General features: G+C 66.0%; 37 protein-coding genes and 2 tRNA genes. 22 read left to right on the forward strand and 17 right to left on the reverse strand.

Going from position 1 to position 41,190, the window contains the following annotated elements; genetic code table 11:
* A partial coding sequence (locus tag DFR43_RS13745; RefSeq protein ID WP_484421918.1) for a flagellin N-terminal helical domain-containing protein occupies positions 1-327 on the reverse strand: 327 nt, incomplete at its 3' end.
* Positions 328-661: 334 nt separating this feature from the next.
* On the opposite strand from DFR43_RS13745, the gene ilvD reads away from it, so the two are divergent.
* From ilvD to DFR43_RS01245, 3 genes are read left to right on the forward strand one after another with little or no spacing between them, the layout of a single operon-like run.
* Positions 662-2,572 carry a dihydroxy-acid dehydratase gene (gene ilvD, locus DFR43_RS01235; RefSeq protein WP_133595532.1) on the forward strand — a complete coding sequence of 637 codons (1,911 nt, stop codon included), beginning with the start codon at positions 662-664 and terminating at the stop codon, positions 2,570-2,572.
* A gap of 10 nt (positions 2,573-2,582) precedes the next feature.
* Positions 2,583-3,380, forward strand: coding sequence for a prolipoprotein diacylglyceryl transferase (gene lgt / locus DFR43_RS01240; RefSeq protein WP_133595533.1), 798 nt, complete (start codon positions 2,583-2,585; stop codon positions 3,378-3,380).
* A 58-nt stretch (positions 3,381-3,438) separates the two neighbouring features.
* Entirely contained in the window at positions 3,439-4,992 is a 1,554-nt protein-coding gene (locus DFR43_RS01245; RefSeq protein WP_133595534.1) for a malonate--CoA ligase, read from the forward strand.
* Positions 4,993-5,019: 27 nt separating this feature from the next.
* Here the strand turns inward: DFR43_RS01245 and DFR43_RS01250 are convergent, their stop codons facing one another.
* Positions 5,020-5,463, reverse strand: a complete 444-nt coding sequence (locus DFR43_RS01250) for a universal stress protein (protein WP_133595535.1) — start codon at positions 5,461-5,463, stop codon at positions 5,020-5,022.
* Between the two features lie 138 nt (positions 5,464-5,601).
* Between DFR43_RS01250 and DFR43_RS01255 the strand changes: the two genes are divergently transcribed.
* The 9 genes from DFR43_RS01255 to DFR43_RS01295 all read left to right on the forward strand — a co-directional run bounded on the left by DFR43_RS01255 (position 5,602) and on the right by DFR43_RS01295 (position 13,616).
* Positions 5,602-8,049 carry a heavy metal translocating P-type ATPase gene (locus DFR43_RS01255; RefSeq protein ID WP_133595536.1) on the forward strand — a complete coding sequence of 816 codons (2,448 nt, stop codon included), beginning with the start codon at positions 5,602-5,604 and terminating at the stop codon, positions 8,047-8,049.
* Between the two features lie 4 nt (positions 8,050-8,053).
* Positions 8,054-8,191, forward strand: a complete 138-nt coding sequence (gene ccoS / locus DFR43_RS01260; protein ID WP_133595537.1) for a cbb3-type cytochrome oxidase assembly protein CcoS — start codon at positions 8,054-8,056, stop codon at positions 8,189-8,191.
* A gap of 68 nt (positions 8,192-8,259) precedes the next feature.
* Positions 8,260-9,711: a cytochrome-c oxidase, cbb3-type subunit I gene (ccoN, locus tag DFR43_RS01265; RefSeq protein ID WP_133595538.1), complete on the forward strand. Its 1,452-nt coding sequence runs from the start codon at positions 8,260-8,262 to the stop codon at positions 9,709-9,711.
* 14 nt (positions 9,712-9,725) lie between these two features.
* Positions 9,726-10,355 (forward strand): cytochrome-c oxidase, cbb3-type subunit II, encoded by a 630-nt coding sequence (ccoO, locus tag DFR43_RS01270; protein ID WP_133595539.1) that lies wholly within the window; start codon positions 9,726-9,728, stop codon positions 10,353-10,355.
* 21 nt (positions 10,356-10,376) lie between these two features.
* A complete protein-coding gene (locus tag DFR43_RS01275) occupies positions 10,377-10,514 on the forward strand; it encodes a cbb3-type cytochrome oxidase subunit 3 (protein ID WP_133595540.1) in 138 nt (45 codons plus the stop codon).
* Positions 10,515-10,541: 27 nt separating this feature from the next.
* Positions 10,542-11,450: a cytochrome-c oxidase, cbb3-type subunit III gene (gene ccoP, locus DFR43_RS01280; RefSeq protein WP_133595541.1), complete on the forward strand. Its 909-nt coding sequence runs from the start codon at positions 10,542-10,544 to the stop codon at positions 11,448-11,450.
* Between the two features lie 24 nt (positions 11,451-11,474).
* Positions 11,475-12,905 (forward strand): cytochrome c oxidase accessory protein CcoG, encoded by a 1,431-nt coding sequence (gene ccoG / locus DFR43_RS01285; protein WP_245988779.1) that lies wholly within the window; start codon positions 11,475-11,477, stop codon positions 12,903-12,905.
* Between the two features lie 34 nt (positions 12,906-12,939).
* Positions 12,940-13,242 carry a nitrogen fixation protein FixH gene (locus DFR43_RS01290; RefSeq protein ID WP_133595543.1) on the forward strand — a complete coding sequence of 101 codons (303 nt, stop codon included), beginning with the start codon at positions 12,940-12,942 and terminating at the stop codon, positions 13,240-13,242.
* Between the two features lie 44 nt (positions 13,243-13,286).
* A complete protein-coding gene (locus tag DFR43_RS01295) occupies positions 13,287-13,616 on the forward strand; it encodes a hypothetical protein (protein WP_133595544.1) in 330 nt (109 codons plus the stop codon).
* Between the two features lie 40 nt (positions 13,617-13,656).
* On the opposite strand, the gene fnr is transcribed toward DFR43_RS01295, so the two are convergent.
* Positions 13,657-14,388, reverse strand: a complete 732-nt coding sequence (gene fnr, locus DFR43_RS01300; RefSeq protein ID WP_133595545.1) for a fumarate/nitrate reduction transcriptional regulator Fnr — start codon at positions 14,386-14,388, stop codon at positions 13,657-13,659.
* Between the two features lie 140 nt (positions 14,389-14,528).
* Between fnr and hemN the strand changes: the two genes are divergently transcribed.
* Both hemN and DFR43_RS01310 read left to right on the forward strand, forming a co-directional pair.
* The gene (hemN, locus tag DFR43_RS01305; protein WP_133595546.1) at positions 14,529-15,908 is read left to right on the forward strand and encodes an oxygen-independent coproporphyrinogen III oxidase; all 1,380 of its coding nucleotides are present in this window, start codon (positions 14,529-14,531) and stop codon (positions 15,906-15,908) included.
* Positions 15,909-15,943: 35 nt separating this feature from the next.
* Positions 15,944-16,615: a sulfite exporter TauE/SafE family protein gene (locus DFR43_RS01310; protein WP_133595547.1), complete on the forward strand. Its 672-nt coding sequence runs from the start codon at positions 15,944-15,946 to the stop codon at positions 16,613-16,615.
* Here the strand turns inward: DFR43_RS01310 and DFR43_RS01315 are convergent.
* On the reverse strand, positions 16,584-17,528 hold the full coding sequence (locus DFR43_RS01315) for a DMT family transporter (protein ID WP_133595548.1): 945 nt from the start codon (positions 17,526-17,528) through the stop codon (positions 16,584-16,586). The two genes, DFR43_RS01310 and DFR43_RS01315, sit on opposite strands and share 32 nt — an antisense overlap.
* 328 nt (positions 17,529-17,856) lie before the next feature.
* On the opposite strand from DFR43_RS01315, the gene aceA reads away from it, so the two are divergent.
* Entirely contained in the window at positions 17,857-19,188 is a 1,332-nt protein-coding gene (aceA, locus tag DFR43_RS01320) for an isocitrate lyase (RefSeq protein ID WP_133595549.1), read from the forward strand.
* A gap of 261 nt (positions 19,189-19,449) precedes the next feature.
* Positions 19,450-19,875, forward strand: coding sequence for a hypothetical protein (locus DFR43_RS01325; RefSeq protein ID WP_245988781.1), 426 nt, complete (start codon positions 19,450-19,452; stop codon positions 19,873-19,875).
* A gap of 91 nt (positions 19,876-19,966) precedes the next feature.
* Here the strand turns inward: DFR43_RS01325 and hpnE are convergent, their stop codons facing one another.
* The 5 genes from hpnE to hpnC are packed head-to-tail and all read right to left on the reverse strand — an operon-like array spanning position 19,967 to position 27,269.
* Positions 19,967-21,328 (reverse strand): hydroxysqualene dehydroxylase HpnE, encoded by a 1,362-nt coding sequence (hpnE, locus tag DFR43_RS01330; RefSeq protein WP_245988782.1) that lies wholly within the window; start codon positions 21,326-21,328, stop codon positions 19,967-19,969.
* Positions 21,325-22,191, reverse strand: coding sequence for a presqualene diphosphate synthase HpnD (gene hpnD / locus DFR43_RS01335; protein ID WP_133595550.1), 867 nt, complete (start codon positions 22,189-22,191; stop codon positions 21,325-21,327). The genes hpnE and hpnD overlap by 4 nt, the downstream gene beginning before the upstream one ends.
* Positions 22,188-25,322 carry an efflux RND transporter permease subunit gene (locus DFR43_RS01340; RefSeq protein ID WP_133595551.1) on the reverse strand — a complete coding sequence of 1,045 codons (3,135 nt, stop codon included), beginning with the start codon at positions 25,320-25,322 and terminating at the stop codon, positions 22,188-22,190. The genes hpnD and DFR43_RS01340 overlap by 4 nt, the downstream gene beginning before the upstream one ends.
* 13 nt (positions 25,323-25,335) lie before the next feature.
* A complete protein-coding gene (locus DFR43_RS01345; protein WP_133595552.1) occupies positions 25,336-26,385 on the reverse strand; it encodes an efflux RND transporter periplasmic adaptor subunit in 1,050 nt (349 codons plus the stop codon).
* A complete protein-coding gene (gene hpnC, locus DFR43_RS01350) occupies positions 26,382-27,269 on the reverse strand; it encodes a squalene synthase HpnC (protein WP_245988784.1) in 888 nt (295 codons plus the stop codon). The genes DFR43_RS01345 and hpnC overlap by 4 nt, the downstream gene beginning before the upstream one ends.
* Before the next feature lie 113 nt (positions 27,270-27,382).
* On the opposite strand from hpnC, the gene DFR43_RS01355 reads away from it, so the two are divergent.
* The 3 genes from DFR43_RS01355 to DFR43_RS01365 all read left to right on the forward strand — a co-directional run bounded on the left by DFR43_RS01355 (position 27,383) and on the right by DFR43_RS01365 (position 29,471).
* Positions 27,383-28,498 (forward strand): YeeE/YedE family protein, encoded by a 1,116-nt coding sequence (locus DFR43_RS01355; protein ID WP_133595554.1) that lies wholly within the window; start codon positions 27,383-27,385, stop codon positions 28,496-28,498.
* The gene (locus DFR43_RS01360) at positions 28,491-29,333 is read left to right on the forward strand and encodes a tRNA threonylcarbamoyladenosine dehydratase (protein ID WP_133595555.1); all 843 of its coding nucleotides are present in this window, start codon (positions 28,491-28,493) and stop codon (positions 29,331-29,333) included. The genes DFR43_RS01355 and DFR43_RS01360 overlap by 8 nt, the downstream gene beginning before the upstream one ends.
* A 62-nt stretch (positions 29,334-29,395) precedes the next feature.
* Positions 29,396-29,471 (forward strand) — tRNA-Lys (locus DFR43_RS01365).
* A 202-nt stretch (positions 29,472-29,673) separates the two neighbouring features.
* On the opposite strand, the gene DFR43_RS01370 is transcribed toward DFR43_RS01365, so the two are convergent.
* The 6 genes from DFR43_RS01370 to metG form a co-directional block, all read right to left on the reverse strand.
* A tRNA-Pro gene (locus DFR43_RS01370) sits at positions 29,674-29,750 on the reverse strand.
* Between the two features lie 10 nt (positions 29,751-29,760).
* On the reverse strand, positions 29,761-31,398 hold the full coding sequence (nadB, locus tag DFR43_RS01375) for an L-aspartate oxidase (protein ID WP_133595556.1): 1,638 nt from the start codon (positions 31,396-31,398) through the stop codon (positions 29,761-29,763).
* 10 nt (positions 31,399-31,408) lie between these two features.
* Positions 31,409-32,272: a segregation and condensation protein A gene (locus DFR43_RS01380; protein ID WP_133595557.1), complete on the reverse strand. Its 864-nt coding sequence runs from the start codon at positions 32,270-32,272 to the stop codon at positions 31,409-31,411.
* Between the two features lie 19 nt (positions 32,273-32,291).
* Complete coding sequence (locus tag DFR43_RS01385) at positions 32,292-32,504, reverse strand: DUF3460 family protein (RefSeq protein ID WP_133595596.1); 213 nt, start codon at positions 32,502-32,504, stop codon at positions 32,292-32,294.
* 34 nt (positions 32,505-32,538) lie between these two features.
* Positions 32,539-34,194, reverse strand: a complete 1,656-nt coding sequence (locus DFR43_RS01390; protein WP_133595558.1) for a SulP family inorganic anion transporter — start codon at positions 34,192-34,194, stop codon at positions 32,539-32,541.
* Between the two features lie 30 nt (positions 34,195-34,224).
* Positions 34,225-36,333 carry a methionine--tRNA ligase gene (gene metG, locus DFR43_RS01395; protein WP_133595559.1) on the reverse strand — a complete coding sequence of 703 codons (2,109 nt, stop codon included), beginning with the start codon at positions 36,331-36,333 and terminating at the stop codon, positions 34,225-34,227.
* Positions 36,334-36,435: 102 nt separating this feature from the next.
* Between metG and DFR43_RS01400 the strand changes: the two genes are divergently transcribed.
* The 3 genes from DFR43_RS01400 (at position 36,436) to DFR43_RS01410 (ending at position 38,762) form a co-directional block, all read left to right on the forward strand.
* Positions 36,436-37,014, forward strand: coding sequence for a Uma2 family endonuclease (locus DFR43_RS01400; RefSeq protein WP_133595560.1), 579 nt, complete (start codon positions 36,436-36,438; stop codon positions 37,012-37,014).
* A 174-nt stretch (positions 37,015-37,188) separates the two neighbouring features.
* Entirely contained in the window at positions 37,189-38,280 is a 1,092-nt protein-coding gene (gene apbC / locus DFR43_RS01405) for an iron-sulfur cluster carrier protein ApbC (RefSeq protein WP_133595561.1), read from the forward strand.
* A complete protein-coding gene (locus DFR43_RS01410; protein ID WP_245988787.1) occupies positions 38,280-38,762 on the forward strand; it encodes a PACE efflux transporter in 483 nt (160 codons plus the stop codon). Before apbC ends, DFR43_RS01410 begins: the two co-directional genes overlap by 1 nt.
* 20 nt (positions 38,763-38,782) lie before the next feature.
* Here DFR43_RS01410 and DFR43_RS01415 read toward each other — a convergent pair whose 3' ends face one another.
* Both DFR43_RS01415 and DFR43_RS01420 read right to left on the reverse strand, forming a co-directional pair.
* Positions 38,783-40,405, reverse strand: a complete 1,623-nt coding sequence (locus tag DFR43_RS01415) for a benzoate-CoA ligase family protein (RefSeq protein WP_133595562.1) — start codon at positions 40,403-40,405, stop codon at positions 38,783-38,785.
* Between the two features lie 238 nt (positions 40,406-40,643).
* Positions 40,644-41,190, reverse strand: a 547-nt coding sequence (locus DFR43_RS01420) for a transposase (RefSeq protein ID WP_164499680.1), incomplete at its 5' end; no start/stop codon positions are given.

The following is a 41,190-nucleotide window of genomic DNA, read 5'->3' on the forward strand; positions in this document are numbered from 1 at the left end:
GCGGTCGGAGGCGGAGTTGGTGGCGTTGGCCGATTGCACGGCCAGTTCGCGGATGCGCTGCAGGTTGTTGCCGATGTTGGACAAAGCGCCTTCGGCCGTTTGGGCCAGCGAGATGCCGTCGTTGGCGTTGCGGATGGCCACGTTGAGGCCGCGTACCTGCGTGCCGAAGCGCTCAGAAATCGCCAACCCCGCCGCATCGTCGCGGGCGCTGTTGATGCGCAAGCCGGAGGATAGGCGCTGGATCGTCGTGCCCAGCGCGGCGCTGTTGGTAGACAGGTTGCGTTGAGCGTTCAACGACAAAATGTTGGTGTTGATGGTAAGAGACATGTGATGCTCCTTTGGGCGAAAGAGGCGCCGGCATTGTCTGCCGCTGTCAAACCAACCCCATGCCGGCTTGACCACGAACCTTTTGGAAAGCTCGTTGAGTGCTTTATCGGGTATTGGGCCTGGAACTTTAGGGCGGTGTTGTTACCCGGCAGCCGACGATGGGGGCTGCAGGCGGCGATCCCCCCGGCGTGCTTGATCTCATGAAAAGCGGGGCTCCACGGGGGAGGCTGCCGCGGTTGGTCGGGTGGGGCTGAACGGTTTTTGCGGGCTCGGCGATAATGCTTTTTCTCTTTCTCTGTGTGTCCCTTCACCCTGCCCAGGCAGTCGATCGCTTATGCCTACCTACCGCTCCCGCACCACCACCCATGGCCGCAACATGGCCGGCGCGCGCGCGCTCTGGCGCGCCACCGGCATGAAAGACGGCGATTTCGACAAGCCCATCATCGCCGTGGCCAACAGCTTCACGCAGTTCGTGCCCGGCCATGTGCACCTGAAGGACTTGGGGCAACTCGTGGCGCGCGAGATCGAGGCCGCCGGCGGCGTGGCCAAGGAATTCAACACCATCGCCGTGGACGACGGCATCGCGATGGGCCACGACGGCATGCTGTACTCGCTGCCCAGCCGCGAGCTGATCGCCGACAGCGTGGAATACATGGTCAACGCGCACTGCGCCGACGCGCTGGTGTGCATCTCCAACTGCGACAAGATCACGCCCGGCATGCTGATGGCGGCCATGCGGCTGAACATTCCGGTGGTGTTCGTCTCCGGCGGGCCGATGGAAGCCGGCAAGGTGCGCCTGGCGGTACCCGGCGAGCAGACGGTGCAGATCAAGAAGCTCGACCTGGTCGATGCCATGGTGATGGCCGCCGACACCCAGGTGGACGACGCCACCGTGGCCGAGGTGGAGCGCTCGGCCTGCCCGACCTGCGGCTCCTGCTCGGGCATGTTCACCGCCAACTCGATGAACTGCCTGACCGAGGCGCTGGGTCTGAGCTTGCCGGGTAATGGCACGGTGGTGGCCACCCACGCCGACCGCGAGCAGTTGTTCCGCCGTGCCGGGCGGCTGGTGGTGGAACTGTGCAAGCGCTACTACGAGCAGGACGACGCTTCGGTGCTGCCGCGCGCCATCGCCACCTTCGAGGCGTTCGAAAACGCCGTGGCGCTGGACATTGCCATGGGCGGCTCCACCAACACCGTGCTGCACTTGCTGGCCACCGCCCGCGAGGCGGAGGTGAACTTCACCATGGCCGACATCGACCGCCTCTCGCGCCGCGTGCCCACGCTGTGCAAGGTGGCGCCCAACACCAACAAGTACCACATCGAGGACGTGCACCGCGCCGGCGGGGTGATGGGCATTCTGGGCGAGCTGGACCGCGCCGGCTTGCTGCATACCCAGGTGGCCACCGTGCACAGCCCCACCCTGAAAGACGCGCTCGACCAGTGGGACGTGGCGCGCCAGCCGTCTGAGGCCGTCAAGACCTTCTACATGGCCGGCCCGGCCGGCATTCCCACCCAGGTGGCCTTCAGCCAGAACACCCGTTGGCCTTCGCTCGACCTGGACCGGCAGGCTGGCTGCATCCGCAGCGTCGAACACGCCTACTCCCGCGACGGCGGCCTGGCCGTGCTCTACGGCAACCTGGCGGTGGACGGCTGCATCGTCAAGACCGCCGGCATCGACGAAAGCATGTACGAGGTGGAGGAGCTGCGCTACACCACCAGCGTGCCCACCTCGGTGCTGCGGGTGTTCGAAGGGCCGGCCCGGGTGTTCGAGAGCCAGGACGCGGCCGTGGAGGCCATTCTGGGCGACCAGATCCGCCCGGGCGACGTGGTGGTGATCCGCTACGAAGGCCCGCGCGGCGGCCCCGGCATGCAGGAGATGCTCTACCCCACGTCCTACCTCAAGTCCAAGGGCTTGGGCAAGGTGTGTGCCTTGCTGACCGACGGACGATTCTCCGGGGGCACGTCGGGGCTGTCGATCGGCCACGTCTCGCCCGAGGCGGCCGCCGGCGGCGTGATCGGCCTGGTGCGCGAGGGCGACCTGATTCGCATCGACGTGACGCGCCGCGCCATCCAGTTGGTGGTGGACGACGCCGAGCTGCAACGCCGCCGCGCCGAGCAGGACGCCCTGGGCTGGAAGCCGGCCAAGCCGCGCGCACGCAAGGTCTCGGCCGCCCTGAAGGCCTACGCCATGCTCGCCATGAGCGCCGACAAGGGCGCGGTGCGCGACCTGTCGCTGCTGGACTGACGTCGCGCCCATGCTGCAGCACCCGCAGATCGACCCGGTGGCCTTGCAGATCGGGCCGCTGGCCATCCACTGGTATGGCCTGATGTATCTGGCCGGTTTTGGCCTGTTTCTGTGGCTGGGGCGGCTGCGGCTGGCCCACTGGCCTTACCGCCAGAGCGCCTGGCAGCGGCGCGACGTGGAGGACATCCTGTTCCTGGGCGTGGTGGGCGTGGTACTGGGCGGGCGCCTGGGCTATGTGCTGTTCTACAAGCCGCTGGAGTACCTGGCCGAGCCCTGGCGCGTGCTGGCCGTGTGGGAAGGCGGTATGAGCTTTCACGGCGGCCTACTGGGGGTGTTGTTGGCCATGGCGTGGTTCGCGCACACGCGCCAGCGCCCGTGGCTGCAGGTGATGGACTTCGTGGCGCCGTGCGTGCCAACCGGGCTGGCGCTAGGGCGGCTGGGCAACTTCATCAACGGCGAGCTGTGGGGGCGGGTGGCCGACCCCGCCTTGCCGTGGGCGATGGTGTTTCCCGGGGCCGGGCCGCTGCCGCGCCACCCTTCGCAGCTGTACCAGGCGCTGCTGGAGGGCTTGCTGCTGTTCGTGCTGCTGTGGCTGTACGCCCGCCGCCCGCGCCACTTGGGCGAGGTGTCGGCGGCCTTTTTGGTGGGCTATGGCAGCTTCCGCTTCCTGGCCGAGTTCTTCCGCGAGCCCGATGCCCATCTGGGCCTGTTGGGACTGGGCCTGAGCATGGGCCAGTGGCTCAGCCTGCCCATGGTGCTGGCCGGGGCCGCGCTGTGGGTGTGGGCCGCGCGCCGGCCGGCGGCCTGAGCCCGCCAGCCAGCCTTCGACCCACCCGGTTTCCTTCACCGAACTGCACGCTCCCATGATGCCTGCTTCGAACGATCACAACGTCTGGACCCATTTGCGCGCCGCCTTCCCCGCCGATCTGGACCGCTGGGCCGTGGAGACGGACACGGGCCTCGTCTATTCCTGGCGCGACCTGGACCGCGCCAGCGCCATGATGGCCAATCTGCTGGCTTCGCTGGACCTGCCGCCCGGCGCCCGGGTGGCCGCGCAGGTGGACAAATCCGTGGAGGCGCTGGCGCTGTACATGGCCACGCTGCGTGCCGGCTACGTCTTCCTGCCCCTGAACACGGCCTACCAGCGGGCCGAGATCGAATACTTCATCGGCGACGCGCAGCCCGCCGTGGTCGTCTGCACCGGGGCGAATTTCGGCTGGGTCAGCCAAATCGCCTTCCGAGCGGGTACGGCCTATGTGTTCACGCTCAACGACGACCGCACCGGCAGCCTGCTGGAGCGTGCCGCCCACCACAGCGATGCGCACGCCCCCGTGCCGCGCCAGGCCGACGATCTGGCCGCCATCCTCTACACCAGCGGCACCACGGGCCGCAGCAAAGGCGCCATGCTCAGCCACGGCAACTTGCTGAGCAATGCGCTCATGCTGCGCGACTACTGGGGCTGGCAGCCCGATGACGTGCTCATCCACGCCTTGCCCATTTTCCACGTGCATGGCTTGTTCGTGGCCATCCATGGGGCGCTGATCAACGGCAGCCCCATGCGGTGGATGGGGCGCTTCGACCCGAAGCTGACCCTGCGCTGGCTGGGCTGCGCCACCGTGTTCATGGGCGTGCCCACGTTGTACGTGCGGCTGCTGGCCGAGCCCGGGCTCAGCCCCGAAGCCGTGCGGCCGATGCGGCTGTTCATCTCGGGCTCGGCGCCCTTGCTCATCGACACGTTCAACGCCTGGCGCGAGCGCACCGGCCACACCATTTTGGAACGCTACGGCATGAGCGAGACGCTGATGCTCACCTCCAACCCCTACCGCGCCGACCCGCGCCACGGCGGCCAAAGCGAGCGGCGCGGCGGCACGGTGGGCTTTCCGCTGCCCGGCGTGGCGCTGCGCATCGCTGGGGAGGGGGGCGAGCCGTTGCCGCCGGGGCAGATCGGCGGCATCGAGGTGCGCGGCCCCAATGTGTTCCAGGGCTATTGGGGCATGCCTGAGAAAACCCGCGAGGCATTCACCGCCGACGGCTGGTTCAAGACCGGCGACGTGGGCCTGCAGGACGAACGCGGCTACGTCACCATCGTCGGGCGCAGCAAAGACCTCATCATCAGCGGCGGCTACAACGTCTATCCGGCTGAGGTGGAAGGCGCGATCAACGAACTGCCCGGCGTGGCCGAAAGCGCGGTGGTGGGCGTGCCCCACCCCGACTTTGGCGAAGTGGGCGTGGCCGTGCTCATCGCCCAGCCGGGGGCGGCCTTGCAGCCCGAAGCGGTGCTGGCCGCCCTCAAGGGCCGGCTGGCCAACTACAAGGTGCCCAAGCGTTGCTTCGTGCTGGACGAACTGCCCCGCAACGCCATGGGCAAGGTGCAGAAAAACCAGCTGCGCGAGCGCTACCGCGACCTGTTCGCCGGATGAGCCGCAGGCCCGCTGGGGGGCGACGCTTCAGCGCAGCACCAGCACCGGGATGTGCGAGTGCGTGAGCACCTGCTGCGTTTCGCTGCCCAGCAGCAGGCGCTTGAGGCCGCGGCGACCGTGCGAGGCCATGACGATCAGATCGGCCTTGTGCTTCTTGGCCGCGGCGATGATGGCTTCGGCCACCAGATCGGACTTGACCGTGGCGGGCTTGACCTTGACCGCCATCTTCTGTCCTTCGGCCTTGACGGCGTTGACCACTTCCATCGCCTCGGCCTGCCATTCTTTTTCGATGCGCTTGATCTCTTCGGCCGCCAGGGCCACGCCGCCTTCGAAGTAGGTTTGCGGGTAGCGGGGCACCACCTTCAGGGCCACCACCTCGGCGCCGGTGACGTCGGCGAGCTTGAGGGCGTGCTGCACCGCCAGGTTGGAGAGCTTGGAGCCGTCGGTGGCCACGAGAATGCGCTTGTACATGAGGTTCTCCTGATCGTCAATGAGACGGCTCCCATTCTGCCTTGCCCTGGTGGCCTTGTGGCGTGCCGGCCTGCAGTCGCGCCGGCGCTGTTGACATAAGTCAAACCGTTCCCCGGCCAGGGCTGGTATGCTCGGCCAATGTCGGATTCCACCGTGGTTCAGCAATCGGGCGCCACCGCGCCTGCCGCGCGCCCGGCACATGCGGTGCCGCAGGAGCCGGCCACGCCGCTCGAATCGCCCGACGGCGCGCAGCCTGCCCACCGTGGCCCCCTGACGGTGGACGACGATTTCCTCGTGCTCGACGACCCGGTCGAGCAGGCCGATTTCACCCGCGCCTGCACCGTGGGTGAGCGCTCGCTCACCGAAGCCGTGTTGATGGTGCAGGGCATGTACTGCGCGGCTTGCGCCAACACCGTGGAAGATGCGCTGGCCGGCCTGCCGGGCGTGGAGTCGGCCCAGGTGCATGCCGCCACCCGTCGCCTCACGCTGCGCTGGGACCCACAGCGCGTGCGGCTTTCCACGCTGGCCCGCGCGGTGGGGCGCACCGGCTACCGCCTGCTGCCCATGCAACAGGCCCTGGGCGTGGAGCAGCGGCTGGCCGAGACGCGCCAAGCGCTGTGGCGCCTGTTCGTGGCCGGTTTCTGCATGATGCAGGTGATGATGTACGCGTGGCCGTCCTACGTCACCCAGCCCGGCGAGATTCCGGCCGACATCGATCAGCTGCTGCGCTGGGCGAGCTTCGTGCTCAGCGTGCCCGTGGTCGTTTTTTCCAGCGGTCCGTTTTTCCAGAGCGCCTGGCGCGATTTGCGGCATGGGCGCATCGGCATGGACACGCCGGTGTCCATCGGCATCCTGGCGTGCTTTTTCGTCAGCGTCGCGGCCACCTACGACCCCACCGGCCCCTGGGGCGAGGACGTCTGGTACGACTCGCTGACCATGTTCGTCTTTTTCCTGCTGGGGGGGCGCTACCTCGAATTCCGTCTGCGCGACCGCACCGCCGGCGCCCTGGACGCCCTCATGAACCGGCTGCCCGAGCAGTGCGAGCGCCAGACCGCCGATGGCGGCTTCGAGACGGTTTCCATCAAGCGGCTGGCCGTGGGTGACGTGGTGCGCGTGCAGGCGGGGCAAGCCTTTCCCGGAGACGCCACCGTGCTCAGCGATGGCGCCACCGTGGACGAAGCCCTGCTGACCGGCGAATCCCACCCGGTGACGCGCCGCCGGGGCGAAACCGTGGTGGCCGGCAGCTACAACCTTGCCGGCACCGCGCTGGTGCGCATCGACCGGCTGGGCCGCGACACCCGCTTTGCCCAGATCGTCTCCCTCATGGAGCAGGCCTCCACCGAAAAGCCCCGTCTGGTGCGGCTGGTGGATCGCATTGCCGCGCCCTTCCTGGTGCTGGTGATGCTGGCTTCGGCGCTGGCGGGCTTCTATTGGTGGCAAATCGACCCCAACAAGGCCCTGGCCGTGGCGGTGGCGGTGCTCATCGTGACCTGCCCGTGCGCCCTGTCGCTGGCCACGCCGGCGGCCATGCTGGCGTCGGCCGGCGCGCTGGCCGGGCGTGGCATCCTGGTGCGTCGCCTGCAGGCGTTCGAGACGCTGGCGCGGGTGGACACGTTCGTGTTCGACAAGACGGGCACGCTCACCCAGGACCGGGTGGTGCTGCGTGAGGTGCTGGCCCGCACCGGGCTGAGCCGGCAGGACGCGCTGGCGCTGGCCTGGCCGCTGAGTGCCGCCTCCTTGCACCCCGTCTCGCGGGCGATCGCACAGGCCGCGCGTGCCGAGGTGCCGGGTTTGCTGGCGGCGTCGGCGGCAGAGTCCGTCACCGACGTGCCGGGCGCCGGGCTGGTGCTGCGCACCGCCAGCGGGGTGGAGTACCGCCTGGGCTCGGCCCGGCATGTGGGGCTGGATGAGCAGGCCCTGCTCGCCGAAGGCCGCACCGTGGCCGATGCCCCCTGCGCCTACCTCACCGACGCCCAGGGCTGGGTGGCCACGTTCGTGATGGACGAGGGGGTACGTGCCGACGCCGCCGAGGCCATCGAGGCGCTGCGCCGGCACGGCCTGCGCGTGCACCTGCTGTCGGGCGACCGACTCGCCGCCGCGCAGCGCGTGGCGCGGCAGGTGGGCGTGGACGAGGTGGTGGCCGAAGCCAGCCCCGAGCGCAAGCTGCAGGAGGTGGTGGCGCTGCAGCAACAGGGGGCCACCATCGCCATGGTGGGCGACGGCCTCAACGACGGCCCTGTCCTGGCGCGTGCCGACGTCTCGTTTGCCCTTGGTCATGGGGCGCCGCTGACGCAGTCGCAGTCCGATTTCGTGGTCCAGAGCGGGCGATTGAGCGAGGTGGTGCAGACCGTGCTGCAGGCCCGCCGCACCCTGCAGATCGTCAAACAAAACCTGTGGTGGGCGGGTGGCTACAACGCCATTTCCGTCCCGATGGCCATCGTCGGCTGGATGCCCCCTTGGGCGGCCGGCCTGGGCATGGCGTTGAGCTCTTTCCTGGTGATTGGCAACGCCATGCGCCTGGGGCGGATTCCCATGCTGGCCACCGATCCCATCACCCTTCCTGAACCCCAACCGCTTGCCAGGTGACGCCATGGACATCCTCTACCTCCTCATTCCCCTGTCGGTGCTGCTGGTGCTGGGCATCATCGGCCTGTTCTGGTGGGCCCTGCAGTCGGGGCAATTCGACAACGTCGAGCGCGAAGGCGAACGGATTCTTCGGGGCGATTGATCTATATCAACCGCATCAGATCGGCCCGCGGTGATACTGCACAACGGTGAAATTCGAGAGGAGTTTTTATGTCCGTGACAACAACGGACGCCCAGTCGGGCGTCTATAACGACAAGGTCGTCAGGCAGTTTGCCATCATGGCCGTGGTCTGGGGCGTGGTGGGCATGCTGGTCGGCGTGATCATCGCGGCTCAGCTCACCTGGCCCGCGCTCAACCTAGGCATCGAGTGGTTCTCTTACGGCCGCTTGCGCCCGCTGCACACCAATGCGGTGATCTTCGCCTTCGGCGGCTGCGCGCTCTTTGCCACCAGTTATTACGTGGTGCAGCGCACCTGTCACACACGCCTCTTTGCCGGCCCGTTGGCCGCTTTCACCTTCTGGGGCTGGCAGCTCGTCATCGTGTTGGCTGCGATTTCCCTGCCGCTGGGCTACACCCAGGGCAAGGAATACGCCGAGCTGATCTGGCCGATCGACGTGCTCATCGCCGTGGTGTGGGTGGCCTATGCCATCGTGTTCTTCGGCACCATCGGCATCCGCAAGGTCAAGCACATCTACGTGGCCAACTGGTTCTTCGGTGCCTTCATCCTGGCCGTGGCGCTGCTGCACATCGTCAACAGCGCCGCCGTGCCCACCAGCCTGCTGCATTCGTATTCCGCCTATGCCGGCGTGCAGGACGCCATGGTGCAATGGTGGTACGGCCACAACGCGGTGGGCTTCTTCCTGACTGCCGGCTTCCTGGGCATGATGTACTACTTCATCCCGAAGCAGGCCGAGCGCCCGGTGTACTCCTACCGGCTGTCGATCGTCCACTTCTGGGCGCTGATCTTCACCTACATGTGGGCAGGCCCGCACCACCTGCACTACACCGCGCTGCCGGACTGGGCGCAGTCGCTGGGCATGGTGTTCTCCCTCATTCTGCTCGCGCCGAGCTGGGGCGGCATGATCAACGGCATCATGACGCTGTCGGGCGCTTGGCACAAGCTGCGTGACGACCCGATCCTGCGCTTCCTGATCGTGTCGCTGTCGTTCTACGGCATGTCCACCTTCGAAGGGCCGATGATGTCGATCAAGACCGTCAATGCCCTGAGCCACTACACCGACTGGACCGTGGGCCACGTGCACTCCGGCGCGCTCGGCTGGGTGGGCCTGGTGTCCATGGGCTCGCTGTACTTCCTGATTCCGCGCCTGTTCGGCCAGAAGAAGATGTACTCGGTCCCCGCCATCGAGCTGCACTTCTGGGTCGCCACCATCGGCATCGTGCTCTACATCGCCGCCATGTGGATTGCCGGCGTGATGCAGGGCCTGATGTGGCGCGCCGTCAACCCCGACGGCACCCTGACCTACACCTTCGTCGAGTCCGTCAAGGCCAGCTATCCCTTCTACGTGATCCGGCTGGTCGGTGGGCTGATGTATCTGGGTGGCATGTGCATCATGGCTTGGAACGTGTGGATGACCGCGCGTGAGGGCCTCAAGGCCGGCGCTGTGCCCGCCGTCAAGATCCCCGCACCTGCCCACGCCTGATGGAGTCGCGCAACATGGCCAATCAAAAAGAATCTCCCAAGGGTTTCACCCACGAGCGCATCGAGACCAACAACTTCCTGATGATCGTGCTGATCGTGCTGGTCATCGCGGTCGGGGGGCTGGTGGAAATCGTGCCGCTGTTCTTCCAGAAGTCCACCACGCAGCCGGTCGAGGGGGTCAAGCCCTACACCGCGCTGCAACTGGCCGGGCGCGACGTGTACATCAAGGAGGGCTGCTACGCCTGCCATTCCCAGATGATCCGTCCCTTCCACGCCGAGACCATGCGCTATGGCCACTACTCCCTGGCGGGCGAATTCGTCTATGACCGCCCGTTCCAGTGGGGTTCCAAGCGCACCGGCCCGGATCTGGCCCGAGTCGGTGGCCGCTACTCCGATGAGTGGCACCGCTTGCACCTGATCGATCCGCGCTCGCTGGTGCCGGAGTCCAACATGCCGGCTTACCCCTGGTTGGAGCGCAAGCAGGTCAACGCCGAAGCCATGCCGGCGCGGATGCGGGCGCTGCGCCTGCTCGGGGCGCCGTACACCGACGAGGAAATTGCCAACTCGGTGGAGGAGGTGCGTGGCAAGACGGAGATGGACGCACTGATTGCCTATCTCCAGAGCCTGGGCACGGCGGTTCGTTAATCGGAATAGGAGGGGATGGACATGGATGTCAACGACCTGCGCAGCATCGTTACCGTCATCAGCCTGGTGATTTTCCTGGGCATCGTCTGGTGGGCGTGGTCCAAGCGCAATCAGGCCCGCTTCGACGAGGCGGCCCAGCTCCCGTTGAAGGACGAGTGAGAAGTCCCCCAGCACAAGAGAAACATCATGAGTGATTTCACCAGCGAATTCTGGCACCTCTATGTGGCGGGGCTGACCCTGATCAGCATCATCGCCTGTCTGGTCCTGCTGTGGGTGAGCGGGACGACCAAGGTCAAGGCCCACAGCGACAACACCACCGGCCATGTGTGGGACGAAGATTTGCGTGAGATGAACAACCCCCTGCCCAAGTGGTGGGTGTATCTGTTCATCATCACCGTCGTCTTTGGGCTGCTGTATGGCGCGCTGTATCCGATGTTTGGCAGCATGCAGGGCAAGCTGGGCTGGTCGTCTGCCGGGCAGTATGAGGTCGAAAAGCAGCGCAAGCTCGACGCCATCGCGCCGCTGTATGCCGCTTTCAGCGAGATGGAGCCGGAAAAGCTCGCCGGTGATCCGGCTGCCATGGCCATCGGCGAGCGCCTGTTCATGAACTACTGCGCCCAGTGCCACGGTTCGGATGCGCGCGGCAGCCGCGGCTTCCCCAACCTGACCAACAACGACTGGCTCTGGGGGGGCGATCCCGAATCGATTCGCACCACCATCACCCACGGCCGCATGGGCGTGATGCCGCCGATGGCCGCCGCCGTGGGCACGGCCGAAGACGTGACCAACCTGGCCCACTACGTGCTGAGCCTCTCGGGCAGCCCGCACGACAGCGTGCGCGCCACCCTGGGCAAGCCGAAGTACGCGGCTTGTGCCGCCTGCCATGGTGCCGAAGGCTTGGGCAACACCGCGCTGGGCGCGCCCAACCTGACGGACAACATCTGGCTGCATGGCTGGGGGGTGGAGGCGGTGACACGCGCGATCAATGAAGGTATCACCAACGTCATGCCGGCGCAGAACCATCTGCTGACCGAGCAGCAGATCCACGTGCTGACCGCCTACGTGTGGGGCCTGTCCAACCGGCCCAAAAACTGACGGGACGCTGAAGCAGCCGTGAGCGTGCAAACCCCCAAGGCCGCCGGTCCGCAACCGGCCGGCGGCACTGACGACGAAATCGAAATCTCGCTCTACGCGGCGCGGCAGAAGATTTATCCGCGCTCGGTCAGCGGACTGTTCAGCAAGTGGCGTTGGGCGCTGGTGTGGCTGACGCAGATCGTGTTTTACGGTCTGCCCTGGCTCACCTGGAACGATCGTCAGGCCGTGCTGTTCGACCTGGAGGCCCGGCGCTTCTACATCTTCAATCTGGTCCTGTATCCGCAGGACTTCATCTACCTCACGGGCCTGCTCGTCATCTCGGCGCTGGCCCTCTTTCTCTTTACCGCCATTGCGGGGCGGCTGTGGTGTGGCTATGCCTGCCCGCAGACGGTCTATACCGAGATTTATCTGTGGATCGAGCGCCGCGTCGAGGGTGACCGATCGGCCCGCATGCGGCTGGATCAGTCGCCCCTGTCGCTGCGCAAATTCGGCACCAAGGGCCTCAAGCATGTGCTGTGGGCGGCCTTCGGCCTGTGGACGGGCTTTACCTTCGTGGGCTACTTCACCCCCATTCACGAACTGGGCGCGGCCGTGATCCAGTGGGAACTGGGGCCGTGGCAGACGTTCTGGATCTTCTTCTATGGCTTTGCCACCTATGGCAACGCCGGCTTCCTGCGCGAGCAGGTGTGCAAATACATGTGCCCGTATGCGCGCTTCCAGAGCGCCATGTTCGACAAGGACACGATGATCGTCACCTACGATCAGGCCCGGGGCGAGCCGCGCGGGCCGCGCTCGCGCAAGGCCGACCCCAAGGCCCTGGGGCTGGGAGCCTGTGTGGACTGCACGCTCTGCGTGCAGGTGTGTCCCACGGGCATCGACATCCGCAATGGCCTGCAGTACGAGTGCATCGGCTGCGGCGCTTGCATCGATGTGTGCGACGACGTGATGGACAAAGTCGGCTATCCGCGCGGCCTCATCAAATACTCGACGCAAAACGGCATGGCCCAGGGCTGGACGGCCCGGCAGATGCTGCGCCGCGTCTTGCGCCCACGGGTGCTGGTGTACAGCGGCATTCTGCTGGCCATCACGCTGGCGGTGTTCACCAGTTTGTGGCTGCGCACGCCGCTGAAGGTGGACGTGATTCGGGACCGAGGCGCGCTGGCGCGCATGGTGGAGTTTGGCCGCATCGAAAACGTGTACCGGCTGCAGTTGATGAATGCCACCGAGCAGGCGCAGACCTATCGCCTGACCGTCAGCGGCCTGCCCGGGATCGAGATCGTCTCGGAGGCGGAAGTGGCGGTTCGCCCCACTGAGGTCCGGTCCGTGGCCGTGACGGTGCAGATGCCGCCGGGGGCCGCGGAGCCCGGCTCGCACCCGGTGCATTTCGATATCGTTTCCCTCACCGATCCGGGCATTCGCGTGACCGAAAAGTCCGTTTTCATCGTGCCACGCTGAATGGCCCTGTAGAAAGGCATAGACTATGACCACCATGACCACTCCCTTGAACAATCCCGCCTCGGCGCGACGTGGCGCGCCTTGGTACCGCGAGCCCTATGTGTGGCTGGTGTTGGCTGGCCCGCTGGCCGTGGTGGTGGCGTCGATGTTCACGATCTACCTGGCCGTCACCCGGGCCGACCCCGTGCTGGATCGCACGCCGCCGCCAGCCGTGACTCTCGACGCCGAGTTGCTGGAAAAACTCAGCCCCGAGCAGCGCGCCGCGCTGGAACTGAGCGTGACGCCGGCCCACAAGGCCCGCAACCACGCGGCCAGCCCCACCGTGCCCAAGGATTGATGACCCGACGGCTTGCCCTGCCTCACACACCCAAGGAGCGCCCCATGCTGGCTCAGCGACTGATGTGGATCGCCTGGCCCGCCTTCCTGATGGCGGCGGTGCTGGAAATGGTGGTGTTTGCCTTTGTGGACCCAGGGGAGTTGCACTGGCGCGGGCAGCCGCTGGAAGCCCCGCGCATGGCCGTCTATACGGTGGCTTTCTTTTTCTTCTGGGCGGTGACGATGGCCTCTGGCTTTCTGACGACCATGCTGTCCATGTCCCCGTTCGAGGTGAACCGTTGCCCGGTACCGCCTCAACAGCGTCCGCCCGGTTGTCAAGCGCCACCCGCCGAGCCTGCCGAGGGCTGCGGCGGCCGCTGCACGCCTCGGGCCTGAATCGCCTGAATCTTGCCCAGGCCCCAGCGATGAGACCGGCTCAGGAAGCGGCGCAGCCGTTGGACTGTGGGTTGACCAGCATCTGCAGGGCTTGCGTGTTCTTGATGTGTACGTAGCGCTGCTTCACCTCGATGATGCCTTCGTCCATGAAGCGCGAGAAGGTGCGGCTGACGGTTTCTAGCTTCATGCCCAGGTAGCTGCCGATTTCCTCGCGCGTCATGCGCAAAATGAGTTCGGACTGGGAAAAGCCGCGCGCATGCAGCCGCTGCACCAGGTTGAGCAGGAAGGCCGCCAGCCGCTCTTCGGCCCGCATGCTGCCCAGCAGCAGCATGACGCCGTGATCCCGCACGATCTCGCGGCTCATGATTTTGTGGATGTGATGTTGCAGCGTGCGGAATTCGCGCGACAACTGCTCCAGCCGGTCGAACGGCAGCACGCAGACTTCGGCATCTTCCAGGGCGATGGCCGCGCACGAGTGCTTGTCATGGACGATGCCGTCCATGCCAATGATCTCGCCGGCCATCTGAAAGCCGGTGACCTGATCGCGCCCATCGGCGCTGGTGACGCTGGTCTTGAAAAAGCCCGAGCGCACCGCGTACAGCGATGTGAAGGGATCCCCCGCATTGAACAGGGCGGCGCCCCGCTTGACGCGCCGGCGCGTGGAGATGACATGGTCGAGCTTTTGCATCTCCTCCGCGCTCAGGCCCAGAGGCAGACACAGTTCGCGCAGGTTGCAACTGGAGCAAGCGACTTTGATGTTTTCGATATCCATGGCGTGAAGACCCCGCAGGCCCCGGCGGGCCCGCTCCCCGATGATAAACCGCCTGCATCGCATCTGTGCCCTTGTTTGACTCACATCAATGGCATTGGAGGCGAATTGCTGCACAGTCACGGAAACTGGAGAAACCGTCTGTGAAACATGTGATTGATGAGGAGCTGCTGCGGCGCTTCGACGTGCCGGGCCCCCGGTACACGTCCTACCCGACGGCGGACCGCTTCGTGGAGGCGTTCGGGGAGCACGACTACATCCAGGCGCTGCAACAACGCCGGGCTGGTTCGCTGGCCCTGCCTCTGTCGGTCTATGTGCACATCCCGTTCTGCGCCTCGCTGTGTTACTACTGCGCGTGCAACAAGGTCATCACCAAGCACCACAGCAAGGCGGCGGAATACCTGCGCTACCTCTCGCACGAGCTGGAACTGCAGGTGGCCCACTGCGGGCGCGGGCACCATGTCTCGCAGATGCACCTGGGTGGCGGCACGCCTACTTTCCTCAATGACGCCGAGCTCGAAGACCTGGTGTCGATGATCCGGCGCCAGTTCACCCTCGTGCCCGGTGGGGAATATTCCATCGAAGTGGACCCGCGCACGGTGACCACCGAGCGGCTGCAACACCTGCACCACCTGGGCTTCAACCGCCTGAGCTTCGGCGTGCAGGACTTCGATCCCACGGTGCAAAAAGCGGTGCACCGCATCCAGCCCGCCGAGCAGGTGTTCAAGCTGGTGGAGGCGTCGCGCCGCATTGGGTTCGAATCGGTGAATGTGGATCTGATCTACGGCCTGCCGCAGCAGACGCCGGAGTCCTTCCGTCACACGCTGGAGCAGGTCAGGGCGCTGCGCCCGGACCGCATTGCCTTGTACGCCTATGCGCACCTGCCGGCCCGCTTCAAGCCGCAGCGGCGCATCATCGCGGCGGAGCTGCCGGGGGCCGCCGACAAGCTCGCCATGCTGGCGGCCGCGCTGGACGCGTTCAGCCAGGCCGGCTATGTGTATGTGGGCATGGACCATTTCGCCTTGCCCAATGACGCGCTGGCCGTGGCCAAGCGCCAAGGGCGGCTGCATCGGAACTTTCAGGGTTACAGCACGCAGCCCGATTGCGATTTGATCGCCCTGGGCGTCTCGGCCATCGGCCGCATCGGCGCCACCTACAGCCAGAACGCCAAAACGCTGGAGGAGTACTACGATGCCCTGGACCAAGGGCGGCTGCCCATCGTGCGAGGGCTGGCGCTGAGCCGTGACGATGTGCTGCGCCGCGCCGTCATCATGGCGATCATGTGCCAGGGGGTGGTGGACTTTGAATCGGTGGGCTTGGCCCACCTCATCGATTTCCCCAGCTACTTCGCCCGCGAGCTGGAGCGGTTGCGCGAGCTGGAGGCCGTTGGCCTGGTGCGCGTGGGCGATGGCTGCCTCGAAGTCACCGAAGCCGGCTGGTACCTGGTGCGGGCCATTGCCATGGTGTTTGACAAATACCTGCAGCTCGACCAGGACCGGGCCCGGTTTTCCAAGATCATCTGACCCCACAGGCGCGCGCAGGCTGATACAGTCGCTTCATGCTGGAATCCATGATGGTCTCGGCCCTGGTGATGGGGCTGGTCGGTGGCCCTCACTGCGTGGCCATGTGTGGCGCTGCCTGCGCCGGCATTGCCCGTGGGGCGGCGCCACGCAGCACGCGGGCGCTGTGGCTGTTCCAGTTCAGCCGCTTGGCGGGTTACAGCCTGTTGGGGGCGGTGGCCGGCGGCACGGTACAAGGCATGGCCTGGATGGGGCAGCAGACGGCGGTGATTCGTCCGCTGTGGACGCTGATGCATGTGGCCGCTTTGTTTTTGGGGCTGGCGCTGCTGTGGCAGGCGCGACAGCCGGCCTTCATCGACGCCTGGGCCCAGGGGTTGTGGCGCCGGGCCCGTCCGGTGATGGCCTCGCTGGGCAGTCGAGCCCCGGTGGTGTTGGGCGCTGGCTGGGCGCTGATGCCCTGTGGTCTGTTGTATTCGGCCTTGCTGGTGGCCACCTTGTCGGGCTCGGCGTTCAGTGGAGCGGCGATCATGGCCGCTTTTGCGGCCGGCACCATGGTTTCGCTCACTGCTGCCCCTTGGTTGTTGCTCAAGCTCAAAGACGCGCGCTCCGGCGGCTGGGGTATCCGGCTGGCAGGGCTGGCGCTGGTGTTGCTGTCGGGCTGGGCGTTGTGGATGGGCATCACGAATCCGACGGGCCTGTGGTGCGCCTGAAGCGCGGAGCCGTGGCCACGACCAGCCCGGCCAGCGCCAGCGCGAAGGCCATCCATTGCATTGGCGTGAGTCGTTCACCCAGAAACAGCACCCCAATGGCGGCCGCGCTCAGCGGCAGCATCACCGTGAACACCCCCGCCTGGCTCGCCGGCACCTTCTTCAGGCCGGCCATCCACAGCCAGACCGTCCATACGCTGGCAGCCAGCGAATAGAACACCAGCAGGCCCCACAGCCCCGGCGTGAGGAGGGCAAAGTCGAACCCCTGAACAGCCCACAAGCCCAGCGGCGTCATCAGGGCCAGCCCCCACAGGTTGATCAACGCCGAGATGCGGCGCGGACTCAGGCGGCCGGCCAGCCGTTTGCCAATGACCACATACGAGGCTTCGCACACCACGGCGGCAAAGACCAGCGCATTGCCGATCAGCGGCAGAGGGATGCCCATCCACGTCTGGCTGCTGCCCACAGGGCCGCCGCCCACCTTTTCCAGGGAAAACAGGCCGATGCCCAGAAAGGCCAGCGCAATCGCCACCACCAGCCGCGCGGAAATGGATTCGCGCAACAAGGCCCAACTCAGCAAGGCCACCACCGCCGGGATGGACGACAGGATCACGCCGGCGGCCGTGGCCGTGGTCAGACTCACGCCCCAGAGCATGCAGATGGAAAACAGGAAATTGCCGAGCAGCGACTCGGCAAACAGCAGCCAGCGTGTGCGACTGTCCAGCGGGCCTTCATCGGCCGGCTTGGGCAGCCAATGCGCCATGGCCAGCGCGCCGATGCCAAAGCGCAACCAGGCCAGCAGAAACACGGGGATGACCGCCACGAGGGGCTTGGACAGTGCCACGTAGCTGCCCACCAGCGACATGCTCAATGCCAAGGCGCCGTAGGCCGCCCAAGGCGTGGAAACGATCGTCATGCATACCTCCCAAGCCGCTGATGATGCCAAAAAACCTGGCGGGCAGGGTGAAGGGCCGGGGAATTTCACATACCGATCGATTTTCCATAATGTAAAAATATGAATGCTGCGCTGCAAAAAAATTTTTCATCATGAAAGAAAATTTTTCTTTATATGGAATAAAAAACTTAAGTTGTTGTTTTTCAATGAATAAAAAAATGTCTTGTATAAGACATAAGAGCCTCCAGGGGTCTTATATAAGACTTAAACTGGAGTCCAACGGCAGCGAAATGTCCTCAGGGCCACGAGCCGCCGCACACGGTTTCTTTTCAACCTTCAGGAGAGCGTCATGTCATCCGCCATCAACCAACAACTGAGCCGCCAGCAGCAGATCGAAGCGCTGGAGAAGGACTGGGCCAACAACCCGCGCTGGAAAGGGGTCAAGCGCGGCTACACCGCCGCTGACGTGGTGCGTCTGCGCGGCAGCGTGCAGCCCGAGTACACCTATGCCCAAAACGGCGCCCGCAAGCTGTGGGATTTGGTCAACGGTGGGGCCAAGAAAGGTTACGTGAACGCGTTTGGCGCCATCACCGCTGGCCAGGCCATGCAGCAGGCCAAGGCGGGCCTGGAGGCCGTGTATCTGTCCGGCTGGCAAGTCGCTGCCGACGGCAACACCAGCGAGACGATGTACCCGGACCAGTCGCTGTACGCGTATGACTCGGTGCCGACCATGGTGCGACGCATCAACAATACCTTCAAGCGCGCCGACGAGATCCAGTGGAGCCGCGGCATCGGCCCCGGCGATGAAGGCTTCATCGACTACTTCCTGCCTATCGTGGCAGACGCGGAAGCCGGCTTTGGCGGCGTGCTCAACGCCTTCGAGCTGATGAAGAACATGATCGCCGCGGGTGCCGCCGGCGTGCACTTCGAAGACCAACTCGCCGCGGTGAAGAAGTGCGGCCACATGGGCGGCAAGGTGCTGGTGCCGACCCAAGAAGCCATCGAAAAGCTGATTGCCGCGCGCTTTGCGGCCGACGTGATGGGCGTGCCCACGCTGATCCTGGCCCGCACCGACGCCGAAGCCGCCAACCTGCTGACCTCCGACCATGACGCGCGCGACAAGCCTTTCCTGACCGGCGAGCGCACCCAGGAGGGCTTCTACCGTGTCAAGAACGGCTTGGAGCAGGCCATCTCCCGCGGCGTGTCTTACGCCCCCTATGCCGACCTGGTGTGGTGCGAAACCGGCACCCCCGACTTGGGCTTCGCGCGCGAGTTCGCCCAGGCCATCCATGCCGCCTGCCCGGGCAAGCTGCTGTCCTACAACTGCTCGCCGTCTTTCAACTGGAAGAAGAACTTGGACGACAAGACCATCGCCAAGTTCCAGGACGAACTGTCGGCGCTGGGCTACAAGTACCAGTTCATCACCCTGGCGGGCATCCACGTCAACTGGTTCAACACCTTCAAGTTCGCCTACAACTACGCCCGCGGCGAAGGCATGAAGCACTATGTCGAAATGGTGCAGGAGCCGGAATTCGCCGCCCGCGAACTGGGCTACACTTTCGTGTCGCACCAGCAGGAAGTCGGCGCCGGCTACTTCGACGACGTGACCACCGTCATCCAGGGCGGCTCCTCCAGCGTGAAAGCCCTGACCGGCTCCACCGAAGAAGAGCAGTTCCACTGATCGTCGAGGACTGACTGGGCCCGCCCCCTGGGTTCAAAAACGGGGGCGGGCTCATTGCATGCTGCCGATGGAAATCGGCACTCGCGTGCCTGTGGGGCGAAGGCAGGCTCTCAGGCTAAGCGCTTGCATAGGCATCGGGATTTTCCCTGAAGGCGTGTCCACGTGCAGTCGGCATAATCAATGCACGTTCGAATGCCTATGCTCCCTCCTGTCGGAAAGCTTGGCGGGATTGGGGATTGAAATCACCCTTGTGCTGTCACCGTGCTTGAGACCATCGATTTGTTGGGTGCCCGATTCGCGAAGACCGAACTGGGTCAACAGGAGATCCAGACCCGATCGCTGGGATTGACGCCGCTGGCGCGCAGGCTGTTGATCCTTGTCAATGGCCAAAAAAGCGGCCAGGATCTGGCGATGTTTGCCGGTGGTGCTGAAGTCGAGCCCTTGCTTCGTGAACTGCTGGACAAGGGGTGTATCGAGGTCTGTCCCATACAGATACCGGCCAAGCCCGAAACGCCTGCCGAATCGGCCCAAGCCGGCGAGATCGACGGGTTGCCCGATGCGGCGACGCGCAGCGCTGCTGAAAACGAGATGGCGCGAAACTTCATGATCAACACGGTCAACACCGTGTTTGGTCAGCACTCACGGCTGACCTTGATCGAGACCATTGCCCGCGCCCAAGGGACCTAGGGATTGCGCCAGGCTTATCGCGCATGGGCCAAGGCGATGCAGGAAGACCGGATTGGCGCCAGGCGGTTGAACGAATTTCGAGACAAATTGTTCAAGGTGCTTTGAGCTGGGCGGCGGTACGCTCGGCCGCTTGAAGCCCACTGCGCACGGCGCCTTCGAGCGTGGCCGGGTAGGGGCCGCTGATGTAGTCGCCGGCGGCGGTCAGCCGTGGAGAGATGGCCAAGTCTGGCCGTTGCAGGCCCGGGGCGCAGACGAAGGTGGCGCGTTTTTCGATGACGGTTTGCAATACCACGGCGTCACGCAGATCCAGTTGATGGGCGGCCTGGGCGACGACGGCGGCCTCGACCTCGGCGCGTTGGAGCTGGCAGGCGCTGGCCACGAAAGCGAGCACTGGACGCCGGTGCAGTGGCTCGGGCCAGTGGATGCCGTCGAGCCGGCTGCGGTGGAACACATACTGGGCTGGCGCCGTGCGGTGGTGGCTACGCAGGGCCAGCATCGGATGGCGGCCCGGCCAGCCGTGGGGCAGCTCGCCTTGCAGATAGACGGTGGCGATGGGTTCGTGGCGCAATGTGCGGGCCTGTGCCAGCCAGTCGGGCGCAACGCCGGGCAAGGTCGCCAGCAGTTCGGGGGCGTCGCTGGCCCCGGTGGCCAGAATCACGTGGTCGGCTTCGAGGTCGCCGGCCGTGGTGACCAGGCGCCAGCGTGTGCGTTCGTCCACGAGCTGGCGCAACCGGGTGCCGTTGCGCAGGCTGGCGCCTTGGGCGTGTAGCCAGTCCACGGCCGCGTCGGGCAGCAGTCGCCCCAAATCCGCGCGTGGCAGCAGCAGCGTGGAGGCGCGCCAAGGGCCAAAGCCCTGGCCCCAGAGGGCGTCGCGCAGCACGGTGAGAAACACTTGGGCGCTGGCTTCGGCCGCCGTGGTGTTGAGCGCGGCCACACACAGCGGCTCGACCAGGTCCTGCATCACGGTGGCGGGCAGGCCGTGGCAGAGCGCGGCCACGCTCAGGTGGGGCGAGCAGGTGAAGCCATCGCGTTGCCAACGCCAGGCATGCGCCATGAAGGCCAGCCGGGCCGAGCCCTCCCAGCCTCGGGCGCAGAGCACCGCGGCCAGGGTGTCCAGCGGGGCGGGCCAGCGCTGGGCCCAGCGGGGCACGGCCAGGCCGCTGCCATCGGCAAACCGCAAGTCCAGCGGCATCGGGTGCAGCACGTCGGTGGGCGATATGCCCACGGTCTGCATGAGCGCCAAGGTGTGCCGGTACGCGCCGATGAGGATGTGCTGACCGTTGTCCAGGGGCAAGCGGGTGCCGTCGGGCAAGGGCACGTCGAGTCGGCGGGCGCGCCCGCCCCAATGGCGTGCCGCTTCAATCAGGCTGACCCGCAGACCGAGTTGCACGCTGCGCACGGCCGCCGCCAGTCCGGCCCAGCCGCTGCCCACGATGGCCACATGGGGCTTCACAGCCGCCCCAGGGCCTGCACTTTCCAGGCCAGCCAGAACTTGCGCAATGGCGTCAGGCTCACGCGCTGGTTCAGCACCAGGTGCGGTTCGGTGGCGATTTCGCGCAGCAGGGTGCGGTAGATGCTGGCCATCATCAGGCCGGGCTTTTGGGAGCGCCGGTCGGCATGGGGCAGCATGGCCAGCGCTTCGTCGTAGCAGCCCAGGGCGCGTTCGATCTGGAAGCGCATGAGCGCACCGAAACGGTCGGGGAACGTGGCGTCGCTGGCCTGGCCGCGCTTGAGCAGTTCGTGGGCCTTCACGTCGAAGCGTTGCAGTTCATTGACGGGCAGGTAGATGCGTCCGCGCAGGGCGTCTTCGCCCACGTCGCGGATGATGTTGGTGAGCTGGAAAGCCAGCCCGAGCCGGTGCGCGTAGGCGGTGGTGGCGGGGTCGGTCTGACCAAAGATGCGGGCGGCCACTTCGCCCACCACGCCGGCCACGAGGTGGCAATAGCGCTGCAGCCCCGCGAAATCCAGATAGCGGGACTGTTCCAGATCCATCTGGCAGCCGTCGATCACTTGCATCAGGTGCGTGGCTTCGATGCCGTAAGCCTTCAGGTGCGGCTTGAGGGCGAGCAGGGCCGGGTGCTCTGGCGGGCCATGCGCCGCATCGAAGCAGCGCAGCACCTGCTGGCGCCACCACTGAAGCTTGGCCTGGGCGACGCCGGGGTCGTGTACTTCATCGACCATGTCGTCGATTTCACGGCAGAAGGCGTAAAAGGCGGTGATGGCTGCGCGCCGCTGCGGTGGCAGAAAGAGGAAGGCGTAGTAGAAGCTGCTGCCCGAGGCGGCGGCTTTGTCCTGCGCGTAGGCTTCGGGGGTCATGCCCGCTCCTTGCCGCGGACCCAGGCCTGACGGCGGCGCATGAAGCTCTGATAGAGCAGCGGCACGACGAAGAGCGTCAGCACGGTGGAGACGGCCAGGCCCCAGACGATGCTGGCGGCCACCGGCCCCCACAGCAGGCTTTGCCCACCCAGCCCGAACGCCAGCGAGGACAGCCCGCCGATGGTGGTGGTGCTGGTGATGAGCACGGGCACCACACGCCGCCGCGCTGCGTAGATGGTGGCGTGCATCACACTCATGCCTTGCTGGAGCCGGTCATTGGCCGCATCGATGAGCACGATGGCCGAGTTCACCGCAATGCCGCTGAGCGCGATCACGCCGTAGAGCGTGTACAGCGACAGCGGGTTGCCCGAAATGGCCAGGCCGAAGGCCACGCCCGTGAAAGCCAGGGGCACCGAGACCAGAATCATCAGCGGCTGGAAGTAGCTGCGGAATTGGGCCGCCAGAATCAGGTAGATCAGTCCCACGCCGAGCAGGAACAGCAAGCCCATGGCGTTGAGGCTTTCTTCGATGTCCTCCAACTCGCCAGAGAAGTCCAGGTCGATGCCGGGGTGGTTCGCCCGGATGCGTTCCCAGCCGGCCTTGATCATGTCGTTGGCGGCCTTGGTGTCGGTGATGTCTTTGTCGAGGTTGGCCTCCACGGTGATGGTGCGGCGCAGGTTGTAGTGGCGGATGAACCCGCGGCCGGGCTGTACCTCCACATCGACCAGTTCTCCCAGTCGGGTGATCTGCCCATTGGGCAGGGCAACGGGTTCGTTGAGCAGTTCGGCCGGGTCTGGCCGCAGATCCAGCGCCGAGGCGCTGCGCACGCGCAGTTCGATCTTGTCGCCCTGGTCCCGGGTGAAGGCGACCGTCTCGCCGTCCACGGCCAGGCGCACCAGCCGCGCCACCTGCTGGGCATTGAGCCCCATGTCGCGCATGGCTTCGCGGTTGAGGCTGAGCTGCAGTTGGGGCCGGCCCGGCAGGTTGTCGTCCTGGATGTCCTTCGTGCCGGGGATGGCCGCCACGAGTTCCTTGATGGCATTGGCCGCTTCCTGGATGCGGTCGAAGTCGTCGCCGCGCACCTTGATGCTGATGGCTTTGCCCGCCGGCGGGCCGCCAGAGAGCACGGTAAAGCTCTTGAGGCCGGGCGTGCTCATGGCCTCGATGTCGGCACGCATGGCTTCGACCACCTCCATCACCTCGCGGGCGTCGTCGGTGCGGGGGTTGAGCGAGACGAACACCTGGCCGTACTGGTCGCCATAGACCGGCTCGGTGTCGGTGAACTTCAGCCCCGCCGTGGAGGTGACGGCCCGGGCCTCGTGGCCTTCTTCGGCCGGGCCCACGCCCCGCAGGTGCCGGCGCACTTCGCGCTCCACGGCCTCGGTGGCCGCCAGCGTCTCTTCCAGCGTGGCACTGGCGGGCATGTCCACGTTCACATAAAACGCGCGCACCGGATCGAACGCAAAGAACTGCACCCGCACGATGCCGGTGACCACCAGCGAGATGGCCAGCCCGATGATGCCCAAACCCACCAGGCCGAAGCGCACGGGGCGGCGCAGCACGTAGGCCAGTGCCTGGGCATAGCGCAGGCGGATGGCGTGGTTGAAGGCGTTGCGCCAGCGCTGCACGCGCGAGGGTTTGTCGAACCGCACGCCGATCACGCTCACATGCACCGGCATCATCCAGAACGCCTCGATGATGGAGATGAGCAGCGCCACCGTCACCACGAAAGGGATGACGAACATGAACTTGCCCACGATGCCGGGCAGCAGCATCAGCGGCAGGAAGGCCGCCAGCGTGGTGGCGATGGAGGCGGTCACCGGCTTCCACACTTCGGCGATGCCGTCCAGACTGGCCTGCAGCACCTGCTGGCCACGCTCCATGCGGTAGTAGATGGCTTCCACCACTACCACGGCATCGTCCACCAGCATCCCCAGCGCGATGACCACACCCAGCAGCACCGAGACGTTGACCGTGTAGTCCAGCGGGGCCAGCAAGGCAAAAGTGCCCATGAGTGAGAATGGGATGCCCAGGGCCACCAGCACGCCGATGCGCCAGCCCAGGAACAGCCAGCACACCGCCAGCACCAGCAGGATGCCGTACAGGGCGTTGGTCTGCATCACGTCGATGGCTTCGCGCGTGGGCACGGTCTGGTCATCGGTCAGCGCCAGTGTCAGCCCTTGCTGCGCGAGGATGGGGTTCTGCTCCTCGATGTAAGCACGCAAGCGGTCCACCAGTTCCAGGGTGTTGACCCGGGCTTTTTTCGTGACCGCCATCGAGATGGTGGGGCGGCCGTCGGAGGAGGCATATTGCGAGGCCGGCGCGCGCGCCTGCTCGATGCGGGCCACTTCACCGAGCCGGGCGCCTGCCCCCGGGCGGCTGGCGGAGGCCACCGGCAGCGTGGCCAGGCTGGCCGGGTCCACTTGCACGCCGCGCAGACTGACCGACCAGGCCCCGTCCTGCGTCTTGAGGGTGCCGGCCGAGGTGTCGCGCCACCAGGCGCGCAGCGCGTCGGCCACGTCCGCCGCCGTGAGGTGGCGCGCCGCCAGGGCCGCCGGGTCGGGGCTGACGAGAATTTCCGGGTCGCGCAGGCCCGACGCAAACACCTGATCGATGCCGCTCATGCGTTCCAGGTCGGACTTGATGCGCCGGGCGTTGACGCGCAGGGTCTCGTCGTCGGCCTGCCCCATCAGGCGAATGGAGGCGGTCGGAAAACCGTTGGAGGTGGTGATTTCGAGGATGCGGGGTTCGCGGGCTTCGGCGGGCAGTTCGCTGGCCGCTTTGTTCTGGATCTCGCGCCGCAGATCGTTCATGCGCTTGTCGAAGGTGCGCTCGTTGATCTCGCGAAAGCGCACCAGCATGCTGGAGACGTTTTCGCGCGAGTTGGAGATGACGAAGCGCACGTCGGCCACGCCCTGGATGGCGTCTTCCAGCGGGTTGGTGATGAGCCGTTCGACGTCTTCCGCGCTGGCGCCGGGGAGCACCGTGGTGATGTTGACCCAGTTGAAGTTGATTTCCGGGTCTTGCTCGCGGGGCATCTGGAGGTAGCTCACCAGGCCGATCAGCATCACCACCACGAAGGCGATGTTGGCCAGCGGGTGGTTGGTCAGCAAGGCGCGCATGAATCGCATCGTGGGCTCCGCGTCAGTCGATGGATTGGCCATCGTTGAGCGCGGCCTGGCCGCGCACCACGATCAGCGTTTCGCCCGGCAGCGCGATGGGAACGGCGCGGCCTTCCTGCGCGTCGGGCAGTGCCACGAAGCGGGCGGTGCGGCCTTCGCGCACGAACACGCCGAGCCGGTTGCCCCGCTTGACCACCAGGCTGGCGGGCACATGCGGGGTGGGGTCCTCCCACCACAGCAGGCCGCTGGTGCCGGGCGGCAGCGCGGCAGGGCCCTCAAAGCCCAGGCGCACCGTCTGGGTGCGGCTGCCGGCTTGCACGGTGCCCGTCACGCGCAGCAGTTTCAGCGCATGCCGCCGGTCTTGCCCCTGGGGTTGGAAATGCACGGCGCTGGCACGGCGCAGTCCGCCGATGTCGGCCGGCGTCACGCTGGCCTGCACCTCCGCCGCCCCGGTTTCGGCCAGCACGAACAAAGGCGCGCCGGGTGCCACCGCCTCACCCAGTTGCGCCATGCGCTGCACCACCGTGCCGGCGAAGGGCGCCCGGATGCTCGTGCGCGCCAACTGGCGTCGGGCCGAGGCCAGTTGCGACTCGGCGGCAGCCAGGTCGGCCCGTTGCAGCGCCACCTCGGTTTCGCGCTGGGCCAGCGCTTCTTGCGAGAAAAAGCCTTGGGTCACCAGTTCACGAGCCCGTGCCAACTGGGCTTCACCCAAGCGCAGGCGGGCCTGGGCGGCCTGCAAGCCGGCTTCGGCGCGTTGAACGGCCAGCTCATAGTCTTGCGGGTCGATCTGCACCAGCAGGGCGCCGCGCGTGACGCTGGCGCCCACATCGGCCGTCCAGCGGGTCACGGTGCCGCCCACCTCGGCGGCCAGCCGAGATTCGTTGCGCGCCATCACTTGCGCCGGCGCCGAGCGCTGGGGCAACTGCCATACCGTGTCCAGCCGGGCGGTTTCGATCGGCACCAGTGGTTGCGTGGCGGCGGGGCCGCAAGCCAGGGCCGCCAGGGCGCCCAGGAACAGGCCAGCCAGCCTGCTGGCAACACGGCCCGCGGGCCAGAAAGGTGCAAAAGTCATGAGCGGGTCTCGTCAGTGTGGGCCTGGGAAGGGGGCAGGGCGGCGGGCCGGCGCCAGGCGCGCCACAGCAGGAGCGGCACGTCGGCGGCGGTCAGGCGCGGGCGTTGCTGCCAGGTGCGCCCATCCAAACTATCGATTTTGTCAAGAATTCGCAGCCCACCTTGTACCACCAGGCGCAATTCCCATCCCACGCGCCCGGGAAGTCGCCGGGCCAGCGGTGCGCCTTGCCGCATCAGCGCACGCGCGTGGGCCGACAGTTCCAACACCATGGCCTCGGCCGGGGGGCAGGGGCGGCCGGCCTGCAGCGTGGCTTCGTCCACGCCGTGGCGATGCAGGCATTCCGTGGGCAGGTAATGCCGTTGGCGGGACAGGTCGATGCGCAAGTCCTGCCAGAAGTTGATCAGTTGCAAGGCGCTGCAAATGGCATCGCTCTGCCGCCAGGCCGCGGGATCGCTCACCCCATAGAGGTGCAGCAGTAGCCGGCCCACAGGGTTGGCCGAACGGCTGCAGTAGTCCAGCAGCGCGGGCATGTCCGGGTAGCGCAGGCCCTCGGCGGTATATCGCACGTCTTGCTCGAAAGCGTCGAGCAGGGCATGGAGCCATTGCGCCGGCAGGGCGTGCCGCTGTATCTGGACCGCCAGCGGGCCAAACACTTCGGGCCAACGCCCGTGAGGGGGCGGCAACGGCGCGGCGCAGGCGCGGCCCAGCTCGGCCCGGTAGGCCTGCAATGCGGCCAGGCGTTGTGGAGCCGGTGCATTCCCTTCGTCGGCCAGGTCGTCGGCGGTGCGGGCGAAGCGGTAGATCGCCACGATCGGGGGACGCAAAGCCGGCGGGCACAGCCACGAGGCGACAGGGAAGTTTTCGTAGTGATCGACGCCTTGCATGAGATTCACCGGGTGAGCCGGATTATGCCCGCGCCCCATGACACGCCTGTGGCTGGGCCGCTTGGCCAAACGGGGCAGGCGGCTCAGGGGCGGCGGCCCCTACAATTCCGGTCATGGAAACTGCCGATATCCAAAGCCTGTATCACCAGGTGCTCTGGGCCGCGCTGGCCGTCGCGTTCGTGTTCGGGGCGGTGGCGCAACGCACCCATTTTTGCACCATGGGGGCCATCAGCGACATCGTCAACATGGGCGACTGGACGCGCATGCGCATGTGGGGCATGGCCGTCGGCGTGGCCATGCTCGGGTTTTATGGCATGGCATGGTTGGGGTGGATCGACCCCTTTCAGACCATCTACACCGGCCCCCGCGTCATCTGGCTGTCGGCCTTGGTGGGTGGGGCGCTGTTCGGGTTCGGGATGGTGCTGGGCTCGGGGTGCGGCAGCAAGACGCTGGTGCGCATCGGCGGGGGCAACCTCAAGTCTTTGGTGGTGTTTGTGGTGATGGGGCTGGCGGCGTTTGCCACGCTGCGCGGCATCACCGCGGTGTGGCGGGTGCAGACGGTCGATCGCGTGGCCTTCGAGATGGAAAGCAGCAATGCCCTGCCGCTGTGGCTGTCGTCGGTCATGGGCTGGAGCGTGCCGAGCAGCGGACTGCTGGTGGGCGGCGTGGTGGGGGTGGGGCTGGTGCTGTGGGCGGCCCTGAATCGCGATTTCCGGGCTTCAGCCGACAACTGGCTGGCTGGCATGGGTATCGGCGCGACCGTGGCGGCTTTGTGGTGGGTGACCGGGCACCTCGGCTTCGTGGAGGAACATCCCGAAACCCTGGAATCGGTATTCCTGGCTTCCAACACCGGGCGCATGGAGTCGCTCACCTTCACGGCCCCGATGGCCTACGTCATCGACTGGCTCATTTATTTCAGCGACGCTTCCAAAGTGCTCACCCTGGGGGTGGTGACCGTGGCGGGCGTGGTGCTGGGGGCTTTCGTGTATGCCGTGGCCTCCGGCACTTTCCGTTGGGAAGGCTTCAGCAGCACCCAGGACACGGCCCTGCACATCGTCGGCGCCATTTGCATGGGGGTGGGCGGGGTGACCGCCATGGGTTGCACCGTGGGGCAGGGCTTGTCCGGCCTGTCCACGCTCAGTCTGACCAGCGTGATTGCCGTCTTGGGCATCGTACTGGGGGCTTTGGGCGGGTTCCGCTTCCAGATGTGGCTGATCGAGCGTGAGTGAGCCCCTCTTGGCACAGGGCGCGGTGGTCGAGGCCGATTTCGAGCGCCGTTTCGGCGGCTTGCGCCGCTTGTACGGCAGCGCCGGGGCGCAGCGGATATTCGATGCGCATGTGGTGGTCGTCGGCATCGGTGGGGTCGGATCCTGGGCGGCCGAGGCGCTGGCGCGCAGCGGCGTGGGCCGCATCACCCTGATCGACATGGACCACGTGGCCGAATCCAACACCAACCGTCAGGTGCATGCCCTCAGCGACACGCTCGGCCAGGCCAAGGTGCAGGCCATGCGCGAGCGCATCGCCCAGATCCATCCTTGGGCCCAGGTGCAAACCTTGGACGACTACGTGGACCGCGACAACTGGTTGGCGCTGTGGGCGCAGGCCAGTGCGATCGGGGTGCCCGATGGCGTCATCGATGCCTGCGACCAAGCGGCGGCCAAAGAGGTGATGGCCGCTTGGGCGATGCAAGCAGGCGCCCGCTTCGTCACCGTGGGCGCGGCAGGCGGAAAGCGGCAGGCGCAAGCCGTGGAGTTGGACGATTTGTCGGCCGTGACGCACGACCCGGTGCTGGCCCGTTTGCGCCACCGCTTGCGCAAGGCGCACGCGGCCCCGCGACAAGGCCCGATAGGGGTGACTTGCGTATTCAGCCGCGAGCCGGTGGCCGCGCCCGCTGGCGCCTGCGAGATGGCGGCCGCTCCGGGCAGCGCCCTCAATTGCCACGGCTACGGCTCCAGCGTCGCGGTCACGGCCACGTTCGGCCTGTGCGCCGCCGGCTGGATGCTGGACAGGCTGGCGGCAGATCCGGGAAAGTCAAAAAATTCTGGGCCTCTTCCAAAACACTGAAAAATCACGCTATAATTTGAGGCTCAGCAAGCAACGAAGTTGATTGCAAAAAATTAAAGGTTGGGTCGTTAGCTCAGTTGGTAGAGCAGCGGACTTTTAATCCGTTGGTCGCAGGTTCGAATCCTGCACGACCCACCAATTCCACTAAAAACAAAGCCCGCCGATGTGCGGGCTTTTTGTATTTCAGGTCTTTGTTTGGTTGTTGTTTTGTGGCCGATGTAGGGGGCGGTCGGTGCAGGGCCAAGGTCTGGGTGAATACAACGTTTGATACAACGGGTGCATCAACATCTGAAAAGAAAAACGGCTTACAGCCTTGCGAGCTGTAAGCCGTTGATTTTTATGGTCGGCGTGGCGGGATTCGAACTCGCGACCCCTTGCACCCCATGCAAGTGCGCTACCAGGCTGCGCTACACGCCGAAGTCCTACATTATAGCGCGATTTTCGCGTGCTCCGGCTGGAGAATGGTGGGGCGTGCTTCGGGCAACAGGTCGGGGTGGTCGCGGCTGAAGTGCAGGCCGCGGCTTTCTTTGCGGGCTTGGGCGCAGCGCACGATCAGGTCGGCCACTTCCACCAGGTTGCGCAGTTCCAGCAAGTCGCGGGTGACGTGGAAGCTCTGGTAGAACTCCTGAATCTCGGCCTTGAGCAGCGCAATGCGGTGGGCGGCACGTTCCAGCCGCTTGTCGGTGCGCACGATGCCGACGTAGTCCCACATGAAGCGGCGCAGTTCGTCCCAGTTGTGGCTGATGACCACTTGCTCGTCTGCGTCGATGACACGGCTGTCGTCCCACGGCCGCACGGGGGGCGGCGTCCAGGGCGGCTGGGCCAGGATGTCGCCGACGGCCGCGCGCGCAAAGACCATGCATTCCAACAAGGAGTTGCTGGCCAGCCGGTTGGCGCCGTGCAGCCCGGTGTAGCTGGCTTCGCCCACCACATACAGGCCCGGCAAATCGGCGCGGGCTTTCAGGTCGGTGACCACGCCGCCGCAGGTGTAGTGCGCCGCCGGCACCACGGGGATGGGCTCGCGGGTGATGTCGATGCCCAGTTCGGCGCAGCGGGCCAGGATGTTGGGGAAGTGTTCGCGCAGGAAGGGGGGCGGCTGGTGGGTGATGTCGAGGTACACGCAGTCCAGGCCGTGTTTTTTCATCTCGAAGTCGATGGCCCGGGCCACCACGTCGCGTGGCGCCAGTTCGGCGCGCGGGTCGTGGTCGGGCATGAAGCGGTGCCCGCCCAGGTGCGCAGGCAGTTTCAGCAAACCGCCTTCACCCCGCACGGCTTCGCTGATGAGAAAGCTCTTGGCCTTGGGGTGGTACAGGCAGGTGGGGTGGAACTGGATGAACTCCATGTTGGCCACCCGGCAGCCGGCGCGCCAGGCGGCCGCGATGCCGTCGCCGGTGGCGGTATCGGGGTTGGAGGTGTAGAGATACACCTTGCCTGCCCCGCCCGTGCACAGCACGGTGTGCGGCGCCACGAAGGCTTCGACTTCATCGGTGCTTTCGTTCAGGGCGTAAGCGCCCAGGCAGCGGCGTGGCGCTGTGGCGTGTTGGGCGTGCTTGTCGCTGAGGATGAGGTCCACCAGGTTGTGGGTTTCGAACACCTGGATGTGGCTGGCCTGGCGCACCCGTTCGATGAGGGTTTGTTGCACGGCGGCGCCGGTGGCGTCAGCCGCGTGCACGATGCGGCGGTGGCTGTGGCCGCCTTCGCGTGTCAGGTGCAGTTCCCCGTCGTGCTCGGTGAACGGGGTGCCCAGCGCGCGCAGCCAGGCGATGGCCGCCGGGGCGTTTTCGACGGTGAAGCGGGTGGCCGCCGGGTCGCACAGGCCGGCGCCGGCCACGAAGGTGTCTTGCACATGGGCATCGAAGCTGTCGCCATCGGCCAACACGGCGGCAATGCCGCCTTGGGCCCAGCCGCTGGAGCCGTCTTCGATGGTGCGCTTGGTGAGGATGGCCACGCGCAAGTGAGAGGGCAGCAGCAAGGCGGTGCTCAGGCCGGCCAGGCCGCTGCCCACGATGAGCACATCGAAATGCCGGGTGGGCGCAGCGGCGCCAGAGGGGGGCTTGTCGTTCATCAGAGGAAAATCAGGCAGGCGTATAGGTCAGGCGCACGTAGATGGGGGCGTAGGCTTCGGCCTGGGTCAGCTCGATGAGCGTTTCTTTGGCCAGCTCCAGCATGGCGATGAAAGTCACCACGATCACCGCCGCCCCTTGGGTGGGGTCGAACAACTCGCCAAATTCCACGAAGCGGCGCCCTTGCAGGCGGCGCAGGATCAGGCTCATGTGTTCGCGCACGCTCAGCTCTTCCCGGGTGATTTTGTGATGTTGCACCAGCTTGGCGCGTCGTAGGATGTCGCGCCAAGCGTCGGCCAGGTCTTGTGGATGCACGTCGGGGAAGCGCGGGGTGAGGGCCTGCTCCACATAGACCTGGGCCCGCAGAAAGTCGCGCCCCAATTGGGGTAGCTCATGGAGGCGCTCGGCAGCCAGTTTGATCTGTTCGTATTCGAGCAGCCGCCGGACCAGTTCGGCCCGTGGGTCCTCGGCCTCCTCCCCATCGTCGCTGACTTTGGGCGGCAGCAGCATGCGGGACTTGATCTCGATGAGCATGGCGGCCATCAGCAGGTACTCGCCGGCCAGTTCCAGGTTGCGGGCGCGCACTTGCTCCACATAGCTGAGGTATTGCCGGGTGACCTCGGCCATGGGGATGTCGAGGATGTTGAAGTTCTGCTTGCGGATGAGGTAGAGCAGCAGGTCCAGTGGCCCTTCGAAGGCTTCCAGAAAGACCTCCAGCGCGTCCGGCGGGATGTAGAGGTCTTGCGGGAGGGTGAACAGCGGCTCCCCGTAAAGCCGGGCCAGCGCCACCTGGTCCACGACTTCGGGCATGCTCTCGGGCAGCGCTTCGGGCGCGGGCAGCGAGAGATCGGCCTCGGGCGGGGGGGCAGCGGTCATTGGGGAGCCCGGCAGAGCGTCAGCGCAGCGAGGGCTCGGTCTGGTACACGTAGGGCTTTTGCTTGACGCGGGCCGCCTGCGCCTGCGCCATGAAGGCGCGGTCGATGGCCTTGTCCCAGAGCAGGGCGCGGCCCTGGCGCTGCTCGGCCTCCAGTTCGGGCCGCTGCTGCTTGAGCGACTCGATGAATTGCGTGGCGTCGGACACGTAGTGCGGGCGGGCGAACAGGTTCATGGCGATGTGGTGAAGTGGCTGCAAAGACAACCCTTCATTGTAGTTCGTCGGCCGGTCTCAGGCGGTCGATGAAGCCGGATCGCTCGATGAGCGAGCGGGCATGTCCATGTAGGCCCGTGATGCTCAAGCGACCGCCGCGCTTGTCCAGTGCTTTGTGGAGTTGCTCCAGCGCGTCCAGGCCCGTGGTGTCGAGCGAGACGAGTTGACTGGCATCGAGCTCCATGTGCAGGCCGTCTGGGGCCCGTTCGGCGGCATCGATCAGGGGGTCGATCTTGGTGACGGCGCCGAAAAACAAAGAACCGTAAAGCCGGAACCGCAGACGTCCATCGACCGACGGCGCCAAGGGTTCGGCCCGGAAGATGTCGCTTTGGCGGCGCACGAACAGCACCACGGCCAGCACCAGGCCCAGTTCAACCGCCACCATGAGGTCAAACACCACCGTCACCACGAAGGTGGACAGCAACATCAGCCGGTAGTGAGGGCTGAATTGACGCAGGCGGGCAAACGCTTTCCATTCGCCCATGTTCCAGGCCACGAACAGCAGGATGCCGGCCAACACCGCCAACGGGATGTGCTTGGCCAGTGGCGCGGCCAACAGCACCACGGTGGCCAAAGTGGCGGCATGGACCATGCCGGCCACCGGCGAAGTGGCGCCGGCGCGGATGTTGGTGACTGTGCGGGCAATCGTGCCGGTGGCGGGCATGCCGCCAACGAAGGGCATCACGGCATTGGCCACGCCTTGCGCCATCAGTTCCTGGTTGGGGTCGTGCTTGGGGCGGTCGCTGAGTTGATCGGCCACGCGGGCGCACAGCAGCGATTCGATGGCCCCCAGCAAGGCCAGCGTCAGCGTGGGCACTACAAGCATCTTGGCCGTCTCCCAAGACAAGGGCGGCCATTGGAAGGCCGGCAGGCTTTTGGGGATGCCGCCAAACCGCGAGCCGATCGTCTCCACCGGCAAGGCCAGGGCCCAGGCCAGCCAGGATAGCCCCACCAGCGCGATAATGGGCGCCGGAACCCGAGAGACTGCCTGCAGCGTGCTGCTGCGGTCGATGCCGGCCAGCTTTTGCCGAAACACCGAGTCGCTCTGCCACAGCCGGGGCCAGAGAAACAGCAGCGCCATGCAGCCTATGGCCAAGCCGAAGGCCGATGGGTTGAAGCTGTCGATATGGTTGGCCAAGACACCGATTTGGTGGAAGAAGTCGGCCGGCATTTTTTCCACCTGCAGGCCCAGCACGTCGCGCAACTGCGACAGCGCGATCAGCACGGCGATGCCGTTGGTGAACCCAATGACCACGCTGACAGGCACGTAGCGCACCAGGGTGCCGAGGCGGAACAGTCCAAGCAGAAACAGCAAGATCCCCGCGCCCAGCGTGCAAATGAGCAGGCTGGGCAGCCCGTAGCGTTCCACGATGCCATAGACCACCACGATGAATGCGCCAGCCGGCCCGCCGATTTGCACCGACGACCCGCCGAGGGCCGAAATCAGAAAGCCGGCGATGATGGCCGTCCACAGGCCAGCTTCGGGCTTGAGACCGCTGGCGATGGCAAACGCCATGGCCAAGGGCAAGGCCACGATGCCGACCGTGGCGCCGGCGCCGATGTCTTTGGCCAGTCGTTGGCGGTTGTAATCCCGAAGATCTGCCAGTAGGCGGGGACGAAACGTGGCGAGCTTGGGCATGACAGAGGCCATGCCCGAGATATTACACCCGCCGAGCCAGGGTCAGCGCACCCGCATGCCCGGCTGGGCCCCCGGCCAGGGGTGGAGCACGTAGATGCCCGGCTGGCTTTGTTCGTCGGCATGGCTGGCGGCCAGTACCATGCCTTCGCTGACGCCGAACTTCATCTTGCGCGGGGCCAGATTCGCCACGACCACCGTGAGCTTGCCCACCAAATCCTCGGGCCGGTACATGCTGGCGATGCCGCTGAAGACGTTGCGCGTGCGGCCTTCGCCAACGTCCAGCGTCAGGCGCAGCAGCTTGGTGGAGCCTTCGACCGCTTCGCACGCCTCGATGCGGGCGATGCGCAGATCGATCTTGGCAAAGTCGTCGATGGAGATGGTCTCGGCCATCGGCTCGCCACCGGGGACCGCTGGCGCCGCTGGTGTGGCTGCCGGCGCGGCGGGGGGCTCGAACAGCGCTTCGAGCAGCTTGACATCCACCCGCTGCATCAAGTGCTGATACGTGCCGATGGTGTGGCCCGCCCCCAGCGCCACGGTGGCGTTGGCATAGGTCAGGGGTTCGCAGCGCAGGAAGTCCTCCACCTGAGCCGCCAGCGCGGGCAGCACGGGTTTGAGCAGCGCGGTCAGCACCCGGAAGCATTCGATGCAGGTGGTGCACACATCGTGAAGCCGGGCCTCCATGCCCGCCTGCTTGGCCAGTTCCCACGGCTTGTTGGCGTCCACGTATTCGTTGACCCGATCGGCCAACGCCATGACTTCGCGCACGGCTTTGCCGTACTCGCGCTCGGCCAGCAACTCGGCCACTCCCGGGACGGCTTGCTGCAGCGCATCCAGCAGCGTTTCGCCATCGGCCGAGATGGTGCCCAGCTGCCCGCCAAAGCGCTTGCCGATGAAGCCGGCGGCGCGCGAGGCGATGTTGATGTATTTGCCAATCAGGTCGCTGTTGACGCGGGCCACGAAATCGTCGGGGTTGAAGTCCACGTCTTCCACCCGGCTGTTGAGCTTGGCCGCCAGGTAGTAGCGCAGCCACTCGGGGTTGAGGCCCAGGCGGAGGTATTTCAGCGGGTCGATGCCCGTGCCGCGGCTTTTGCTCATTTTCTGGCCGCCGTTGACGGTGATGAAACCGTGCACATTGACCTGGGTGGGCGTCTTGCGGCCGCTGAAATGCAGCATGGCCGGCCAGAACAGGGTGTGGAAGTAGGTGATGTCTTTGCCGATGAAGTGCACCTGCTCCACGGCAGGGTCGGCCACAAACTCGTCGTAGGACTGCGTGGTGCGCGACGGCGCGTGCCAGTGATTCGCGGCCTGACCCTTGTCGAAGTGGTTTTTCAGGCTGGCCAGGTAGCCGATGGGGGCGTCGAGCCAGACGTAGAAGTATTTGCCGGGGGCGTCGGGGATTTCGATGCCGAAATAGGGCGCATCGCGCGAAATGTCCCAGTCGCCCAGGCCGCCGTTGCCTTGCTCGTCTTTGGCGAACCATTCCTTGATTTTGTTGAGCACCTCGGGTTGCAGCCGCCCGGGCTCGGCGGTCCAGTTTTCCAGGAATTCGATGCAGCGCGGGTCCGACAGCTTGAAGAAATAGTGTTCGGAGCTGCGCAGCACCGGCGTGGCGCCGGACAGGGCCGAATAGGGGTTTTTCAGTTCCGTGGGGGCATAGACCGCGCCGCAGCTTTCGCAGGAGTCGCCGTACTGGTCTGCCGCGCCGCACTTGGGGCACTCGCCCTTGATGAAGCGGTCGGGCAGGAACATGGCCTTCTCGGGGTCGAAGAACTGTTCGATGGTCCGGGTGGCAATCAGGCCGTTGGCCTTGAGGTCGAGGTAGATGCGCTGGGCCAGCTCGTGGTTTTCGGGGCCGTCGGTGCTGTGCCAGTTGTCGAACCGGATGTGAAAGCCATCCAGGTACTGCGCGCGGCCCGCTGCGATTTCGGCGACGAACTGTTGTGGCGTCTTGCCGGCTTTTTCGGCCGCGATCATGATCGGGGCGCCGTGCGCATCGTCGGCGCCGACGAAGTGCACCTCGTGCCCGTGCATGCGCTGCATGCGCACCCAGATGTCGGCCTGGATGTATTCCATGATGTGGCCGATGTGAAAGTGCCCATTGGCGTAGGGCAGGGCGGTGGTGACGAAGAAGCGGCGGGGAGTCGAGGACATGCGCGAGCCTGGGATGCGTGGCAGAAGTAAGCCGTGGATTTTATCGGGTGGCCCGGCTATGATGCGGCGTGTTGTCTTGCGATCGTCCAACCACTGCACGCCATGGGCCTGCCTGCTGAAAAAACCCGCTTCACCGCCGAGGACTACCTGCAATGGGAGGCCGGTCAAACCCTGCGCCATGAATACGTCGATGGCGAGGTGTTTGCCATGGCCGGGGCCGATGACCGGCATGTGACGGTCAGCCTCAATGCGGCGATGGCCCTGCGCCAGCACCTCAGCGGCACGCCTTGCCGCACCTACATGGCCGACATGAAGCTGCATGTGCAGGCGGCCAACAGCTTCCACTATCCGGATGTGATGGTGACGTGCAGCCCCGCCGACGCGCAAGACCGGCTGGTCAAGCGCGAGCCGCGGCTGCTGATCGAGGTGCTGTCGGAATCCACCGCGGGGTACGACCGCGGCGCCAAGTTCGGCTTCTACCGTCTGTTGCCCAGCTTGCAGGAGTATGCGCTGATCGATCCGCAGGACCGCACCGTGGACGTATACCGCAAAGGGCCCGATGGCTTGTGGGTGCTGCACCCCTTTGCGGCCGGCGCCACCGTGCGGCTCGACAGCGTGGGCCTGGATTTGCCGGCCGTCATGCTGTTTGCCGAGGTGGACGACGCGCCTGCGGCGGCTTGACCCCGGGTTGGGGCCTGCCCTTAGACAGGCCCATCGGCCCGCGCACGGCCATGTCATTTCCACGTGCGCGCGGCGCGTAAGCCCGACGGGCGTAGGCTCTATCGCATCTGGGCTGGGCGCTCTGCGGCGCCCTCTGCGACAATCGTTGCCCACGCTTCCAGAGGAGAGATCACGTTGGCTATCGAAACCCAAGCGCTCTTGCAGGCCTTGCAGGCCGTCACGGACCCCCATACGGGCAAAGACTTCGTCACCACCAAGGCCCTGAAAAACCTGCAGGTGCACGGCACGGACGTGTCGTTCGACGTGGAGCTGGGCTACCCCTGCCGCAGCCAGCATCCGGCCTTGCGCCAAGCGCTGGTGGCTGCGGCCAAGGCGGTGCCCGGGGTGGGCAATGTGTCGGTGCAGCTGCACACCAAGGTGATCGCCCATGCGGTGCAGCGGGGCGTGCAATTGCTGCCGCAGGTGCGCAACATCATTGCCGTGGCCTCGGGCAAGGGCGGGGTCGGCAAGAGCACCACGGCGGTCAACCTGGCGCTGGCGCTGGCGGCCGAAGGGGCCCGGGTGGGACTGCTGGATGCCGACATTTACGGCCCCAGCCAGCCGATGATGATGGGCATCGAAGGGCGGCCCGAAAGCCTCGACGGCCAGACCATGGAGCCGCTGGAGAACTATGGCGTGCAGGTCATGTCCATCGGTTTTCTGGTGGACAAGAACGAAGCCATGATCTGGCGCGGCCCCATGGCCACCCAGGCGCTGGAGCAACTGTTGCGCCAGACCCATTGGAAAGATCTGGACTACCTGATCGTGGACATGCCGCCGGGCACCGGCGACATTCAGCTGACGCTGGCGCAGCGCGTGCCCATGACGGGTGCTGTCATCGTCACCACACCGCAGGACATTGCCCTGCTGGACGCGCGCAAGGGCGTTCGCATGTTCGAGAAGGTGGGCGTGCCGATTCTGGGCATCGTTGAGAACATGGCCGTGTACTGCTGCCCCAACTGTGGCCACACCGAGCACATCTTTGGCGCCGATGGCGGCCAGCGCATGGCCCAGGAATACGGCGTCGATTACCTGGGGGCGCTGCCATTGAACATGCAGATTCGCCTGCAGGCCGACAACGGTCAGCCAACCGTGGTGGCCGATCCCGATGGCGAAATCGCCGGCATCTACAAGGCCGTGGCGCGGCAGGTGGCCATCACCGTGGCCGGCAAGGCCAAGGACTTTTCGGCCAAGTTCCCGACCATCAAGATCTCCAAGGACACGTGATGGCCCCGGGGCAGACGGCAGTGGTGGCCCAGCCGCCCTGGTGGCGGCGCATGGGGCCGCGCACGCGGCGGGTGGTTCAGGCCGTGCTGTACGAGACGTTTGCGGTGCTCATCGTCTCGGTGGCGCTGGCCTGGGTGTTTCGTGAGCCGGCGCATTCGGCGTTGGGCCTGGCATTGTTGACTTCGGGCATTGCCTTGGCGTGGAACTATGTGTTCAACGGCCTGTTCGAGCGCTGGGAACGCCGCCAGAGGGTCAAAGGCCGTACCTGGCAGCGCCGGGTGGCGCATGGCCTGGGGTTTGAAGGGGGCCTGGCCATTTTGCTCGTGCCGGTGATGGCGTGGTGGCTGCAAACCTCGCTGTGGGTGGCCTTGGTGGCCGATCTGGGGCTGCTGGTGTTCTTTTTCTTCTACACCATGGTGTTCACCTGGGTGTTTGACAAGGTGTTTGGCCTGCCCCAGTCGGCTTTGCAGCATCCGGACTGAACCGGGTGCAAGCGCCGGGGCTATCGAGGCTGCCCGGCGCGGTGGGCTTCCAGGTCACGCAGCTTGAAGCGCTGGATTTTGCCGGTCGCGGTTTTGGGCAGTTCCTCCACGAACTCGATGAACCGCGGGTATTTGTAGGGAGCCAGTCGTTCCTTGACGAAGGCTTTGACCTCGTCTTCGCTCAGCACATGCCCGGGCTTCAGAACGATGAAGGCTTTGGTCTTGACCAGGCCGTCGCTGTCGGTCTTGCCGATGACGGCGGCTTCCAGCACGGCGGGATGCTGCACGAGCGTGGCTTCCACCTCGAAGGGGCTGACGTAGATGCCGCTGACTTTGAGCATGTCGTCGTTGCGGCCCGCGTAGGTGTAGTAGCCTTCGGCGTCGCGGCTGTATTTGTCGCCGCTTTTGGTCCATTCGCCGCGAAAGGTGTCGCGGGATTTCTCGCGGTTGTGCCAGTACATGAGGGCGGCGCTGGGCCCTTTGACGTACAGGTCACCGATGTCGATGGATCCATCGGCATTGGGCGGCAGAGACAGGCCGTCTTCGCCGCGCAGTTCCACCTCGTAGCCCGGCACCGGCTTGCCGGTGGTGCCGTAGCGCACGTCCCCGGGGCGGTTGGACAGGAAGATGTGCAGCATTTCGGTGGAGCCGATGCCGTCAATGATCTCGGCGCCGAAGCGCGCCGTCCAGCGTTCGCCGATGTCGCGCGGCAGGGCTTCGCCAGCGGATGAGCACAGGCGCAGGGCCACTTCGCTGCGTGGCGGCAGATCGGGGTGGGCCAGCATGCCACCGTAGCCGGTGGGGGCCCCATAAAACACGGTGGGCTTGCGGCCGGCCAGGGTGGGCGTGCGCCCTGTCAGGCGGGCGAACACGGCGGGCGGGGTGGGGCGCTCGGCCATCAGCACCACCGTCGCGCCCACGCTCAAGGGGAAACTCAGGGCGTTGCCCAAGCCGTAGGCAAAAAACAGCTTGGCCGCAGAGAAGACGGTGTCGGCTTCGGTCAAGCCCAGCACAGGCTTGGCATACAGCTCGGCGGTCCAGTACAGGTTGGCCTGGGTATGGACCGTGCCTTTGGGCCGCCCGGTGGAGCCACTGGAATACAGCCAGAAGGCGGCTTCATCGGCCAGGGTGGGAACGGGTTGGGTGAGGGGGGCTTGTCGGGCGAGCAGCGCATCGAGCGCCAGCACGGGCAGGCCGCTGCGGCTGCTCAGCCCTTCAGAGGGGCGAGGCACGACGAGGTGCTGGATTTCATGTGGCCCCTGGGCCAAGGCGGATTCCAGCGTGGGCAGCAGGGGTTCGGACACCAGCGCGGCCTGGGCGCGGCTGTGGCGCAGCATGTAGGCATAGTCTTCGGCGGTCAGCAGGGTGTTGAGGCACACCGGCACGATGCCGGCATACAGGCCGCCCAAGAAGGAAACGATCCATTCGTTGCAGTCGTGCATCAGCAGCAGCACGCGCTCCTCACGCCGCAGCCCCAGCGACTGCAGGGCGGCGGCCATGCGTTGCACCTGTTCGGCCAATTCGCCGTAAGTGAGTTGGCCGTGATCGTCGATCAGGGCCGCTCGAGCGGCGCGGCCGGCGTTGCGCTGCATCAGGTCGTGTGCAAAGTTGTACTCGGCAGGTGGGGCGGGCGGCAAGGTCATGGGGGTCTCCTCGGCTCAGACAACGGTATCTCAGGCAACGGTATGTGGATGGAAGCAGGGCTTTCAGGCGGTTCAGGGGGCCCAGGCAACGGCCTGCGCTTGCCAGGCGTCCAATGCGGCGGTGCTGGCTTGCACGGCGCTGCGGCGATGGTAGAAATGCAGGGCACGCAAGCCCCCGAGTTCTTCCCCGCCGCCGGCTCGGCCGGCTCCATGTCGTTTCGTGTGGAAAGCAACACCGTCACTGGGGCATCGCCGGCGCGAACGGGCTGGCCGGCAGGTGCTTGAGCTTGGACATGCGCAGGTAGGCGATGGCGATGAAGTTCTGGCTCGTCCTGAAGCCGCGCGCGGCGCGCTTGGCCTGTTGTAGCAACCCGTTCATCGCCTCGACGAAGGCGTTGCTGCGGTGATCGACCATCCCGCGCACGACGGCGTCGAAGCGCTCCTTGAGCGTGGCCGCCAGCTTCTTGAACGGCTCGAGCCGGCAGCGCCGCGCCCAGCTCAGCCAGGCCCTGAGGTCGGATGCGGCCTGCTCGATGCTGTTGTGCGCTGTGGCCCGTGCGTACACCTCGCGCAGCGCCATCTTCAGCCGCCACGCCCGCGCGCTCTTGAGCGTCGAGCGCTGCAGCCAGTGCATGGCATCGAGCTGGCGGGCGCTCCAGCTGCTGGGGTTGCGCCGCATGCCCCACAGCAGCTGCCTGAGCGTCTTACGCTGGCCAGTGCCCAGCGCGGCTCGCACCGCCTGCGCGTCGGTGGCCATCTCCGCGCGGCGCACCTGGTCCATCGCC

It is taken from the genome of Tepidicella xavieri (genome assembly GCF_004363315.1).
Classification (GTDB): Bacteria; Pseudomonadota; Gammaproteobacteria; order Burkholderiales; family Burkholderiaceae_C; genus Tepidicella; species Tepidicella xavieri.

Bases quoted from the DNA above. Each gene is read 5' to 3' on its own strand.
- DFR43_RS01380 (WP_133595557.1), bottom strand. From the start codon at position 32,272: ATGACCGCTGCCCCCCCGCCCGAGGCCGATCTCTCGCTGCCCGCGCCC.
- hpnC (WP_245988784.1), bottom strand. From the start codon at position 27,269: ATGCAAGGCGTCGATCACTACGAAAACTTCCCTGTCGCCTCGTGGCTG.
- DFR43_RS01400 (WP_133595560.1), top strand. From the start codon at position 36,436: ATGGGCCTGCCTGCTGAAAAAACCCGCTTCACCGCCGAGGACTACCTG.
- aceA (WP_133595549.1), top strand. From the start codon at position 17,857: ATGTCATCCGCCATCAACCAACAACTGAGCCGCCAGCAGCAGATCGAA.
- DFR43_RS01415 (WP_133595562.1), bottom strand. From the start codon at position 40,405: ATGACCTTGCCGCCCGCCCCACCTGCCGAGTACAACTTTGCACACGAC.
- DFR43_RS01385 (WP_133595596.1), bottom strand. From the start codon at position 32,504: ATGAACCTGTTCGCCCGCCCGCACTACGTGTCCGACGCCACGCAATTC.
- ccoN (WP_133595538.1), top strand. From the start codon at position 8,260: ATGTCCGTGACAACAACGGACGCCCAGTCGGGCGTCTATAACGACAAG.
- ccoP (WP_133595541.1), top strand. From the start codon at position 10,542: ATGAGTGATTTCACCAGCGAATTCTGGCACCTCTATGTGGCGGGGCTG.
- DFR43_RS01390 (WP_133595558.1), bottom strand. From the start codon at position 34,194: ATGGCCTCTGTCATGCCCAAGCTCGCCACGTTTCGTCCCCGCCTACTG.
- DFR43_RS01340 (WP_133595551.1), bottom strand. From the start codon at position 25,322: ATGCGATTCATGCGCGCCTTGCTGACCAACCACCCGCTGGCCAACATC.
- ccoO (WP_133595539.1), top strand. From the start codon at position 9,726: ATGGCCAATCAAAAAGAATCTCCCAAGGGTTTCACCCACGAGCGCATC.
- DFR43_RS01275 (WP_133595540.1), top strand. From the start codon at position 10,377: ATGGATGTCAACGACCTGCGCAGCATCGTTACCGTCATCAGCCTGGTG.
- DFR43_RS01310 (WP_133595547.1), top strand. From the start codon at position 15,944: ATGCTGGAATCCATGATGGTCTCGGCCCTGGTGATGGGGCTGGTCGGT.
- DFR43_RS01255 (WP_133595536.1), top strand. From the start codon at position 5,602: ATGTCGGATTCCACCGTGGTTCAGCAATCGGGCGCCACCGCGCCTGCC.
- ilvD (WP_133595532.1), top strand. From the start codon at position 662: ATGCCTACCTACCGCTCCCGCACCACCACCCATGGCCGCAACATGGCC.
- DFR43_RS01315 (WP_133595548.1), bottom strand. From the start codon at position 17,528: ATGACGATCGTTTCCACGCCTTGGGCGGCCTACGGCGCCTTGGCATTG.
- DFR43_RS01410 (WP_245988787.1), top strand. From the start codon at position 38,280: ATGGCCCCGGGGCAGACGGCAGTGGTGGCCCAGCCGCCCTGGTGGCGG.
- nadB (WP_133595556.1), bottom strand. From the start codon at position 31,398: ATGAACGACAAGCCCCCCTCTGGCGCCGCTGCGCCCACCCGGCATTTC.
- fnr (WP_133595545.1), bottom strand. From the start codon at position 14,388: ATGGATATCGAAAACATCAAAGTCGCTTGCTCCAGTTGCAACCTGCGC.
- metG (WP_133595559.1), bottom strand. From the start codon at position 36,333: ATGTCCTCGACTCCCCGCCGCTTCTTCGTCACCACCGCCCTGCCCTAC.
- DFR43_RS01355 (WP_133595554.1), top strand. From the start codon at position 27,383: ATGGAAACTGCCGATATCCAAAGCCTGTATCACCAGGTGCTCTGGGCC.
- hpnD (WP_133595550.1), bottom strand. From the start codon at position 22,191: ATGACCCCCGAAGCCTACGCGCAGGACAAAGCCGCCGCCTCGGGCAGC.
- DFR43_RS01250 (WP_133595535.1), bottom strand. From the start codon at position 5,463: ATGTACAAGCGCATTCTCGTGGCCACCGACGGCTCCAAGCTCTCCAAC.
- DFR43_RS01290 (WP_133595543.1), top strand. From the start codon at position 12,940: ATGACCACTCCCTTGAACAATCCCGCCTCGGCGCGACGTGGCGCGCCT.
- ccoS (WP_133595537.1), top strand. From the start codon at position 8,054: ATGGACATCCTCTACCTCCTCATTCCCCTGTCGGTGCTGCTGGTGCTG.
- DFR43_RS01345 (WP_133595552.1), bottom strand. From the start codon at position 26,385: ATGACTTTTGCACCTTTCTGGCCCGCGGGCCGTGTTGCCAGCAGGCTG.
- DFR43_RS01245 (WP_133595534.1), top strand. From the start codon at position 3,439: ATGCCTGCTTCGAACGATCACAACGTCTGGACCCATTTGCGCGCCGCC.
- DFR43_RS01295 (WP_133595544.1), top strand. From the start codon at position 13,287: ATGCTGGCTCAGCGACTGATGTGGATCGCCTGGCCCGCCTTCCTGATG.
- lgt (WP_133595533.1), top strand. From the start codon at position 2,583: ATGCTGCAGCACCCGCAGATCGACCCGGTGGCCTTGCAGATCGGGCCG.